Genomic DNA, 54,727 nt, shown 5'->3' with positions numbered 1-54,727 from the left:
CGTGCTGGCCGGCGACCGCTACGTGGCCGGGATGGCGATCAACAACATCACCCACCAGGGCACCCAGATGCTGGGGTTCCTGAGCGGCGGGGCGCTGGTGGCGGCGGTGGGGACGCACGAGGCGCTGGCCCTGGACGCGCTGACGTTCGCGGTGTCGGCGATCATCCTGATGGTGGGGCTGAAGCCGCGCCCGGCCCCGCGCCACGGGGAGCAGGAGCCGCTGGCGCTGTGGCGCAACACCCGGGACGGGGCCCGGCTGGTGTTCGGGGACCCGACGCTGCGGTCCCTGGTGCTGTTCGCCTGGCTGTGCGCGTTCTATGTGATCCCCGAAGGGCTGGCGGCCCCGTATGCGGCGACCTATCCGGGCAGCACGGCGGTCACGGTGGGGCTGCTGATGTCGGCCATGCCCACCGGGATGGTCATCGGGATGTTCGTGTTCAGCCGGTTCGTCCGCCCCTCGGATCGGATCCGGGCGATGGGCTGGATGTCGATGCTGGCGTGCGCCCCGCTGATCGGGTCGGGCATGCAGCCCCCGCTGTGGGTGGTGCTGCTGCTGTGGGGGCTGTCGGGGGCGGGCAGCGCCTACCAGCTCGCCGCCAACGCCGCGTTCGTCGCCGCCGTGCCGCCCTCGGGTCGCGGGCAGGCGTTCGGGCTGGCGCAGTCGGGGATCCTGGCGGGCCAGGGCCTGGGGATCTTAATCGCCGGCCTCGCCGCCGAGGCGCTCGGGCCGCAGACCGTGGTGGCGCTGGCCGGGGTGGCGGGGCTGTCGGCGGCGACCCTGCTGACCCTGATGTGGGCGCCGGTGCGCGGCGAGATGATCACCGCCGTGGTCGACGAGACGGCGGAGACCGAACGGGACCGCCGTCCCGAACGCCCGGCCGGCCGCGGCGACAAGGGCACGGCGTCCAAGGCCCTCACCGAGGGCGCCCGCTGCACCGAGAAGCCGCGCCGGCGCCCGGGGCGCCTGAACGACGACGTGGTCGCCGCCTCCGAGGACGACTAGGAGCGTCCCGCCGGGAGGCCGACCGGAGACCGGCCGGAGCAGGCCCGGCTAGGAGCGCCCGGTGCCGGACTTGGTGAACGCCTCCTTGGTCTTGTTCACCATCTCCTGGACCTTGGGGTTGTCCTTGTTCTTGTCGATCAGCTCCTGCGCGAGGGACACGTCGCTGCCGGCCTCGGGGATCAGCAGCCAGCCCAGCACGTACAGGATCACGCCGGAGCCTCCGAAGAGGGTGAACACCCCCAGCAGCAGCCGGATGACGGTGGGGTCCACGCCGGCGTACTCGCCGACGCCCGAGCACACGCCGGCGATGAGCCGGCCCTGCGTGGATCGGCGCAGCTTACGGGAGGTCGAGGTCGTGGACTGCGGCTTGTTCAGGTCGTGTTCCATGTCTCGATCGTGCCCCGTCCGGGCCGCCTCGCACATCAGGGACCGTCCCCGATCCGTCCCTGATATCCGCCCCCAGGTCACCCGGTGTCGGGCGAACGGCGAGGAGTACCCTGGCGGGCACATCCGTCATCCGGGACGAAACGGGGCTTCGCATGGACGTGCTGCGCATCGACGACCAGCTCACCGAGGAAGAGCGGATGATCCGCGACACGGTTCGCGCCGTCGTCGCCGAGAAGGTCCTCCCGCATGTCGGCGAGTGGTTCGAGCAGGGCACGTTCCCGGCCCGCGAACTGGCCCCCGAGCTGGGCAAGCTGGGGCTGCTGGGCATGCATCTGCAGGGGTACGGCTGCGCGGGGATGAGCGCGGTGGCCTACGGGGTGGCGTGCCGGGAGCTGGAGGCGGGCGACTCGGGTCTGCGCAGCTTCGTGTCCGTGCAGGGCTCGTTGGCGATGGCGGCGATCCACAAGTTCGGCTCCGAGGAGCAGAAGCGGCAGTGGCTGCCGCGGATGGCGGCCGGCGAGGCGCTGGGCTGCTTCGGGCTGACCGAGCCGGACCACGGCTCCGACCCCGGCTCCATGCGCACCCACGCCCGCCGCGACGGCTCGGACTGGGTGCTGAACGGGACCAAGATGTGGATCACCAACGGTTCCGTCGCCGACGTCGCGGTGGTGTGGGCGCAGACCGAGGAGGGCATCCGGGGCTTCCTGGTGCCCGCCGGGACGCCCGGGTTCTCCGCCTCCGAGATCCACCGCAAGCTGTCGCTGCGCGCGTCGGTGACCGCCGAGCTGGTGCTGGAGGACGTGCGGCTGCCGGCGGACGCGGTGCTTCCCGGCGTGACCGGGCTGCGGGGTCCGCTGAGCTGTCTGTCGGAGGCGCGGTACGGGATCCTGTGGGGCGCGGTCGGAGCGGGCCGGGCCTGCTATGAGGCGGCCGTGGACTATGCCACGACGCGCGAGCAGTTCGGCCGTCCCATCGGGGCGTTCCAGCTCACCCAGGAGAAGCTGGCGTGGATGGAGGTGGCGCTGGGGCAGGCCGGGCTGACCGCCCTGCACATCGGCCGGCTCAAGGACGCCGGGAAGGTCACCCCGCAGCAGATCTCCTTCGGCAAGCTGGCGAACGTGCGGGCGGCGCTGGACGTGGCGCGGCAGGCCCGCACCGTGCTGGGCGCCAACGGGATCACGCTGGAGTACCCGGTGATCCGGCACATGAACAACCTGGAGTCGGTGCTGACCTACGAGGGCACTCAGGAGATCCACACCCTGGTGCTGGGTCAGGCGATCACCGGGATCTCCGCCTACCGGGGCTGACGGGCGGAAGACGCCGTCCGTGCCGTCGGGGCGCCCGGCGCGCCCCGACGGACGCGCTCTCGTCGACGCGACGCCCGCCCGCATCGGCGGGGCGCCCGGCGCACATCTCCTCGTCCCGCCCATCACGCCCATCCCGGCGGACGACCCGCCCGGCCGCTCCCGGGAGGACCGGGGGCGGCGGGGCGCCGGTCAGCGGGGCCTGCGGTCGGCGCGGTCGAAGCGTTCCCGGCGGACCACGGCCTTCTGTCCCTTGAGGGTGGTGCGCCGCAGCGCGTCGATGACCCTGGCCGCCGTCGCCTCCGGCACCTCCACCAGGGAGAACCGGTCGGCGATCTCGATCGCACCGATGTCGCGGCCGTGCAGCCCGGCCTCGCCGGCGATGGCGCCGACCAGGTCCTGGGGGCGGATGCCGTGGCGCCGGCCCAGTCCCACGAACAGCCGGGTCACACCGGCGTCCGGGCCGCCGCGCCGCGCGATGCGGCGGCCGGGGCGGTCCTCGCGCGGCCGGCGCGGAACGACCTCGGGGATCTCCTCCTCGTCCGCGGCGACGCCGTCGGCCTCCTGGGCGAGCTTGACGGCGGCCAGCGCGACCTCCATCACGTCGAACTCCTCGGCCAGCGACTCCACCACCGCCCGGTAGGGGTCCAGGTCGTCGTTCAGCAGGCTCTCGCGCAGCGCGGCGCGGAGCAGCTCCAGCCGGCGGGCGCGCAGGTCGGCGACGGTGGGGATCTTCTCCACGGTGATCCTCAGGCCGGTGGCGCGCTCGATCGTCCTGAGCATCCGGTGCTCGCGGGGCTCGGCGAGGGTGAGCGCCACGCCCTGCCGCCCGGCGCGGCCGACCCGGCCGATGCGGTGCACGAACGAGTCGGGGTCGGACGGCACGTGGTAGTTGATCACGTGGGTGAGGTGTTCGACGTCGATGCCGCGGGCGGCCACGTCGGTGGCGATCAGCAGTTGGGCGGTGCCGGCGCGCAGCCGGCCCATCACCCGGTCCCGCTGGTCCTGGGTCATCCCGCCGTGCAGCGCCTCGGCCCGGTGGCCGCGGCCGTTGAGCATCTCGGTCAGCTCGTCGACCTGCTCGCGGGTGCGGCAGAACACGATCGCGGCGGCGGGGGCCTCCACGTCCAGCAGCCGGCCGAGGGCGGCGGGCTTGTGGGCGCGGTCGACCACATAGGCGCGCTGGCGGACCAGCGGGGGCTCGCCGGCCTCGCGTTCGGGCCGCTCGATCTCGATGCGGACCGGATGCCGCAGATGCCGCCCGGCGATCTGCTCGATGCGCGGCGGGACGGTCGCCGAGAACAGCACGGTCTGCCGCTCCGCGGGGGTCTCGGCCAAGATCGCCTCGATGTCCTCGGCGAAGCCCATGTCGAGCATCTCGTCGGCCTCGTCGAGCACGACGGTGCGCAGCTCCTCCAGCCGCAGCGCGTCCCGGCCGATCAGGTCCAGGGCCCGGCCGGGGGTGGCGACCACCACGTCGACGCCCCGCCTGAGCGCCGCGAGCTGACGGCCGATCGGGGCGCCCCCGTACACCGGCAGCACCCGGGCGCCCATCCGGCGGCCGTAGCGGTGGAACGCCTCCGAGACCTGGATCGCCAGCTCGCGGGTCGGGACGAGCACCAGCGCGCGCGGTCGGGCGCCCTCCTCGCCGGCCCTCTCCAGCCGCTCGAGGACGGGCAGGGCGAACGCGGCGGTCTTGCCGGTGCCGGTGGCGGCCTGGCCGAGCAGGTCACGGCCGTCCAGCAGGTGCGGGATGGCCTCGCGTTGGATGGGGGTCGGCTCCTCGTACCCCAGTCCGGACAGCGCGGCGAGCAGTTCGGGCCGCAGCTGGAGGTCGGCGAAGCCGGCGGCCTCGCGGGGGGCGGTGATCGTCATGGTCGGCTCCTCGGTCCTGCCCGTCTTTCGTACCGTGCCCGTCGCGAACGGCACGAGGCAGGCCCGGCGATGCGGGGCCTGCCTCGTGGCGCAGCGGGCTGCGCGGCCGCTCAGAGGGCGCGGACCTGGTCGGCCTGCAGCCCCTTGGGGCCCTGGACGGCGGTGTACTCCACGCGCTGATCCTCGCTGAGGGTGCGGAAGCCGCTCATCTCGATCGCCGAGTGGTGGACGAAGATGTCGGCGGTGCCGTCGTCAGGGGCGATGAACCCGAAGCCCTTGTCGGGGTTGAACCACTTCACGGTTCCCTGAGCCATGGTGTCTCCTTTGAAGGTCCTCTCCGCGGGTGCGGGAGGGTCGTCGTTGGGCCCGCGCCGGATCGCACGGTCCCGGCCTACGGCCGCCACCCTTCAAAGGAGTCGGTCCCTCGAACGATGAAGCGCCCGCTGTCAAACCCTGCGGCGCTTTCCACGTTCGCAAACTTCGACTGCAACCACACCGTACAGCGTGCGGGGCGCCGGAAAAATTCCCGGCGCTTTCGACCAGTCTACGCGCCCGGCCGACCGGCCGGGCCGCGCCGCCCGCCGCATCGCCTCTCTCCGGGCCCCTCCCCTCGGCCCCCCGACCGGCCTCCGACCGGCTCCGTCCGCCGCTCCTCGGACCGCCCGTCGCGCCGTCCCCGGCGGCCCCTCGCGGCCTCTCGCGGCCCTGTGGCGCGGCGTCCCGCGCAGGTCGGCGGGTCTCGTCCGACATCTTGTCCACAGACTATTGGCAGATCGCCAATAACTCTTTAGGCTGCCCCAAGAGCGCCAGAAGGTGACGTACGCAACACCTTCCCGGCTTGTCCCATGCCTCGACCACCGCTCCGGGGCCGCCCGGAGTCGCCACGCCCTCGCGGCGTCTAGGAGGTGAGCGCACTGGCCGCCACACAGGTGCCGATGCGGATCCACGGACTGCTCAGCGAGGTCGGCGAGCTGTTCGTGGTGGCGTTGGAAGGTCTCCGGCGGACCTGGGACGTCCGCAGCTGGTTCTGGGAGTTCGTCGATCAGGCCTGGTTCCTGGCCCGGGTCACCAGCATCCCGGTGATCCTGGTGGCGCTGCCGCTGGGAGCCACCGTGGCGCTGCAGGTCGGCCAGGTCGCCGCCCAGCTCGGCGCGCAGTCGGCCACCGGCGGCGCGGTGATCGTCGGACTGGTCCGCGAGGTCGCCCCGATCGCCGCCGCGCTGATCATCGCCGGGGCCGGCGGCTCGGCGATGGCCGCGGACATGGGCACCCGGCGGATCCGCGACGAGCTGGCGGCCATGGAGGTCATGGCGGTCAACCCCATCCACCGGCTGGTCACCCCCCGGCTGTGGGCCTCCAGCCTGGTCTCCACCCTCCTGGTGTCGCTGGTGGTGCTGTCGGGCGCGACCGGCGGGTTCGTGTTCAACGTGCTGCTGCAGGGGGTCACCCCGGGCGCCTACTTCGACGGCGCGGTCTCCCTGCTGCAGACCTCCGACCTGGTGGTCACCCTGCTCAAGGCCTGGCTGTTCGGCATGATCGCCGGGATCGTCGCCTGCCACATGGGCATGAACTGCGCCTCCACCCCGGTCGGGGTGGGCCGCGCGGTCAACCGATCCATCGTGGTCGCGTTCATGCTGGTGTTCGCCCTCAACTACGTGATCTCAACGGTCTACTTCGTCGCGTTCCCGCCCAAGATCGGATGAACGGCCTGTTGTCCGTCGGCCGCGCGGGAGCGCGCGGCGGCGTCCGAGTCACGGCCGACGCGGTGCGCCGCGTCGGCGACCTGGCCGACTGGCCGCTGTTCATCGGCCGGGTGATGCTGGGGATCGTCCGGGACCTGATCTGGCGCCGCAAGTACGGCACGGTGGTCGCCCGCCAGGTCAGCGACGTGGTGGTCGGCGCCGGGGCCACCGTGGTCGGCGGCGGCATGATCTTCGTGATCTTCACGATGGCGTTCTTCGTCGGCACCGAGGTCGGCCTCCAGGGCTACACCGGGCTGCGGGCCATCGGCGCCGAGTCGTTCATGGGGCTGGTCGGCTCGTTCGCCAACGTCCGGGAGATCACCCCGGTGATCGCGGCGGTGGCGCTGGCGGCGCAGTGCGGGTCGGCGTTCACCGCCGAGCTCGGCGCGATGCGGATCTCCGAGGAGATCGACGCGCTGGAGGTCATGGGCATCGGGTCGTTCACCTACCTGGTGTGCACCCGGGTGCTGGCGGCGCTGATCGCGCTGGTGCCGCTGTACCTGATCGCGCTGTTCGCCAGCTTCTTCGCCACCCGCCTGATCACCACGCGGTTCTTCGGGCTGGCCCCGGGCGTCTACGACTACTACTTCCAGCTCTACCTGCCGACGATCGACCTGATCTACAGCTGCATCAAGGTGGCGGTGTTCGCCTTCGCGGTGATCGCCATCCACTGCTACTACGGCTACTACGCCACCGGCGGCCCGGCCGGGGTGGGCCGGGCGACCGGGCGGGCCATCCGGCTGTCGATCATCGCGATCGTCACCCTGAACCTGCTGTTGTCGTACGTCTTCTGGGGCAACGGCGAGACGGTGAGGCTGACCGGATGAACGCCGTGGAGCTGCCGCTCGGCCGCCGGCTGGTGATCACCGCGATCACCCTGGCCGTCGCGGCCGCGCTGATCTGGACGCTGATCACCGAGCCCTTCGCCCCGGAGGGGACCCGGCTGACCGCCGAGTTCGGCCGGGCCGGGCAGGGACTGTCCGACAACGCGCCGGTCAAGATCCGCGGCGTGGACGTCGGCCGGGTGACCTCCGTGGAGCTGACCGCCTCCGGCCGGGCCCGGGTCACCATGGCGATCGACCCGGGGGTGCGGGTCCCCGACACCGTCACCGCCGCCGTCGAACCCTCGTCGGTGTTCGGGCCCAAGTACATCAACCTGCTGCCCGGCGCGCACGAGGAGCGGGGGCCGTTCCTGGCCGACGGGGCGCGCATCACCCGCACCGCCGACCCGCGCGACCTGTCGGACCTGCTCGGGGAGGCGCACACGGCGCTGGCGGCGATCGACCCCGACGAGGTCGCCGTCATCGTGAACACCCTCGCCCAGGGCCTCGACGGGCAGGGACGGCGGCTCCGCCAGACCATCGACTTCGGCGGGACGCTGCTGAACGTGGCGCACCGCCGCCGCGAGGAGGCCCGCGCCTTCCTGTCCGACGGGGCCGACCTGCTGACCACGGTGGCCCAAGTCTCCGACGAGATGATCGCCATCGCCGACGACGCCAACACGGTGATCGGCGGCTTCGCGGCGGGCGGCCGGGGCCGGCTGGGCTCCTTCGCCGACCGGCTGGCGGAGGTCTCGGCGCTGGTGGCGCACGGGTTCGACCGGCGCGGCCGGCAGCTCGGCGCCGGCTTCCGCTCCGGGGAACGCGCGGTCGGCATCATCTACCGGCAGCTTCCCGATCTCGGCGACGCCGTCCGCACCGGGAACCAGATCCTGCCGATGTACCAGGAGCTGACCGACTTCCCGGGCGTGGGCGGCAAGAACTACCTGGGCGTGCACGGCTGGCTGCCCAACCACCCGTGCGCGCTGGTCGTCGGACTGTGCGGTCCGGGGGGTGAGCGGCCGTGATCTCCGGACGTCGCGGGCTGCTGCTGAAGCTGGGGCTGTACGTGGCGGTGACCGGCCTGCTCACCGCGTTCATCGGCGCCCAGATCGCCCGGGTGGACCTCTCCGGCGGCTGGAGGCTGAGCGCCTCCTTCGAGGACGCCAGCGGCCTGGCCGAGGGCGACCAGGTCAAGATCGCCGGCGTCCCGGTCGGCCGGGTGGACGAGATCAAGGTGGTCAAGGGCCGGGCCAGGGTGACGATGAGCATCCGCGAGTCGGTGCGGGTCCCCGCCGACACCCAGGCCGCGATCCGCTGGCGCGACGCCGTCGGGCAGCGGGTGGTCTACCTGATCCCCGGCACCAGCCGCACCATGCTGCGCCCGGGCGCCCACATCACCCGCACCAAGTCCGTGGTCGACGGCGGAGAGCTGATCAACCAGCTCGGCCCGCTGACCGAGAGCCTGGACGGGGCCCAGGTCAACGAGCTGCTGGCCTCGCTGGCGCAGGCGATGGACGGCAACGCCGCCGACATCGACCGGCTGATCGGCGACATCGAGACGCTCTCGGCCACCCTCGCCCGGCGCCGCCAGGCGCTCCGGCAGATGATCGCCGACTACGCCACGGTCAGCGAGATCATCGCCCGCCGCGACAAGCAGATCGCCGCCGCGGTGGACGACATGGCGACGCTCAGCCAGGCGTTCGTCGACAACCGCCGGCTGATCGACCGGACGCTGGTCGAGCTGTCGAAGACCGCGCGGACCTCCGAGGCGGTGCTGGCCCGCAACGCCGGGCAACTGGAGGAGATCATCGCCCGGCTGAGCGTGTTCACCTCCGGGGTGCGGCGCAACCACGAGGCCGTGCGCGCGGTGCTGGAGAAGGCCCGGCCCAAGCTGGAGCACATCTTCGCCGCCGTCGACAACGGCGAGTACATGGAGGTCGCCGCCCCCTGCCTGACGCTGGTGGCCCCGCCCTGCCCCTACCCCACCCGGCTGCCCGCCGACCGGGAGGGCACCGGCCGCATCGACACCGTTCCCGAGCTGCAGCGACTGATCGTCGGAGGCGGATGATGGCGCTCAAGTCGTTCCGCGACCGCAACCGGATCACCGTCGGTGTGGTGTCCTCCGGGATCCTGGTCCTGCTGGTGGTGTCGGTGTACCTGATCGGCACCGAGGGGCTGCTGCGCGACCGCTACACCATGTCGGGGGTGTTCGCCGACAGCGGCGGGCTGCGCCCCGGCGACGAGGTGCGGGTCGCCGGCGTCGAGGTCGGCGAGGTCACCGAGGTCAAGCCGGACTGGGCCAACGGCCGGGTGCTGGTCGCCTGGGAGGTCGACTCCGAGGTGAAGCTGGGGACCGCCACCCGCGCCGAGGTGCGGGTCTCCAACGTGCTGGGCGGCCGGCACCTGCGGCTGTCCGGCCCGGTCGCCGCCCCCTACATGGACGACCTGCCCGAGCGACGGCGGCGGATCCCCCTGGAGCGGACGGCGGTGCCCACCACGTTCAACGACGTGCTGAAGAGCTCCACCGAGGCGGTGCGCAGGCTCGACACCCGCTCCATCCAGACCATCGTCGACGAGCTCGGCGGGCTGAGCGAGCGGGACCGGGGCAGGCTCAGCCGGGCGCTGACCGATCTCACCGAGGTGGCCGAGACCGTCGACGAGAGCGACCCGCAGATCCGCACGCTGCTCGACAACGGCGAACGGCTGGTCGCCCTGGCCGACAGCAAGGAGCGGCAGCTGCTCACGCTGATGGACAACGTGCAGGCCATGCTGAAGGAGCTGGAGCTGCGCCGCGACGAGCTGTCGGCGTTCCTGGGCGGCGGCGACGCCACCGTCAAGTCCATGACCCGTCTGATCGACCGGCAGCAGGCCAAGCTCGCGTCGATCGTCAAGGACCTGCAGACCACGCTGGCCGCCCTGCGCCCCGCCAACGACGACCTCAACGCGCTGCTGGCGTGGGCCGGCCCCACGCTCAGCGGCCTGTCCTCGGTCGGCGGCCGGGGCCCCTGGCTGGAGGTGGTGGCGACCGGGCTCGGCCCGCTGTCGCCCGAGGACCTGGCCGCGCTGGCCCGCCTGGCCCGGCGGCAGGGAGCCGCCCGATGAGACGGCTGATCGCATGGGCGACCGGACTGGCGTTGATCGCCGCGACCGGCGGCTGCACGGTGCTCGGCGGCTCGGACACCTACCGGGTGACCGTCTATTTCCCCTCCGCCACCTCGCTGTATGAGCGGTCCCGGGTGAAGGTCATGGGCATCGACGCCGGGGTCGTCACCGACATCACGCCCGAACGCGGCCGGGTCCGGGTCGACCTGGAGGTGGACGAGGAGGTGCCGCTGCCGGCGGACGTCCGCGCCGCGATCGTGTCGGCCAACACGCTCGGCGAACGGTTCGTCCAGCTGCACCCGGCCTGGCGGCGGGGCCTGCCCAAGGCCCCGCCGGGCACCGTCATCCCGATCGAGCGCACCGACCTGCCGGTGGAGGTGGACGAGGCGCTCGACGCGTTCGGCAAGCTCGGCGACTCCCTGGACGCGCAGACCGTCGGCGACGCCCTCCACGGCGGCGCACGCGGGCTGCGCGGCAAGGGCGACGACATCAACCGGGGACTGCAGGCCGCCGCCGCGCTGAGCAACGACCTGGCCGCCCAGGACCGACGGCTGGTCCGGCTCGCCGAGCGGCTCCGGTCGCTGGCCACCAGCCTGAACGAACGCGACAAGCAGCTCACCGGGCTGATCGACTCGTTCTCCGCCACCAGCCGCACCCTGGTCGAGGAGCGGCGGCGGCTCCAGGCGTTCATCGACGACCTGGCGGCGGTGATCCAGCGCAGCGAGGTGCTGATCGTCGCCTACCGGGAGACGCTGCCGAGCACCGTGGCCGACATGTCCAACATCGTCATGACCCTCAAGGCCAACGCCGACTCCCTCAACCAGGCGATCGCCGCGATCGGGCGGTTCGCCGACGTGGCCGTCGAGGCGTGGGACCGCGAGAACCACACCGCCACCGTCCGGGTCATCGTGCACGGCACCATCCGCGCCTGGCTGCAGCCGCTGTTCACCGCGATGGGCTGGGGCACCGTCCCGTGCATCGAGGACGAGCCGGAGCTGGGCCGGTGCACCGAGGGGGGATGATGAGGGCGCGACGCACGATCGCCGCGGGGGCGCTGGCCCTGACGATGACGGCGGGCTGCTCGGTGCAGACGCTCGGCGCGCCGCGCGGCGGCATGGAGCTGACCGCGACGTTCGACGACGTGCAGAGCCTCACCGTGGGGCACAGCGTGCAGATCGCCGACGTCAAGGTCGGCACCGTCACCGACATCGAGCTGTCCGGCTACCGGGCGACCGTCACCATGTCGCTGCGGAAGGGACAGCGGATCCCGGTCGGCACCACCGCGATGATCTCCCGCACCTCGCTGCTGGGCGAGAACTATGTGCGGCTCACCCCGCCGCCCGGCCGCGACCTGGGCACCGGGCCGTTCCTGGCCGACGGGGCGAGGCTGGAGCAGACCTCGGTGCAGCCCGACCTGGAGCAGATCACCGAACGGGTCGGGCCGCTGCTGGCCGCCGTCAGCGGGCGGAACGTGGAGACCATCACCACCGAGGGCGCCACCGCGATCGGCGGCAAGGGCAGGCAGCTCAACACGCTCATCAAGAAGGCCGCCGAGGTCACCGACAGCTACGCCGCCGCCAACGCCGACCTGGCCCGGGCGCTGGACGCCATGGCCCGCCTGGGCGGCACGCTGCGCTCCGGGCACGATGAGCTGGACAAGCTGCCCGGCAACATCCGGCTCGCCACCCGGCGGCTGGCCGCCGACCGCGCCCGGCTCAAGCGGGCGGTGCAGCAGCTGCTGCGGCTGGCCGAGTCGGTGAACGCCAACGTCCAGCTCCGGCACGGCGAGCGGCTGGAGAACCTGCTGCGCCAGGCCGACGAGCTGATCGAGGCGGCCGTCCGAGGCCGGGAGGACCTCAAGGCGATCACCCTGTCGGTGCTCACGATGCTGGAGGGCCCCTCGGTGTCCTACGGGGGACAGGGGCTGATGTTCATCTGGCTGCGCGGCTTCCTGCCCGCCGACGACGTCCCCGCGTCCACGGCGCAGGCCCCCGGCCCGCTGCGCGATCTGCTGGAGCCGCGATCGTGAACCACAACCGCCGCATCGTCGTCAACCTGGTGTTCTTCGCCGTCCTCGGCGTGGTGCTGGCGATCTGGGCGGTGAGCAGCCTGATCGATATCGACGCGCTGCGCCGCCCGACCCCCGTCATCGCCGAGTTCGCCTCCTCCCCCGGCCTGAGGTCCGGACTGGAGGTCACCCATCTGGGCGTCCGCGTCGGCAAGGTCGGCGCCATCGAGCTGAAGCCCGGACGCGCCGAGGTCCGCATCGACCTGGACCGCCACGCCCGGGTGCCGTCCACGGTGGGCGCCCGGGTGATGCGCAAGTCCGCCGTCGGCGAGCCGTACATCGAGCTGACCCCGCCGCCCGCGACCACGTCCGAGCCCCGTCCGCTGCGCGCCGGGGACCACATCCCGCTCGACCGCACCGTCGGCAGCACCGACTACCGGCACCTGTTCCGCTCGCTGAGCGACGTCCTCGACGCCGTCGACCCCGACGACGCCCGCACCCTGGTGCACGAGGCGGCCGCCGCGCTGGAGGGCCGGGACGACTCGCTGCGCGACCTGATCGCCGACACCCACAGGCTCACCGGCACCCTGGCCGCCGAGTCCGCCACCCTGGACGCCCTGTCGGTGCAGCTCACCCGGCTCACCGGGACCCTCGCCGACCACCGGCTGCAGCTCGCCGCCGGGGTGCGCGACCTGGCGACCGTCACCGAGTCGGTCCGCCGGTCCCGGCAGCGACTCGAGGCGGTCCTGGAGGAGGGGCCCGATTTCCTGGAGCAGGTCGACAAGCTCCTGCAGGAGGCCAGGCCGAGCCTGGACTGCCTGCTGACGGCGGTGTCCACGCCCGGCTCACCGATCTTCAGCCCGCAGAACGAGGCGCGCATCGACCATGTGATCGAGATGGTGCCCACCCTGAAGGCGCTGGTCTCCGACATCACCGTCAAGGAGGGCGGCCGCCGCTACGCCCGGATCAAGCCGGTCATCACCGTCCCCGGCTCCGGTTCCCCGCAGGGCGCCGAGTTCGCCGAGCCCCGTCCCAAGCCCGTTCCCCGGCCGTTGAGCGTCTGCCCCGCCACCGAGGGCGCCGACCCCGCCCAGGCCGGCGCGTTCACCGCCGAACCCGACGGCGGCGGCAGGCCGGGGCGGGGGACCACCGTGCTCCGCAAGTCCGCCGACAGCGAGAACGCCTCGCCGGTCTCCGGCGTCCTGCCGCTCCTGCCGCCGCTGCTGGGAGCCCTCATCGTCATCGCCGTCGGCGCCCAGACCCTCCGCACCCTGATCCGTCGCCGCTTCGGCCGTTGAGGAGGCCCCGATGACCCGCACGACCATGACCTGGCTGGGTGACGACACCGCCCCCGGGCCCTCGGCCCCCGCACCGACGGACTCCGAGGACGCCCTGCGGACTCCCGAGGCCGAGAACGCCGCCCGGCGTGAGGACCGCGACGCCGCCGAGGACGCCGCGCGAGCCGAGGAGGGCGCTCCGGATGCGGAGGAGCCCGCGGACGCGGCTCGCGTGGAGGAGGTCGAGGACGAGCGCGCCGCGGAGGGGCCCGAGAAGGAGGGGGCCGAGCGGCGGGCCGGGAAAGCCGCGGCGGAGGGCGATCGCGACGACGCCCCCACCGCGAAGGCCGCGAACGGGAAGCGCGGGGACGGAGCGTCCCGCGAGGGCGCCGGGGGCCGCACCGGCCGCCGGCGGTTCAGGCCCTCCGCGGAAGGGGCGGCCAAGGCGGCGGTGCTGGCGGCGCTGGCGGCCGCGATCGCGGTGGCCGGGCTGCAGTGGCACCGGGCGAACGGGATGGCCGAGGAGGAGGCGGTGCGCACCGCCGTGCGCACCCGGGCCGCCGAGTTCGGGGTGGCGCTGCTGAGCTACGACCACAACGATCTGAAGGCGGCGCGGGAGAGGGTCATGTCCATGGCCTCCGACGACTTCGCCAAGACCTACGACGTGGCGTTCACCGGGGGCCTGGAGGGCGTGATCGGGCGGCTCAAGGCCGACGCCACCGCCACCGTCCGCAACGTGTACGTGAGCGAGGTGAACGACACCGCGGCCAAGGCCATCGTGGTGCTGGACTCCGAGGTCAAGAGCACCGCCGGGACCCGCCGGGTGCTGGGTTCGTACCTGGAGATGAACCTGGTGCGCCAGAACGGGCAGTGGAAGGTCACCGAGGTGTCGTCCATCGGGTCGATCAACGAGAGCATGTCCGGCTCCGACGACCGGAGCCCCTCCCCCACCCCGTCGTCCTCGCCCCGCCGATGACCGGAGTATCGTCGAGACGACGATGAACACCGCTTTCAGCGATGATGCGGCCGGGCGCGGCCCGACGGCGAGGGAGTAGATGGGCAAGGCCACGGTCGGCGGCGCGACGACGCGCCGGGTGCGCAAAGAGCCCGACGAACGGCGTGATCAGATCCTGCGGGTCGCCCAGAGACTGTTCAGCAGGCACCCTTATCAATCGGTGTCCAGCACTCAGATCGCGGACGCGGCGGGCGTCAGCCGCGGCCTACTCAACCACTATTTCGGGACCAAGCGGGAGCTGTATCTGGCGGCGGTGCGGCGGATGCTGGAGATGCCGCCGATGCCGGTGCCGGCCTATGTCGAGGGGGCCGGCGTCCGCAGCCGCGTCACCAAGGCCCTGGACGGCTGGCTGGAGCTGCTGGAGCGCAACCGGGGCACGTGGATCACCGCGCTGGACATGGTGGAGTCCGGCGGCGACCCGGAGCTGAGCCGGATCCTGGACCAGGCCCGGGACCGCGCCGTGGACCGGGTCTGCGAGGTGCTGGGGCTGGCGCCGCTGGCGGCCGAGCACGATGAGGTGCGCGCGGCGCTGCGCGGGTTCTCCGGGATGGCCGTGGCCGTCACCCGGGAGTGGCTGAAGTTCGGGCGGATGACTCGGGCGCAGGTGCATCTGCTGCTGGAGCAGACGGTCCTCCACCTCGCCGAACAGGTCGTGCCCCGTCTGGTGGGCGACGCGGCGGGCGACCCGCCGGGCGCACCGGCGCCCGACGACGGGCTGGAGGCCCCCTCCCCGGCGGTCTGACCGGTGGCCGGGCCCGCGGGCGGTCGCCGTGAGAGCGCCGCCGACGCCGCGGCGCCCTCCCCCGCCCGGGTGCGGGCGAAGGAGGGCGCGCTGCGGCGGGGTGTCAGCCGGTGACCGGAAGGTCCTTGGTCACCGGGGTGGGCGCCGGGGCCATGGCCGCGGGCCTGGTGTGCCCGGGGTGGCCCTTGCCGCCCGCGTGGTGGCCCTGACCGGGCCGGCTGTGGGGCTTCTCGGGGTTGCTCTTGATCCGCTTGGCGGCGCCGCAGGTGGCCGAGGCGATGCCGAGACGCTGCGGCTTGCCGTTGGTCGACGGCAGGTTCAGCTCGATGGCGGTGACGGTCAGGTCGCCCTGCGGGTTGCGCCGCTGGGAGTTGAGCACCACCGAGGCCTCGCCGAGCCCCTGGATCGGCACCCGCAGCGCGCTGTTGGGCTTGGGGTTGGCGGCCAGGCGCTGGCCGTTGAGGTAGGCGTTGGTCAAGGTGGCCTGGCCCTTGCGGCCCTCGCAGGTGGCGCTGACCGTCTCGGCGTGCAGCAGCCGCTGGGCCACGTTCAGGTCGGACACGCTGGCCCGGCCCACGCCGCGCTGCGCCAGGGCGTCCAGCGCGGAGGCGTTCACCAGCGAGTTCGGCGGCAGCTCGGCGACGGACTTGCGCTGCGGCGTCTTGCCCTGGGCCGCCACCAGAGGCGTCGCCGGCAGGGTCACCAGCCCGTCGGCGGTCAGGCCGTAGGCCGAGCTGTTGTCCTTGGCGCCGGCCTTGTCGGCGAACGCGGCGGGCGCACCGGCGATGATCAGGGGGGCCACCAGGGCCCCGGTGACGGCGGCCGTCCGGGCCGTGGATGACAAACGCACGCTTCCTCCTTGACAGATCGACGATCGGGTTCGCGGAAGGGTCTGTCGGCCGGCCGGGACGTTCGGCCGCCCGGCCGGCGTCGGGTCGGTCAGGTCACCAGGACGAGGGTGCCGAGCGGGATCCGGCTGAGCCTGGTCAGCGCCTCGTCCGGCACCCTGATGCAGCCGTGGGTGACGGCCTTGCCGAAGACCGACGCATCGCGCCAGCCGTGGAAGGCGACGGTGCCCGGGCCGCCGCCGAAGGTCTCCAGCGTCTCCGAGTGGGCCCCCACCGGCACGATCAGCGGACTGAACGTGGGCTTGGCCGGCTTGAGCAGGGCGAGCAGGAACGTCCGCCCCTTGGGGGTGGGCGTCTCGGCCGCCCCGACCGCGACCGTCCAGGTCCCCGTCTTGCGGCCGGACTCCCACAGGGTGAGCCGCCGCTGGGCGAGGTCCACCTTGACCAGGTGCGAGGTGCGGGCGACGGTGATCCGCCCGTCGTCTCGGATCCAGCCGGTCACCCCGTTCGGCCTGCTGGGCAGCAGCACCTGCAGCCAGCCGTCCCGGGCGCCCACGACGGGCACCCAGGTGGGGCTGTCGAGCTGCTGTTCCGGCAGTGCGGCCACGGCCGGTCCGCCGGGCCGGGCCGCCACCTCCACGGTGCTCGTGGGGTGCACCACCGTGCCGTCGGTCTCCGCCTGCGGTGCGGGGTCCTGGGGCAGGCCGCGCAGCGTGGTGAACGTCGTCGCCTGCGGCAGCCTGGTCAGGTCCGGCCCGGTGGACCGGCTCTCGGTCGGGCCGTCGCCCCCGCCGCAGCCCGCCATCACCGCCGCGCAGGCCGCGCTCGCCAGAGCGCGACGCCACCGGCGGACACGCCTCATGGCGTGGCATATCCCTGGGGAACGTTCGGTCACGAGAACTCCAAACCGGGACACCCCGGCAGAGGGGGCGGTCACTCGATGCGACTGATGTCGCACGGGCGTCCCAGGTTTATCAGGCGTGACACCTCAATCACGGCAAGCAATCGCACTCGCAATGACAAAATTCCTTTTACTGATCCCGCGATCAGTGCCGTGACCTGGGGCTTGTCCATTCCGCACGGAATGGAGGCAAGACCCGCAACACCCTGTCCGCCGGAAATTCCGACCGGTCGCCGCCGGCCATGGCCCATCGCCGGCGCATGTGCGGAGAAAGAAATCGGCAGGCGGCGGAAAACGCATTCTTCCGGTCGTTCCGCTCCCCGATCGCCGCGCTCGGGTCAGCGGCGCAGACGCCGCAGCGCCTGAGCGCAGACGCCGCAAAACGCCCCCCACAGGACGTTCACCGCGATCACCGGAAAGACGGCGATCGGGGTGGCGAGCGGCCCTTGGAGCTCACCGGTGAGGATGGGCGAGAGGATCCCGCTCGCCACGATGGCGACGACGGCGTAGGCCGCCCCGGCGCAGATCAGGGTCGGGAGGGGTTCGCGGATCCGCCCGAAGGCCCCGATGAGGATCCACAGCAGCGTGATCGCGGCGGTCAGCAGCAGCGGCGTGGCGGGCTTGCCCAGCGCCTCGCTCCATCCGGCGATGGAGAACAGCGGCCTCACCAGCGCGATGGCCGTCAGCAGGCAGGCCATGGGCCAGTCGACCCGCCGCCGCACGGAGAGGAAGGGATCGGTGTTCATGCGGCGAACGTAGGCCGCCGGCCCACCGGGCCGGATCGGCCCGTGGCTGACACCGCCCTACCCTTCCGGTTGCGTCCCGGCCGCCCGGCCGTACTCCCGGGGTTGCGGTCGCCCGTCCCGCCGTCCCCGGCCGGGACGTCAGTGGGCGGGGACGGCCATGTGCATGGTGAAGACCCCGTCGTGCTCCTCGACCGGGGTGCCGAACTCGGCGGAGGCGGCGGCCAGCCGGTCGTAGATCAGGGCCCGTTCGTTCTCCGAGGCGATCCGGGTGCGGCAGTAGTCCAGGGCCAGCGGGACGGCGGTGACCTGGCGGGGGCCGCGCTCGTCCAGCTCGACCAGCCACAGCAGGCCCAGGTCGTTGCGCAGGTCGGCGTCCACGGCGTAGTCGTCGATGAAGTCCCCCAGGTCGTAGAGGATCGGGCCGGACACGCCCTGGAAGACGTGCGCGGAGTGACCGGCGATCATGGTGGCGCCGGCCTCCAGCAGCTCGACGGCGGCGCGCCGGACGTACGGCAGGGGCTCGGCGACCATGTTGGGCCCCCAGTGCGGGGTGACCAGCACGACGTCGGCCCGGGCCCGCAGGGCCGCGATGCGCTCCTTCACCCAGCCGGGCACCCCGGAGGACAGGTCGGCGTACGCCACGCCGGGGCGGTCGGGTCCGGCGGCGAACTCGGCCGGATGGTCGGTCAGCCCGAGCACCCCGACCTTCACGCCGTGGGCCTCCAGGATCGTGCCGGCCCGTGCGCTCGGCTCGTCCGGGCCCGCCCCGACCACCGCGATCCCGGCGTTCTCCAGGTGCTCGAGGGTGTCGAGGAACGCCTCGTGCCCGTAGTCCAGGGCGTGGTTGTTGGCCAGGGTGACGCAGTCGACCCCCAGCAGGGCCAGCAGGTCCGCGGCCTTCGGCGGGGCGCGGAAGTGGAACATCTTGCCCGGCGAGGACCACGGCCGGCCGCGTGCGGAGATGCAGCACTCCAGGTTGAGGACGGCCAGGTCGGCGGCGGCGAACCGGTCCCGCACCGCGGTGGCGAACAGGTCGTGCCAGGAGACCGCGGCCAGGCGCTTCGCCACGTCGCGCCCCAGCATGGTGTCGCCGGCCAGCGCCAGTGTGATGGACATGCGCCTCACCTCGGCTCAACGGATCACAGACCAGGCATTTGGCCTGTTTGCCAGGTTCTACCCGTTTTTGTGCAGGTCAGCGCACCTGAGGCGTTCCGGCGCTGTGGGCCACCGCACGCGCCGCCGCCGCGTAAAGCGGCCGGGGGCGGCAATAAGCCCTCAAGGAGGGGGATCGCCCATGGAGCGGATGAACGCGCTGGATGCGGGCTTTTGGTATGCCGAAAGCGACCGGGCCCCGTTGCACATCGCCTCGATCGCGATCCTGCACGGCCCGCCGCCCGGCCCCGAGGAGACCGCCGAGATCATCACCGCCGCCCTGCCGCGGGTGCCGCGCGCCCGCCAGCGGGTGCGGACCGTCCCCCTGCACCTGGACACCCCGATCTGGGTGGACGATCCCGGTTTCTCGCTCGACCGCCATCTGCGCCGCACCGCCGTGCCCGCCCCGGGCGGCATGCGGGAGCTGCAGAACCTGGTCGGCAGGATCATGAGCCGCCGGCTGGATCCGGACCGGCCGCTGTGGGAGATGTGGGTGGCCGAGGGGCTCGCCGACGACCGGTGGGCGCTGATCATCAAGGTGCACCACTGCATCGTGGACGGCGTCGGCGGCAGCGACCTGCTGACCGCGCTGTTCGACTCCGGCCCCGATCTCTCGCCGGAGCCGGCGCCCCCGCCCGCCGCACCCGGCCCCTCCCGATGGGCGCTGGCCCTGAGCGGGCTGGGCCGGGCCGTGGGCCGCCCGGCGGGTGCGCTGGCCCGGCGGCTGACCCGGCCGCCGCGTGCGGCGCAGCTGCGCAAGGCCCGCGAGTTCGCCGAGGGCCTGCCGCACACCGTCGAGCACATCACCCGGCAGGCCATGCCGTCCCTGCGCGGCCCCGCCGGCCCGGACCGCCGGTGGCTCACCGCGGAGGCGAGCCTGGAGGAGGCCAAGGCGATCCGCCGCGAGCTGGGCGGCACCGTCAACGACGTCATCCTGGCCGCCGTCGCCCACGGCTTCCGGGAGCTCCTCGCGGCGCGCGGCGAGCTGGAGGACCGCACCCGGGTCCGCTGCCTGGTGCCGGTCTCGGTCCGCGCCGACGACGCCCCGCTGGGCAACCGGGTCTCCGCCGTGATCGCGGAGCTCCCCTGCGGGGAGCCCAACCCCCGCCTGCGACTGGCCGACCTGCGCACCCAGATGCACGAGCTCAAGCACACCCACCAGGCCGCCGGGGCCGACGCGCTGGTGCGGCTCGCCGGGACCGCGCCCACCCTGCTGGCCCCGGCCGCCCGGGCGGTGATGGCGGTGGCGCGCAGCGTGTTCCAGACGACGGTCACCAACATCCCCGGGCCGCAGGACCCCCTGTACGTGGCGGGCCGCGAGGTCCTGGCCCTCTACCCCTACGTCCCCGTCGCCGCGGGGGCCGGCATCACGGTGGCGGTCTTCTCCTATGTGGGCCGTCTCTTCTTCGGCGTCACCGGCGACTTCGACACCGTCCCCGACCTGGAGGTGCTGGCCTCCGCCGTCCCCGAGGCGTTCGCCGAGCTGCGCTCGCCCAGCCCGCACGGGGCGCGGTGACCCCGCGGCGGCGCACCGTCGCCCCTCGGTGCGCCGCGCACCGCCGGACGGCGCCGCCCGGCGGACGCCCCGATGCGGCTCCTCAGGGCTCGGGGAAGACCGGCCGCAGCACCGGCGGCGTGCCGCGGCGCCGCCACTCCCGGGGGTAGCCCAGGGAGACCTCGACGAAGGGGACGCCGTCGCGTTCGATCGTCCGGGGGATGTGCAGATGCCCGTAGACGACCGCCTTGGCGTCGTAGCGGACGTGCCAGTCGTCGGTGTGGACGGTGCCGCACCACTGGGCGAACTCCGGGTACCACAGCACCCGGGTGGGCTCGCGGATCAGCGGCCAGTGGTTGACCAGCACGGTCCGGACGCCGGCGGGGCGCTCCTCCAGCCGCCTGCGCGTCTCGGCGAGCCGGGCCTCGCACCAGGCCTCGCGGCTGGGATAGGGGTCGGGGTGCAGGAACCTCTCGTCGGTGCAGACGATCCCGGATCGGTGGGCGATCGCCAGACCCTCTTCCTTGGTGGTCGCCCCGTCGGGCCGGAAGGTGTAGTCGTACAGCAGGAACATCGGGACGATCGTCACCGGCCCGCCCGGGCCCTCCCACACCTCATAAGGGTCCTCGGGGGTGCGGACCCCGAGGCTCCGGCACATGTCGACCAGGTGCCGGTACCGCTCCACCCCCCGCGGCCCGTCCTCCTCGCCGGGCGGCGTCCACAGCTCGTGATTGCCGGGCGCCCAGAACACCTTGGCGAACCTGCCGGCCAGCGTGCGCAGCGCCCACTCGATGTCGGGGAGGCGCTCGCCCACGTCCCCCGCGACGATCAGCCAGTCGCCGGGCGAGCGCGGCTCGATCCGTTCCACCAGAGCCCGGTTCTCCGGATGCCCGACGTGCAGATCGCTGGTCGCCAGCAGCTCGGCCACAAGATCACCCCAACCGGACGCGACGGTGCCCTGCGGCGAGCCTAACCGCCGCGGCGGCCTCAGCCCCCGGCCGGCGGGACGACCTTGACGAAGGTGAGCTCCAGCCCGGCGGTGAGGTCCGGCTCCTCGTCGAGGTCCTCCAGCCGCCGGTCGGCGGAGAAGACGAAGAACCCGTTGGCCGCGAAGGCCCGCTCGGCGCGGTCGGCCCGTTCGACCCAGTCGACGGCCGGGCCGGCCCGGCCGGTGCGCCGGGCTCCGGCCGGCCCGGCGGGGTCGCGCGAGGGGTCGGCGTCGCACCGGGCGACCTCCTCCCGGACGCGCAGCCGGATCAGCTCCCGCAACGTCATGCGCTCGGGGAGGTCGGACAGCCGGAGGGCGCCGGCGGGGCGGCCGGCCGCGGTCTCATCGCGGAGGACGACGTCGGGCATCGGTGTCCTCTCGGTGCTCTGCCGGTGGTCCGGCCCGCCGGTCCCGGGCCGTCACGGCCGGGCCGTCGGCGGCGCCGTCCGGCGCGGGGGCGTCGGTCACGACGGGGGCGGGGCCGCCTTCAGCCGGCGGGCGGTCCGCAGGTGATCTGCGCGCGGATGGACTCGTCGGTGATCTCGGTGTCGGCGGCCAGCAGGAACGCCTTGCCGAGGATCAGCGACAGCCGGTCCTCCTCGAAGGGGAGGTAGACACGGGGGCCGGGGCGGGCGGGGACGATGCACAGGTAGGCGCCGTCGGGCTCCATCACGACATTGGCCGAGCCCAGATGGATCCGGTAGGTGCGCAGGTCGCCGCGGACCACCAGGAAGCGGTCGGTCAGCGCGCAGCGGTCGGCGATCTTGGTGCGCGGCAGGATCCGGGCCAGCGCCTCCCGGCGGGCCTCGGCGGACGGGGTGAGCTCGCCGAAGGCGTGCTCGTGGCGGTAGGCCCGGTAGGGGTCCTCGCGGCGCTGCGCCCAGTCCGGGTCGGCGGCCAGCGAGCTCACCCCGACGAACAGGTCCACATCCCGCATGGCCTCGCTGAACACCACCGGCGGCACCTCGGTCAGGGGGACCTCCCGCCACCCGTCGGCGACGCGGCGGGCGAAGCGGACCCGGTCGGTGGAGGCGATGCCCTCGTCCGCATGCAGATGCCGGAAGGCGACCCGCCACCGTCCGGCCAGGACCCGCTCCGCCTCGTCCTCGCCTCCGCCGTCCCACGGCCCCAGCAGGCCGCTTCGCCAGCCCCGGGCGCGGAACAGCGCGAACATCCGCCGGTAGTGCACCAGATGCGCGGCGAACCGCTCGGAGTGCGTCCCCGCCTCCTCCTCGGCGGGGGTGAGGCGGTAGACCTCCCGGAACGCCTGCGGGAACGGCTGCCGGATCCGCCGTTCGACGATCAGGTCGCGCCACCGCGTGATCTCCTCGGCGTCGGAGCGGATCGGATGCCACAGCCGGACCGCCGCGTCCCGCCCCGGCTCGTCGACGGCGGCGCCGGTGGAGTCCAGCAGGCCCTCGGGGGAGGGCAGCACGGCCCGCCACCGTCCCGGCTCCGCCTCCACCTCCCAGATCAGCCGCCGGACCGTGGTGCCGGCCAGCGGATGGCGGACCAGGTCCTCCCGCCACCGCTCATAAGGCCGGGTCGCCTCGGCGGGGAGGCCGCCCTCCAGGGCCCGCACCAGCGTGCTCAGGTGGGCGCGGACCCGTTTGGCCAGGTTCCGCAGGTCCTTGACGGTCTCGCGGTGCTCCCGCCTCACCTGGGCGGGCGTCGACCGCCTCGGCCTGCCGTCCGGGCCGAGCCAGCCGAGCGTCGCCTTCTCCTCCTCGACCGTGATGACCGCGGTGCACTCGCCCACCGGGGTGCGCAGCACGCCGTCCGGGGGGAAGCCCAGGTCGGGCATCCGCAGCGCCACCTCGACGCGTTCGGCCAGGGCGGCGTCCACGCGTTTGAGCATCCGGTCGAGCTGCTTGGGCACGCCTCTGTGCCGCACCGTCCGCCGCACCGCGCGCAGCGACGCCGCCGTCTCGGGCGTGGGGAAGTCCTCCACCGCCCGGGTGATCTCGAACAGCAGCGCCTGCGAGGGCAGCGTCCGGGCGTCCTCCTTCGGCGCGACCGCCACGTCGTGCAGCAGCCGGTCCACCGCCTCCGGCAGCCACGGCTCGTCCCGCCGCAGCGCCAGCCGCGCCGCCCGCCCCAGCGTCCGGACCTCGTCGGCGGTGAACGCCTTGTCGGCCCGGTAGGGCACCTCGCCCGCCTGGACGGCGGCCGCCCGCGCCCGCGCCTGCCCCAGCGCCCATCGGGCGAACCGTGCATACCCTGCGTCGGCCACCAGCTCCCAGGCCCACGGCGGCGTCGGCATGGCGACGGAACGGAACCGCTGGCGGCCCTCGACCTCGCAGAACGCGACCAGCTCCCGCACCGGCCAGGTCAGCAGCAGCTCCAGCTCGGCGCGCGCGATCTCCCCCTCGACCGCGAACCCCGCCGCGACCTCGGCGTGCAGCATCGGCCCCGCCAGCCGGGCCATCGCCAGCAGCCGATACGTCCCCGCCTCCTCGCCCCGCTCGAGCATGGCCCGGACCAGGGTCGCCGCACGGTCGGTCAGGCCGGGCGGCCACGGTCCGGTGCACCGCAGCAGCGCCCCCAGTCCTGTGTCCAGATCCGCCCGGCCCCGGCGCGGCAGCATGTCCACGAGCGCGTCGAACATCGCCGAGCACGCTCCCGGCGTGAACCGCGGCTCCCGCTCGCTCGCCGCGCGCTCGACGTCGCTGCGCAGGGAGCGGTCCGCCGACGCGTAGGCGACGGGCAGCAGCGCCGCCAGCTCCTCGTCGGTCAACCACGAGGGGTCCCACACGTCGGGGTCCGGGCGGACATCCGGCGCCTCGGCCAGCGCGGCGGCCATCCGCACCGCCCGGGGCGACAGCACGACATCGTCGGAGAGGTACGGCATGGGGCCGATCATCGCCGGCCCCACCGACATTTCCGGCGTCCCGCCGCGCGTCCGGCGGCTAGCGGCCCAGGTAGCCGAACAGGTGACCGGCGACCCGGCGCATCTGGATCTCCTCCGAGCCCTCGGTGATGCGGTACCGGCGGTGGTGCCGGTAGATGTGCTCGAACGGCTTGTGCCGGGTGTAGCCGAGGCCGCCGTGGACCTGCATGGCCTGGTCGGCGGCCTGGCAGGCGAGCCGGTTGGCCCGGTAGTTGCACATGGAGACCTTGTCGCTGACCTCCATGTGGTGGCGGGCGTCCAGCTCGGCGGCGGTCTTGCGGACCAGGGTGCGCAGCATCTCCGCCTCGGTGTGCAGCTCCACCAGCGGCCACTGGACGGCCTGCCGTTCGGCCAGCGGCCTGCCGAAGACGATGCGCTCGCGGGCGTAGGCGACGCTCTCGTCGATGCAGTACTGCGCGACGCCAACCCCGGAGGCGGCCTGGCGGATGCGGTTCTCGTGGACGAACGCCTGCGCCACCTCCAGGCCCCTGCCCTCTTCCCCGACGATCGCCGACGAGGGCACCCGCACGTCGCGGAGCTCCACCTCGGCGTGGTCGGTGGGCATGTTGAACGTCCACCAGTAGAAGGGGATCTCCACCCCGGGGGCGTCGGTCGGCACCAGGAAGGCGGTGATCCCGCGCGCCTCCCCCGGCCGTCCCGAGGTGCGGGCGAACACCAGGTCGTGGGTGGCGCGGTGCATCCCGGTGTTGAACCGCTTGGTCCCGTTGATGATCCAGTCGCCGCCGTCCCGCACGGCGGTGGTCTCCAGCCAGGTCGCGTCGCTGCCGTGGCCGGGCTCGGTGAGGCCGAACGCCACCGCGCGCTCCCCGGTGATCTGCGGCTCGCAGAACTCCTCTTTCTGCTCGGGGGTCCCGAACGTCCAGATCAGCTGCACGACGGGGAAGTTGCCGACGATGCTCGTCTCATCCTGCAGGTCGTTGTGCAGGCCGAGCCCTTTGCGGGCCAGGTGCTCGCGGATGTAGGCCATGCCGAGGTTGGTGCCGTCGCTCCCGCCGAGCTCCTTGGGCAGGGCGTAGCGGTAGAGCCCGGCGGCGTCGGCGCGGCGGCGGACCTCGGCGAGCAGCTCCTCCCACTCGGGGCGGGGCAGCCCGCCGTTCTCGAAGTCGGTGCGGGCCCACTCGCGCCGGTGGTCGAAGAACCGGATGTTGTCGTCGGCGGCTTCCAGCGGCTTGATCTGCTCCTCGATGAAGGCGTCGATGTCGGCCAGCAGACGGGCGATCTCGGGTGGGGCGGTGTGATCCACGGGCTGCTCCTCACGACGCAAGCGAACGCTTACCCGCAGCCTAACCCGGCCCGTCCCCGTCAGTCCTCGGCGATCACGATGACCCGGTCGTCGGGCGAGAGGGTCAGCGGAGCGGCCTTGTCGGGGTTGAGGACGATGCCGTAGGTGGGCGGCTCGTGGAAGGCGTTCCACAGCCGGTAGCCGATGGCGGTCTGACCGCGCCGCCGGGCCGCCTCGATCACCGTGGCGAAGTTCGCCTCCACCCCCGGCGCGAGATAGTCCTCGGCGGGCTTGAGGTAGATCTCCGAGCCGGCCGGGTCCAGCAGGTCGAAGAACACCTCGTGCAGGTGCCGGTTCTCGCTGAGCTGGGTGAGCATCAGACTGATCAGCTTGTCGCTGACCACGAAGTCGTCGGCCTTGGTGACCTGGGCGACCTCCCGGTCGGCGTCGTCGTTGATCTCGCTGACGATGGAGTAGGGGTCGCCCAGCCCCTCTTCCATGTCGCGCAGGTGCAGCAAGGTGACCAGGGTGCGGGCGTCGGCCAGGCGCGGGTCGAACGCCTCGTCCGAGAGCACCACCACGTGCTGGTAGGAGCCGACGTCGAGGGAGTCCAGGAAGGCCCGGGAGGTGTCGTCGCCGTGGACGAAGCCGATGCGCAGGTTGCGCAGGCCGGTGAGCTGCGGGCGGGGGTCGGCGCACAGCCCGGCGACGGTCAGCTCCGAGCCGGCCTCCACGAACTCGTCCAGCAGCCTGATGATCTTGGGGGCCCGGTGGTTCCAGCCCAGCATCAGCGTCCGGCTGGGCGCGGAGGGGTGAGGACGGGCGGTCCCGATCGCCTCCTCCACCACCGGCGGCCGGTCGGCGGCCAGTTTGATCAGCAGGTCGTCCTCGGCCAGCACGATCATCTCGTCGCCGGGGGCGATCACGGTGTCCATCGGCGGGTTGAGCATCGACTCGCCCTCGCGCCGCAGCCCCACGGGGATGCCCAGCTCATAGGCCAGCAGCGCCTCGCCGTAGGTGGCGCCCACCAGGCTCGGCTCGGGCCGCATGTAGAACTCATGGCCCTTGAAGTCCAGCAGGTCGGTGCACACCTGGGACAGCCCCGACTGGCGGTGCGACTGCACGATCAACCGGATCGCGATGTCGTCGGCGTCGATCACCTGGGCGGCCGGGCCGCCCGCCAGCCGCGCCGCGGGCAGATTGGCCGAGTCCTGCACGGCGGCCACCACGTGCGGCCGGGGCTCGTCCCAGGACCGGGTGTTGAGCGACAGCAGCACCTTGATCACATAGGTGTCGGGGTCGGGCATCGGCGGGGCCAGCACCACGATCGACCGCGCCGTGGAGGGGCTGACCAGCTCCAGGTCGGCGACCTTGAGCGGGTTGCCGTGCCGGCACACCACGCGGATGCGGCCGGTGTCGCCGACGCGGGCGCGGATGGCGTCCTCCATCTCGACCTTGTCGCAGTCGGCCAGGATCGCCACGGTGGTGCGGCGGCGGCCCTGGTTGGCCTCGGCCAGCTCCGACAGCACCGTGAACACCTGGTCCGACCAGCCCAGGATCACCGTGTGGCCGCTCTCGACGATCCGTGAGCGTCCCTTGCGCAGCTCGGTGAGCTTGGCCTCCAGCCCGGTGGTGAGCACGCCGATGAAGGCGCTGACGATCAGCAGCCCGCCGAAGGTGGCCGCCAGCATCAACCCCAGGTAGGGGGCGCTGCCGGTGTCGTCGCCCATCGTCCCGGGGTCCAGCGTGCGCAGCAGGCTCCGCCACACCACCCCGGGCCAGTGGCCGTTGTCGGCGGCGTCGCCGGGAGCGATCACCACCGCCAGCGTCGCCACCGAGACGATCAGCACCGCGGAGGCCAGCCCCAGCCAGCCGACCAGCGCCGGGGTGCCCTTGGACATGGTGTTGTCGAACCAGTACCGGATCCGGTCCCGCCATTTGATCGACGCCACCCGTACCTCCCCGTTCGGGCGGCACGCTAGCAGCACAAGTCAGGACATCCGGCACATCCCTGAAAGATCACCCGTCAGCGAGCAGCGCGTTCAGATGCTCACGGAGGACCACCGCCTGGTTGTGCTCGGTGTCCTTGGCCGAATACAGCAGGGTGACCGGGCCGCGGCGAGCGGCCTCCAGCAGCGGGCGCAGCACTTCGGGCCGGGCCTGGAGCTCACGGCGATAACGCTCGGCGAACTCGGCGAACCGCTCGGGGCGATGCCCGAACCATATGCGCAGCTCCGCCGAGGGGGCCGCATCGCGCAGCCAGCCGTCGATGCGCAGCTCCTCCTTGCGGACGCCGCGCGGCCACACCCGGTCCACCAGGAACACCGCGCCCTGCTCCGGCGGCGGGTCGTACACCCGGCGAATCTCGATCATCGGACACCTCCGAGAAGACCTCGCCTCCATACCGGGGAGGACGTCGAGTCCTCGGCATACCCGCTCCGCCCCTCCGGGCGGGCGCCCTCCCCCGTTCTCCTCGCACGTCCCCGAACGCGGGCGGCGTCCCGGGCCGGTGCACGGTCACCACAGGCGGACCGCCCGGCCGCCCCCGGCCGCGACGACCAGCCCCCGATAGCAGGGGCTGCTCTCCAGCAGGTCCTCATGGGCGCCGGCGGCGGTGACGCGGCCCTCGTCGAGGACGACGATCCGGTCGGCGTCCCGCACCAGGTCCGGCCGGTGGGTGACGACCACCACCGCCCGCTCGGCGGCGAGGCGGGCGACGGTGCCGGCGTCGAGCCGCGGGGACGGCTCGTCCAGCAGCAGCAGCGCCGGGCGGGCCAGCAGCGCGCGGGCGAGCGCGATGCGCTGCCGCTCGCCGCCCGACAGGGTCGCGCCGCGGTCGGCGACCGGGGTGTCCAGCCCCTGCGGCAGCCGCTCCACCAGCCGGGACAGCCCGACCAGCTCGATCACCCGCTCCAGCTCCGCGTCCCCGGCGCGGGGCACGGCGTAGGCGAGGTTGTCGCGCAGCGTGCCGCGCATGATCGGGCAGTCCTGCTCCACCAGCCCGATCGCCGACCGGTACGCCGAACGCTCCAGCTCCGCCAGGTCGGCGCCCTCGAACAGGATCCGGCCCTGGTCGGGCTCATAGAACCGCTCGATCAGCGCGAAGAGCGTGGACTTGCCCGCGCCGGGCGGGCCGACCAGCGCCACCAGGCCGCGCCGGGGGATCCGCAGCGACACCCCGCGCAGCACCGGCCGGTCCGGCGCGTATCCGAACCACACGTCCTGCAGCTCCAGCAGCGCCGGCTCCCCAGGAGAGCGCACCTGGGGCGGCACCCCGTCGCCGTCCGACTCCCGGGGCCACGCCATCGCCTGGCCGATCCGGCGCAGCGCCCCCGTCCCCTCCTGGATGACGCCGATCGCCTCGACCAGCGCCCCCAGCGGCCCGGTCAGGAACACCAGGCACATCACGAACGCCGCCAGATCCGCCACCGCGATCTCCCCGGTCGCCGCCCGCGCCCCGCCGACCAGCACCACCAGCAGGAACGAGCCGGTGATCGCGGCCTCTCCGGCCGGCCCCACCATGGCGTCGAACCGGGCCGTCCGCACCTCGGCGGCGCGGGCGGCCCGCGCCCGCCGGACGATCCGGGCCTCTTCCCGGGCCTCGGCCCGCGCCGCCCGGACGGTGCGGATCGCGCCGAGCGCGCGTTCCAGGTCGGCGGCCATCTCGCCGGTGGCCTGCCGGGCGTGCAGGGAGGAGGCGCGCATCGCGCGCAGCGCCCCGGCCGGCACCGTCACGGCCGCCGCGATCAGCGCCGCGGCCACCGCGAACAGCACCCGGTCCAGCCAGATCATCAGCGCCGCCGCCCCGACCAGCCCGATCACCCCGGTGATCAGGCCGACGAATCCGGCGGCGACCGTCCGGCGCAGCGCCGCGGCGTCGGCGGTCGCCCGCACGATCAGGTCACCGGCGCGGTGCCGCTCGTACACCGGCATCCGCAGCCGCAGCAGGTGCCCGGTCAGCGCCTCCCGGACGGACAGCACCACGCTCTCCCCGGTGCGCGCCAGCGTGTACCGGCGCAGCCCCTCCAGCAGCGCCTGCGCCACGAACAGCGCGACCAGCACGGCGAGCACGCCCCAGGCGATCCGGCCCGTCTCGGCGTCCTCGATCGCCCGGCGCACCAGCGGCGGCTGCGCCAGGCCGAGCGCGAACGCCGCCAGCGTCACGATCGTCCCGGCCGCCACCGGGCCGCGATGCCGGGCGGCCAGGTCCAGCAGGTCGGCCCGCACCTCGGCGCGCCTCATGCCGTAAAGAAGCGGGCGGCGGGCCGGCGGCGCGCGGGCGGAGTCGCGCGGCGGAGTCCGCCGCGGCCGGTGCGTCCCGACGGATCGCGATGTCTCACGGACCTCCTTTGATCGACCTTTGTGAATACGACCGAAAAATCTGCGCCTGTCGGCTCGCCGGCCTTGCCTGCAGCGATGCGGGTCCGCGGCCGGCATCAGCGAGTCTCTCCGTCGCCACGGGGCTTGTCCAGCACGCTCCAAATCCCTGACGAAGTGACCGGAAAGGATTTTCGAGGAACATCGCGGGCCGGCAACGCCTCGGCAAAGCACACCATTTCTCCAGGTGAACGTCACACAACGGAACAGATGTGTGTCGCCCGGCGCCGCGAGACCCGGCCTCGCCGACGGCGGGCGACCCCGCAGAGCATGACCGTTTTGCCGTCTGCATGTCCGGCCGACCGAAGAGACGTTCTTTTCCGCGACTTGGCGATGAGCACGCTACGCCCGGGTAGATATCGGTCACCGATGCACCGGTCGCCACCGACCTCCGCATATTCGTGCGTGCGGGATGTTCCACGGATTCCGCACGCTCGCGCCCCGAAGGGAGTGCCATGCGGCTGCGCGATTTCCCGTGCCGGGACACCGCCGTCGATCTGGGCAGCCGCACCGCCCGGGTGCACCTCCGGGGGCGAGGGGTGGTGGCCGTCACGCCGACCCTGCTGGCGCTGGACGACGCCACCGGCGAATACCTGGCGGCCGGCGAGGAGGCGCTGGAGCTGCACGCGCGGGCGCCGGTGGGCATCCGGTTCGTCTGGCCGTTCGAGGGCGGGGTGCTCAACGAGGTGGAGACCGCGCGGCGGCTGCTGCGGCATCTGCTGCGCCGCGCCCACCGCCGCCGCTACCTGACCACCCCGCGGATGGCGGTGGCGGTGCCCAGTCAGATCACCGACGTGCAGCAGCACGCCCTGGCCTATGTGGCCTGCGGCGCGGGCGCCCGGTCGCTGACCATGGTGCCGACCCCGCTGGCCGCCGCCCTGGGCGCGGGGATTCGGCTGGACGAGCCGCCCGCGGTGCTGATGGTGGACGTGGGCGCGGTGACGACCGACCTGGCGGTGCTGTCGCTGGGCATGATCGTCGTCGCCCGCACGGTGCGGGTGGGCGGGCAGGACCTGGACCGGGCGATCGCGGACCATGTGCGTCGCGAGCGAGGCGTGCTGATCGGCCTGGACGCCGCCGCCTCCATCAAACGGCGGATCGGGGCCGCCCCCTGGCACGACCATGTGCTGGTGCACGGCCGCGACCTGGACACCGGGGTGCCCAAGCCCGTCGTGCTGACCGCCGCCGAGATCGGCGCGGCCGTCGAACCCCCGCTGCGGACCCTGGTGGAGGAGCTCCGCTCCCTGCTGGAGCACTGCCCGGCCGAGACGGTCGTCGACCTGACCACCGGCGGCATGGTGCTGACCGGCGGCGGCGCGAAGCTCACCGGGCTGCCGGAGCTGCTGTCGAAGCACACCGGCCTGCCCGCCCGGGTGGCCGAGGACCCGGCGTCGGCGGTGGTGCTGGGCTGCGCCGCCTGCCTGTCCGGAGGACTGGCGCTGCAGACCCGCCGGCTCCACCGCGACCGGCGGGACGGGTTCCTGGCCGTCCCGCGCAGCCTGTGAGCGTCCTCGCCGCCCGCATCACCGATCCGACGGCCCGGCCTCCCGCCGCGCGGACGGGGGACGTCCGCCGGGCGCGCGGCTATCCGGCGACGACGTGCTCGGTCAGCGTGGCGCCGCTGTCGGGGTCGAACAGGTAGACGGACTCGGGGGAGAACCACACCTTGAGCGGACGGCCCTCCGCGGCCTTGGACTTGGCGTCGAGCCGCACGGTGAGCTGCGCGCTCTCCGCCGCCATGTCCTGGGTGCCCCGGTCCCGCGACAGCGCCTCCAGATGCTCGGAGCGGACCGCCTCGACGGCGCCCAGGTCGAAGAAGGCGATCTTCTCCGCGCCCAGCGACTCCACGATGTCCACGGTCCCGGTGTAGAAGACCCCCGGCTCCCGGTCGCGCATCAGCTCGGCGTCCTCGAACGCCTCCGGCCGGATCCCGAGGATCACCCGGCGCGGCTCCACGGTGCCGCGCGGCATCTGCGACCCCAGCGGGATCGTCCCCAGCGGCGTCCGCACCCCGTCGACGGTCAGCTCGCCGGGCAGGAAGTTCATCGGCGGCGACCCGATGAACCCGGCCACGAACAGGTTGCGCGGCCGGTCGTACAGCTCCTGCGGCGTGCCGACCTGCTGGATCACCCCGTCCCGCATGATCACGATCCGGTCGCCCAGCGTCATCGCCTCCACCTGGTCGTGGGTGACGTAGACGGTGGTGGTGCCCAGGTCCTTTTGCAGCCGGGAGATGGTGGTGCGCATCTGCACCCGCAGCTTGGCGTCCAGGTTGGACAGCGGCTCGTCCATCAGGAACGCCTTGGGGCTGCGCACGATCGCCCGGCCCATCGCCACCCGCTGCCGCTGCCCGCCGGACAGCTGGGCGGGCTTGCGGTCCAGGTAGGGGGTCAGCCCCAGCAGCCGGGCGGCGTGCTCGACCTTCTCGGCGATCGCCGCCTTGTCCAGGCCGGCCAGCTTGAGCGGGAACCCGATGTTCTGCGCCACGGTCATGTGCGGGTACAGCGCGTACGACTGGAAGATCATCGCGATGTCGCGGTCGCGGGGGGCGCGTTCGTTGACCCGTTCGCCGTCGATCCGCAGCTCGCCCTCGGTGATGTCCTCCAGCCCGGCGATCATGTTGAGCACGGTGGACTTCCCCGAGCCGGAGGGGCCGACCAGGATGATGAACTCCCCGTCGGCGATGTGCAGGCTGAACTCGGCGACGGCCACCGTGTCGCCGTAGCGCTTGGTCACCTTGTCCAGCACGATCTCGGCCACGGGCCCCTCACCCCTTGACGGCTCCGCTGGTCAGCCCGGAGACGATCCGGCGCTGGAAGAACAGCACGAAGATGATGATCGGGATGGTCACGATCACCGCGGCGGCGGCGATCGATCCCGCCGGGTCCTCGAACTGCGTGCTGCCGGTGAAGAACGAGATGGTGGCCGGCGCGGTCCGGGCCCGGTTCGAGGAGGTCAGCGAGATCGCGAACAGGAAGTCGTTCCAGCAGAAGATGAACGTCAAGATCGCGGTGGTCACCATGCCGGGCATCGCCAGCGGCGCGATCACCTGCCAGAACGCCTGGAAGGGGGTGGCCCCGTCCATCTTGGCGGCCTGTTCCAGCTCCCAGGGGATCTCCCGCAGGAACGACGAGAGGGTGAAGATCGTCAGCGGCAGCGCAAAGGTGATGTAGGGGATGATCAGTCCCGGCCAGGTGTCGAACAGCCCCAGCGCCCGCTCGATCTGGAACAGCGGGCTGACCAGCGAGATCTGCGGGAACATCGCCACCAGCAGCGAGACCGCCACCAGCGTGTTCTTGCCGGGGAAGTCCAGCCGGGCGATGGCGTAGGCGGCCATCGTGCCGAACACGATCGCGATCAGCGTGGCGATCAGCCCGATCCCGATGGAGTTGATCAGCCCTCGGGTGAAGTCGGGGTTGTCGAAGATCCCCGCGTAGTTCTCCAGCGTCCATCGGCGCGGGATGAACGACCCGTCGCCGAACGTGCTGGGGTGTTTGAACGACAGCGAGACGATCCACAGCACCGGGATCAGCACGTACAGCGCCACCAGCAGGTCCACCGCCAGCCAGCGGGCCCGGGCGCCGCGGTCGGTCCTCATCGCCGCTCCCCCTGGGTGCCGGGGGCGCTGATGCCGAACGCCCGGATGAACAGGACCGAGATCGCGGCCACGGTCAGGAAGATCAGCACCGACATGGTGGAGCCGATGCCGAGGTTCAGCCCGCCGATCAGGTTGCGGTAGGCGAGCAGCGACACCGAGCCGGTGTCGGCGGCCCCGCCGGTCAGCACGTAGATGTTGTCGAAGATCCGGAACGCGTCCAGCGTGCGGAACAGCAGCGCCACCAGGATCGCCGGGCGCATCAGCGGCAGCGTCACCTGCCAGAACCGCTGCCAGGCCGTCGCCCCGTCCATCGAGGCGGCCTTGAGCAGGTCGTCGGGCACCAGTGCCAGGCCCGCCATCAGCAGCAGCGCCATGAACGGCGTGGTCTTCCACACCTCGGCCAGGATGATGATCGCCACTCCGGGGATCTTCTCGGTGAGCGGGGCCGATCCCGGCGGCAGCGCCCCGGCCAGCCAGCCGGTCCCCGGCGTCCAGGCGTACCGCCAGCCGTAGGCGGCGACCACGGTGACGATGCCGTAGGGGATCAGCACCAGCGTGCGGATCACGCCCCGCCCGATCAGCGTGCGGTACATGGCCAGCGCCAGCAGCATCCCCAGCACCAGCTCGATCGCCACGCTGATCACGGTGATCACGACGGTGACCCAGAAGGCGTTCCACCAGAACGGGTCGGTCAGCACGGCCGCGTAGTTGCTCAGCCCCACCCACGCCCGCTCGTCGGGGAAGCGCAGGTCGTACCGCTGCAGCGACAGCAGCACCGCGTACAGGATCGGCCAGCCGGTGACCAGCAGCATGATCAGCGCCGCCGGCGCGCACAGCCACAGCGCCAGCCTCCGCTGCGCCGTCTTCTCCTCGCTGATCCTGCGTCGGGCGTGCCGTGCGGGCGCCCGGGTGCTCATGGCAGAACCCCCTTGCTGCTCAGCGCGTCACCGATCAGGTCCCGCAGCCGCGCCTCGGTCCGGACGGGGACGATCTCGTCGGGGGGCGAGAGGACGGCGGAGGTGACGGTGGAGACGTTCTGATAGGTGGGGGTCTTGGGGCGCGGCGCGGCGGTCTCCAGGGCGTCCAGGATGGCCTGCCGCATCGGGTAGGCCCGGGCCATCTCCGGCTCGTCGTAGACGGCGCGGATGGTGGGCGGCAGCCCGTCGCGGACGGCGGCGATCTTCTGGCTCTCGGCGTCGCGCAGGCACAGCGCGGCCTCGAACGCCTCCCGCGGATGCCTGCTGTAGGCGCTGACCCCGAAGTTCGCGCCGCCGAGCGGGGCCCGGCCCGGGCCGGTGATCCCGGGGTAGGGCGCCCATTTGAGGACGCGCAGCATGTCGGGCCGGTTGGCGGCCATCGACGCGTACACGAACGGCCAGTTGATCTGGTAGGCGGCGCGTCCGCTCTCCATCGCCAGCCGCACGTCGTCCTCCCGCATGCTCGACAGGGACGGGTCGGCGGCGGGAGAGCGGGCGAAGGCCCGCATGACGCCCAGCGCGGTGAGCGCGGGCGCGCCCAGCTGAACGCGTTCGCCGTCGGGGGTGAGGATGGCGCCGCCCGCCGACTGGATCAGGCTGTTGAACCACACCACCAGGCCCTCGTAGCGGGCCCCGGTGATCCCGCCGCGGTGCGGCTTGCCCTGGGCGGCGAGCCGGGTCGAGGTGCGGATCAGCTCCTCCCAGGTCCGCGGCGGCTCGGGGATCAGGTCGGAGCGGTACCACAGGAGCTGGACGTTGGTGTTGTAGGGCGCGGCGTACAGCCGGCCCTCCCAGACGGCGGTCTCCAGCGGCTTGGCGAGGGTGCCGGCGCGGGCGCGACGCTCATATTCGCCGGTCCAGGGGCGGATCCAGCCGGCCTCGGCCAGCTCGGCGGTCCAGGTGACGTCGAGGCCGAGCACGTCCAGGCCGGGGTCGGCGGCGGCGAGCCGGCGCACGAGCTGCTCGCGCTGGCCGTCGGCGTCGCGCGGGAGGGTGTTGAGGACGATGGTGTAGCGGCCCCGGGCGAGCCGGTTGCAGCGGTCGACGAGGACGCCGATGTTCTCCTGGGGCGCGTTGTAGAGGTTGACGGTGGGCCGGCGCGCGCTCTCGCCCCCGCAGCCGACGATCGTGCCGCCCAGCGCCGCCGCCAGCGCCAGCGCCCCCGCGCGCGTGCGTCCGGAAGTTCCGGAAGGCCTGTGACGTGTCCTCGAGCGAGCCCTCCGCATGCGGGAGCTCATACCCACCCTCGAAATGATCACCCACGGTGATGAGCGCAGCTCAGCGCATATATACCCGCTATTTCCTATTGACTTAGTGGTGAATTTCTGGGATCGTCGAGACCATGCGTCCCGACGTCCTGCAGTGGCGGCGCCGGCATGTCGACCTGCGCCGCCAGGCCAGCGCGCTGTGTCCGGTCCCGTGAGGTGAAAGCGACCCTTCTTTCCGGACCGACACCGCGAGGACGAGGCATGACCGTCAGCACTTCCCTCCCGGCCGTGGCCGAGATCGCCCGGTCGCTCGCCGCCGACCCGGCGCGCTGGATCGACCGGGTCCGGCTCAGCGTCCCCGAACGCTGGTACGAGCGGCTGCACCACGACGCCCGGCACGAGGTCTGGCTGCTCAGCTGGATGCCGGGCCAGTCGACCGGGCTGCACGACCACGGCGGCTCACGCGGCGCGTTCGCCGTCGCGCTCGGCGCGCTGGAGGAGCAGGACCTGCACGGACGCCGAGTGCTCACGGCGGGCGGGCTGCGCGAGTTCGGACCCGACCACATCCACTCGGTCACCAACACCACCGCCGCCCCCGCCGTCAGCGTGCACGTCTACTCCCCGCCGCTGAGCTCGATGAACCGCTACGACCTCACCCCGGACGGCGAGCTGATCCGGCTGGCGACGGAACGGGCGGACCAATGGTGAACGCGCCCCGTTCGATCGACCGGATGCTGGCCGAGGCCCGCCGCCGCCTCGTCCGGCTGACCCCGGGCGAGGCGTACCGGGAGTTCGTCGAGGGCGAAGCGGTGCTGGTGGACATCCGCCCACAGGCGCAGCGGGCCGCCGAGGGCGAGATCCCCGGCTCCCTGATCGTCGAACGGAACGTCCTGGAGTGGCGGTTCGACCCGGCCAGCCCGTCCCGGCTCCCCGAGGCCACCGGCTACGGAGCGCGGGTCATCGTGATCTGCGCGGAGGGCTACACCTCCAGCCTGGCCGCGGCCTCCCTCCAGGACCTGGGCCTGAGCCGCGCCACCGACGTCATCGGCGGCTACCGGGCCTGGCGCGCCGTCGGCCTGCCCACCACCGGCGCGCCCTGGCCCGCCGAGCCCGACCCCACCTGCCTGTGACCGTTCCCGTTGCAAGGAGACCCCCCATGACCCGCTGCCCCACGCCGCTTCCCGGACGTCCGTCGCACGAGGCGAGGAGGCGCCGATGAGCGGCGTCGTCACCGTGGTGGGCAACCCCCGCCCCGCCTCCCGCACCCGCCATGTGGCCGTCGAGGCCGCCCGCACGCTGGCCGAGCGGATCGGCCGGGAGGGCCCCGACCAGGTCATCGACCTGTCCGGACTGGCCGCGCAGCTCTACTCCCCCGAACCCGCCGGCGAGCTGGACGCCGCGTTGAAGACCACCGCCGAGGCCGAGGTGCTGGTGGTGGCGAGCCCCACCTACAAGGGGACCTACACCGGGCTGCTCAAGTCGTTCCTGGACCTGCTGCCCGGCGGCGCGCTGCGCGGAACGGTGGCGCTGCCGATCCTGGTGATGGGCGACCCCAAGCACGCCCTCGCGGTGGAGGTGCATCTGCGGCCCCTGCTGGTGGAGCTGGGGGCCCACGTCCCGACCCCGGGCCTGGCCGTGGTGGAGTCGCAGTTGCCCGCCCTGCGCGAGGTCCTCGACGGCTGGCGGCCCCCGATCCCCCGGCCGGAGGCGTCGCCGTGACCAGGACCCTGACCCATCAGCCGGTCGACGCCCGCCGGTTCCGCCGCACCCTGGCCCTGCACGCCTCGGGGGTCGTGGTGGTCACCGCCCGCAACGCCGAGGGCACCCCGGTCGGCCTCACCGCCACCTCGTTCTCCTCGGTGAGCCTGGACCCGCCGCTGATCTCCTTCTACGTCGCCGCGTCCTCCACCACCTGGCCCGACCTGTCCCAGGCGGAGGTCTTCGCGGTCAACCTGCTGGCCGCCCACCAGCCCGACGTGGCGGCCCGCTTCGCCCAGAAGGGCATCGACCGGTTCGCCGCCCCCACCGCCTGGCGACCCGGACCCCTCGGGGTCCCCCTCCTGGAGGACGTCGTCGCCCATCTGCTGGCCGTCCCCTACACCACCGCCACGATCGGCGACCACCATCTGGTCGTCGGCCTGGTGGTGGGCACCCGGAACGGCCACGGCGGCGCCCCGCTGCTGTACCACCACGGCCGCTTCGGCCGCTTCATCCCGTACCCCTAGACCACCGCGGCGGGGGTGGACGCCGCGGTGCCGAAAAGCTTCGGCCCGGTCCCAGGGTGCGCGGGACCGGGCCGAAGCGCATGCGGGCGCGTCCCCTCCGGCGAACACACCGCGAACGGCCGACGACGTCGTGCCCGCCGGGGCGCCGATGAGACGGTCCGCGGACCTCGGGACGGTGATCGACGGCACGCCCCCGCCCGCCGGAACGTCCGTGGAGCGGACGAGACCACGGCGCCTCCTCCGCCGGACGGACGGTTCACGGGCCGTGCCGGAAGGTGCCGTTGGGACGGCGGGGCGGCGGCCGCCCGTCGGGAAGGGTGCGCAACACGGCCAGGGCGAGCCGCGCGTCCATGCGGATGAGGACGCAGGGACGACCGGCGCGGTCCACATAGGGAGAGACGCCCAGGGGCGCCGCCAGGCCGCGGCGCGCCATCCAGGTGCACAGCAGCCCGCGGACCTCGGTGGCCAGGGCGACCGCCTCGCGCTCCCGGGCGGTCAGGCGGATCGCATGTGGGGTTGCTCCTGCGCGTTCCGGCTCACCCGGTCCTTCGGCCGCCACCGCTCACCACCGGCCCGCTGCGGCCCTGCCCCAGGACGGGCCGGGAGCGGGGACGGCATGACCATACGGGCGCAGCCCCGAGAAGGGGAGGTCGGCGGCGGCGTGTGGACGAGGAGCACGGTCCAGCTCGCACCAGACCGCCTGACCGCCGCCCCGCGCGCGGACCATCCCCCACCGGCTCGCCAGCTCCTCGACCAGCCGCAGCCCTCGTCCGCCCGTGTCGGACAGCCCGCCGACCCGCAGATGAGGGGTGGTGACGCCCCGTCCGTCGTCGGCGAGGGCGATGCGCAACGCGCCGTTCCACGTCCGCGCCAGCTCCAGCCCGAACATCCGCGATCCGCTGTGCCGGACGGCGTTGCCCGCCAGCTCGCTGACCAGCAGCTCGGCGTCCCCCGAGTCGAACTCCGGACAAGCCGCCAACACCTGCCGCACCGTCCGCCGTGCACGGCGCACCTGTTCCTCCGCCGCCGGGAAGGTGGCGCACAGCAGCACCTGCACCGCCCATGACCCGTTCGGGACGGTCCCGATCATGTCCCTCGGCGCCGCCGTGCCGTCACCGGTTGAACGCACAGGCTCGTCCCCGTGACGCCCCCGGTGCTCATCCGGGACATCAGCCATAGCCCCTCCGTCTCTCCTCCAGCGAACATGCACCTTGGCAGCGTGCACTGTGTCACGATGACGCTCGGTATCATGTCGTGACTCACGGCAATGTGCAACAGGTCACGGTGAACTGGTGCATATATGTATCGGCCAAGCCATGCCGAGAAGGGCGGCAATCATGACGAACCAGCTCAGAGGCCAAGGGACCTCTCCCACGGTGCGGCGTCGCAGGCTGGCCGCCGCACTCCGTGAACTGCGCGCACGGTCAGGGCTGTCACGCGAAGCAGTGGCCGACCAGATGGAGTGGTCGGTCTCGAAGGTCTACCGCCTAGAGCACGGCCGAACGTCCGCATCCTGGCGCGACATCCGAGACCTGTGCGATCTGTACGGTGTTCCCAGCCCTGACAGAGACGCCCTGATCCAGCTCGCCCGCGACTCTCGTCAGCGCGGCTGGTGGACCGAGTACCAGGACGTTTTCACCGGCAGCTACGTCGGTCTGGAAAGCGAGGCCGCCAGGATCCGCACCTATGAGGCCGAGCTGATCCCCGGCCTGCTCCAAGAGAAGAGCTATGCCCGTGCCGTCATCCACGCCCTACGGCCGACGGCCACCGCCCAGGAGGTGGAGCGCCGGGTGACGGCACGCCTTGCGCGCCAGGCCATACTCGACCGCGAGCACCCGCCGGAGCTCCTTTGCATCCTGAACGAAGCGGTGCTCCGTCGCTGTGCGGCCTGCGGGCCCGGCATCGCTTCCGCACAGCTCCAGGCCCTGCTCACCGCAAGCGAACGCCCACATGTCACGGTTCGGGTCCTCCCGTTCGATGCGGGATTGCACGCCGCCATGGAGGGCTCCTTCGTGATCATGCAGTTCTCCGAGTCGTCCGACCCCGATGTCGCGTACACCGAAGGGCTGATGGGCGACGTCTACGTGGAGAGTGTCGAAGGGGTCGCCAGATATAGCCTGGCTTGGGATCACATTGCGGATATGGCGCTGCCGCCCGACGAGTCCGCGGACCTGATCCGTTCCGAGCTGAAGGAGCTGAGGCGATGAACAGGCCGGACCCTGCGTACGCGACCTGGCGCAAGAGCACCTACAGCGGTGGAGGCAACAACTGCGTCGAGGTCGCGGACCTCGGCGCCGTGGTGGCCGTCCGCGACAGCAAGAACCCCGACGGCCCCGCGCTCACCCTGCATCGCTCCCAGTGGACGGCGTTCGTCCGCGCCCTCAAAGACTCGCGGTGAAAAGACCGGGCCGAGGGTCGCCCTGCCGGGCCGTGGGGAATCGCCGCCCCGGCCGAGGAGAGACCGGCTTCCCCGGTCCGCCGCACCCGTCCCCGCTCACACGGACTCGCGCGACGGGCGTGGAGGCCGTGACGTCCCCCTCCCCGGCCCGGTCGCGCCGCCGCGGGCGGTCCGGAACGGCGGCGAGCGCCGCCCCGCTCGTCGGGGGCGGCGCTCGGTCATCGGGCCGGGCGGCCCTGAGGAGCCCGCAAGGAGGATCCGCCCGGCCCGCGTCCCATCGTCCGCGGGGCGCCTCGGCGGCCGGTCAGGCGGTGGCCTTCAGGGCCTTGAGCGAGCCCCGGCGGCGGAGCTCGGACAGCACGCCCTCACCGAACCAGTAGGCCTCCTCCAGATGGGGGTAGCCGGACATGATGAACTCGGTGATGCCCAGCTCGGCGTACTCCTCGATGCGGTCGGCGACCTCCGTGTGGCTGCCGACCAGGGCGGTGCCGGCGCCGCCGCGGACCAGGCCCACGCCCGCCCACAGGTTGGGGGAGACCTCGAGGGTGCGCGGGTCGCCGGTGCTGCGGAACTTCTCGTGGAGGGCGCGCATCCGCTTCTGGCCCACCGAGTCGCTGGCGGCCAGGTTCTTCTGGGCCTGGTCGATGACGGCCGGGTCCAACGCCGCCAGCATCCGGTCGGCCTCGCGCCAGGCCTCCTCGGAGGTGTCGCGGCTGAGGGTGTGCAGCCGGATGCCGAAGCGCAGGGTGCGGCCCTGCTCGGCGGCCAGCTTGCGCATCCACTCGATCTTCTCGGCGACCTGGGCGGGCGGCTCGCCCCAGGTGAGGTAGACGTCGACGTGCTTGGCGGCGACCGGCCCGGCGGGCTGGGAGGAGCCGCCGAAGTACAGCTCGGGGACGGGGTCGATGCCGCCCGCGACGGTGGCGCCCTCGACCCGGTAGTACTTGCCGGTGAAGTCGAACGGCTCGCCGCTCCAGGCGCCCTTCACGACGGTGAGGAACTCGTCGGTGCGGGCGTAGCGCTCGGCGTGCGAGAGGTGGTCGCCGAAGCGGGCCTGCTCGACCTTCTCCCCTCCGGTGACGACGTTCAGCAGCAGCCGGCCGCCGGAGATCCGCTGGTAGGTGGCGGCCATCTGGGCGGCTAGGGTGGGCGAGAGCAGTCCGGGCCGGAACGCCACCAAAAAGCGCAGCCGCTTGGTCTCGCGGATCAGCGCGGCGGTGGTCAGCCAGGCGTCCTCGCACCAGGTGCCGGTCGGGGTGAGCACGGCGTCGAAGCCGAGCTGCTCGGCCGACCGGGCGATCTGCGCCAGGTAGTCGATGTCGGGGGCCCGGAACCGGTCGGCGGTGCCCTCCCGGCCGGAGGGGACCGCCAGGCCCCGGGGGATGTTGTGTCCGCCGCCGACCAGGGAGCGCCCGTCCCCGGGGGTCGGCAGGAACCAGTGGAACGTCAGCGTCATGTCGCAGGGCCCCTTCAGGAGTTCGAAACCGTGTCGTTGAAGCGCCGGTCGAAGTAGTCGGCGAAGTCGAACCGGCCCGGGATCAGCCGGATCTCGGCGAACGCGTCGGCCACCCGCTGCTCCTCGGCGATCACCTCGTCGTCGATCCGGATGATCGTGACGAAGCGGCGCTTGTGGGCCTGCTCGGCCACCCCGAGGGGCAGGCCGGTGTCGGCGGCCCACTGCCGGGCCCACTCCTTGTGGTGGGAGTTGGCCCACAGCAGCGCCTTGCGGTAGCGGTCGATCAGGTCGCGCAGGGCCTCGACCTTGGCCCGGTTCTCCAACGCCGACCGGGAGGTGATCTGGAAGCCGTAGCCGTTCACATAGCCGTTGCCGTCGACCAGGATCCGGGCCCCGGCCTGCTGCTCGGCCTGGGCGGTGTAGGGCTCCCAGATGGCCCAGGCGTCGACCCGGCCGCTGGACAGGGCGGCGAGGGCGTCGGCGGGCTGCAGGTACTGGGGTTGGATGTCGCTGTAGTCGATTCCGTGCTTCTTCAGCACGGCCAGCAGGTGATAGTGCGCGGAGCTGCCCTTGGCCACAGCGATCCGCTTGCCGCGCAGCTCCTCGGGCTTGCTGATCGGCGAGTCCTTGGGCACCACGATGGCCTGGCCCTCCAGGCGCGACTCGCTGGCCCCGACGATCACGATCTCGGAGCGGGCGGCGGCGGAGAAGACCGGCGGGGTGTTGCCCACCACGCCGAAGTCCACGGCCCCGGCGTTGACCGCCTCCAGGATCGGCGGCCCGGAGGTGAACAGCGACCAGCTGATCTTGTAGGGGGTGCCGTCGAGCTGCCCGGCCGCCTTCAGCAGCGACTGCACGCTCGACCCCTTCTGGTCGCCGATCCGCAGCGTCACCTGGGAGATGTCGGCCGGGCCGGAGTCCTCGGCCCCGCACGCCGCGCTCGCCATCAACGTCATCGCCGCCAGCAGGGCGGCCGCCAGGCGCCTCATGGGGCCACCCCCAACCGCTCCAGCAGCACCGAGCGCAGCCGGATCAGCTCGGCGTGGTCGCGCTGCCGGGGCCGGTCCAGCTCGACGGCGGTCTGGTGGGCGATCCGTCCGCTCTCCAGCACCAGGACCCGGTCGGCCAGCAGCAGCGCCTCGTCCACGTCGTGGGTGACCAGCAGGACCCCGGGACGGTGCCGTTCCCACAGGTCCAGCACCAGCCGGTGGACGTTGATGCGGGTGAGCGCGTCCAGGGCGCTGAACGGCTCGTCGAGCAGCAGCAGGGACGGCCGACGGACCAGGGCGCGGGCCAGCGAGACCCGCTGGGCCTCTCCGCCGGAGAGGGTGAGCGGCCAGGCGTCGCGGTGCCCCAGCAGCCCGACCTCTTCGAGCGCGGCGGCGGCCGCGGCCTCGGGGTCGGGGACGTCCAGGCCGAGCGTCACGTTCGCGCCGACCCGCTTCCACGGCACCAGCCGGGGCTCTTGGAAGGCGACCGCCACGGTGCCGGGGACCTCCAGCTCGCCGCCGGAGATCGGCTCCAGCCCGGCCAGCGCGCGCAGCAGCGTGGACTTGCCGGAGCCGCTGCGGCCCAGCAGCGCCACGAACTCGCCGGCGCCGATCTCCAGATCCAGGCCGTCCAGCACGGTCCGGTCGCCGAACCGCTTGACCAGTCCGCGCACCCGCGCCGCCGCCGTCAGCTCAGGAAGTTGCGTCGCCATGCCAGCGCCCTCCTCTCCAGCAGCCGGACGATCGCATCGGTGAGCAGGCCCAGCAGCGCGTACGTCACCAGGCCGACCACCACCACGTCGGTGCGCAGGAACTCCCGGGCGTCGTTGATCATGAAGCCGAGCCCGGCGTCGGCGTTGATCTGCTCGGCCACGATGAGCGCCAGCCAGGCGACGCCGAGGCTCTGCCGCAGCCCGACCAGGGTCTGCGGCAGCGCGCCGGGCAGCACGATGTGCCGGATCAGGGCGGGCCGTGACAGCCGCAGCACCTGGCCCAGCTCGGCCAGCTTGGCGTCCACGCCGCGGATCCCGGCGTAGGTGTTGAGATAGAGCGGGAACGCCACACCGAACGCCACCAGGGCGATCTTGGGCGTCTCGCCGATCCCGAACCACAGGATGAACAGCGGGATCAGGCCGAACAGCGGCAACGCCCGCAGCATCTGCATGGGCGGGTCCACCGCGTACTCGCCGAGCCGGCTGAGTCCGGCGACCAGCGCGAAGCCGATCCCGACGAGGGCGCCGAGCGTGAACCCGAATGCGGCCCGGCGCAACGAGACGCCCAACGCCTCGGTCAGCACGCCGTCCCGGAAGAGGTCGTAGGCGGTGGCGGCGATGGTGGAAGGAGCGGCCAGCAGGCGTTCAGGGAGCACTCCGGTGCTCCCGGCGAGCTGCCAGATCAGCAGCAGGGCCAGGGGGCTGGCGACGCGCAGCAGGGCGTCCCGAGGCGGCCGGAGCGCGATCCGACCGCGACGGCCCACCGGGCGCGCCAGTTCGATCGAGGATGCGGACAACAGGTTGGTCCTTCCGTTGAGGCCGTTCGACAGTGACTGCGAGGGCGTCAGCGGGGACACAGCGCGCTGGCCTGCCGTCGCAGATCGACGTGCAGGCGCGCGACCAGACGGCGGGGCTCGGTACTGCGCACTCCGGCAGGATGCCCCACTTTTCCTACCAAATCAATAGTTATTGTGGCCATCTTGCATGTGACGTGTCCCCCAGGCGGGGTGCATCATGGGGCACGCATCACCGATCCCCAGGAGGCGCCATGCCGTCCCGGACCGAGAAGGTCGCCGTCGCCGACGGCTCGTTCGCCATGCCCCTCTGGCTGCCCGCCGACGGTCGCGGGCCGGGGATCGTGCTGATCCACGAGATCTACGGGGTCGGCCCCTACATCACGGCCGTGGCCGAGGACCTGGCCGCACTGGGGTACGTCGTGGGGGCGCCGGATCTGTTCTGGCGACTCCACCCGGGATGGGTCGGCGAGCACACCGAGCAGGGCACCCGGGAGTCGATCGAGCTCGCCTCACGCTTCGACGGGCACGCCGGGCTGGCCGACCTCCAGGCGGCGCTGGAGCATCTCGCCGGGCTGCCGGAGGTCGTCGGGGGCGTCGGGGCGGTGGGCTTCTGCTTCGGCGGCTCGATGGCCTACCTGCTGGCGGCCGAGCGGGACGACCTGGCCGCCTGCGTGTCGTTCTACGGCTCCCAGGTGCCGGACGCGCTGGAGCTGGCGCCGCGGATCACGTGCCCGATCCAGTTCCACTTCGGCGGCCGCGACCCCTACATCCCGCGCGAGCGGGTCGCCGCGGTGGAGCGGGCGGTCGCCGACATGCCGAACGCGCAGATCCACGTGCAGGAAGAGGCCGGGCACGCCTTCCACAACCGGAAGTCCGCGATGTTCCACCAGCCCGAACCCGCGGCCCGGGCGTGGCGCCTGACCGAGGAATTCCTGGCCCGGCACCTGCCTGCCTGACCTGTTCGACGTCCTTCGATGTCCGCGTGAGGGATTTTCGGGCGGCCGCGAGCGCACGACGGCGGGCGGCCGCGGCGAAACAAGGCTCCTGTGGACCCGTTTCCGGGCCCGGGGCCCTTCCCCGGGCCGTCGGGTCAGCTCAGGTCGTACTTGGCCAGCAAGGCCTGCAGCTCCGGCATGGAGATCAGCCCGTCCCGGTCACTGTCGGCGATCTCGAACCGGTCCTGAGTCTCATGCCGCGACCACGACAGCCCCATCTCCTCCAGGATCACCGTGAACCCGACCAGGTCCAGCTTTCCGTCGCCGTCCACGTCGATTCGCCGGAACGCGGTGTGCAGGCCGTCATCGATCGATTCAGCGGTCATACCACTCCTTATCACGGTCGATGAATTCTTCACGGCATCGCCATGGAATCTTCTCCGGCGCCGGTGACGGTGGGCCGGAACGCCTCACCTGGCCTCCGACACATCCGCCGGAAGATTCAGATGCCCGGCATCATGACATATGTACGACGTATCTCCATGGCGAAACGTTCCTACGGGCGAGATAAATCCCGGTAAGCGGCAATCGTCGCCATGTGATCCGGAGGGCCGGACACGACCGAAACACGACGGGGCGACGAAGCTCCGGCGGCGCGCGGCCCGCACGCCCGGTCGCCGCTCGAACCCCGCCGCATCGCCCCGGCGGAGCGCCCGGGCGACGGCCGATGCGGACGACGGCCGTCGGCGGACGCGCTCGGCGTCGCACGGCCGCAGGCGTCGCGGCCGCACCGACGACGGAGCGGCGGGGCGAAAAAATCCCATACCGCAGGATACCGAGCGACCGTCGACCCCGACGATCGGAACGCCGCCCGCCACCGGCGCCCGGCCCGGAAGCGGCGCGCATCGAGGGCCCCGCCGGCCACCCCCCGCCCGCTCGCCGCGCACAGCGTCCCCCAACCCGGACATGACCTGGCATGACGGACATGAGGGCCGAGCCAGGTCGTTTTTTGCCATCGCATTGATTTCCGGTGCGTTCCAGCCGGTCACAGCCCCGGTAGGGGTGAATTCCGGGCCACCGGCTGGAGGTGGGGCTTGTTCAAGAGGAAGGCGTGGCCGCTGCGCGCCAGGATGACGCTGCTGACCTGCAGCGCCATGGGGATCACCTGCCTGGTCGCCGGCATCCTGGTGCTCGTGGGCACCCGCGACGAGGCGATCTCCTACAAACGCCACCACGCCGAGGAAGCCGCCCACAGCGTGCTCCACCGGCTCCAACGCGGCCGCCTTCCGAGCTCGCTGCCGTCCACGGGCGGCGTCCTGATCCAGGTCGTCGACGCCCGCGGCCGGGTCGTCGCCTCCGTCCCGGAGCTGGCCGGCCGACCGCCGATCGCCGCGTTCCGTCCCGCGGAGGACACCTCCATAGAGGCCCGCACCCTGTGCCCGCCGCGCGGGATGGACCGGTGCATGGACGTGCTCGCGCTCCGCGCCTACGGCCAGCCCGGCGGAGAGTGGACGATCTACGCCGCCGACGAGCCCATCCCCTGGTACACCAGCGGAGTCCTCGTCGCGTTCCTCATCGCCGCGACCCTCGCCCTGCTGCTGCTCACCGCCCTCGGCACCATCCGCACCGTCAACCGGACCCTCGCCCCGGTGGAGGCCATCCGCGCCGAACTCGCCGAGATCTCCGCCTCCGACACCGGCCGCCGCGTCCCCGTCCCCAAGACCCGGGACGAGATCAGGCTGCTGGCCGAAACCGTCAACGGCACCCTGGCCCGTCTGGACGCCGCCATGATCCAGATGCGCCGCTTCACCTCCGACGCCTCCCACGACCTGCGCACCCCCATCGCCGCGGCCCGCGCCCTGGTCGAGGAGGCGCTGCTGTATCCGGAGGAGACCGACTGGCCCGTGACGGCCATCGAGATCCTGCACAGCCTCGACCGGCTCCAGGCCATCGTCACCGACCTCCTCGAGCTCGCCGCCCTGGACGCCGGCGCCAAGCAGCCCGTCGAGACCGTCGACCTGGCCGCCCTGGTCACCAACGAACTCGATCGCCATCCCCGCCGGATCCCCGTCGCCACCTCCCTGGCCTCCGGCGTCACCGTGCGCGGCGAGCCGCTGCGGCTCTCCCGCCTGCTGGGTAACCTCCTCGACAACGCCGAACGCCACGCCGCCTCGGAGATCCACGTCACGGTCCGCGCCGAGGACGGCACCGCCGTCATGGAGGTCCTCGACGACGGCAGCGGCATCCCTCCCGAGCACCGCGAACTGGTCTTCCAGCGCTTCACCCGCCTGGACACCGCCCGCAACCGCGACGCCGGCGGCACCGGGCTGGGCCTCCCCATCGCCCGTCAGACCGCGGAGGCCCACGGCGGCTCCCTCGTCGTGGAGGACAGCCCCAAGGGCGCCCGCCTGGTCCTCCGCCTCCCCCTCCACACGCCGTCCGACGAGCAGGACTCCTAGGCCCGCGACACCCCCGCAGATCCCACGGATATCAAGTTGGCGCATGTACCGGGCATCGCGTATGCTCTCCAGCGTTGCCGATACGGCCCCGGTCAAAGCGGTGACAGCCAAGGTCCTGTGGAGCAGTTAGGAGTGCTCGCCACCCTGTCAAGGTGGAGGTCGCGGGTTCAAATCCCGTCAGGACCGCAAAGGCGTCTTGCGCCTAGGGCAGGTAGCTCAGTTGGTACGAGCGTCCGCCTGAAAAGCGGAAGGTCGGCGGTTCGACCCCGCCCCTGCCCACCTTCACTCCTTGGTTTCATCCAACGCCCGATCCGCACGAAAGCGGTCGGGCGTTCGTCGTCATCGCGCCGTCGTGCCGACCGGCCCCACCCGGCCCCGCTCGGGCCGCCTCCGGGCATGCGGTCGGCGCGCTCTGTTGAAAACGCACGGCCTCGGCGCCGCGACCGATCCGTTCGGCGACATCACGGCCGATGCGCCCGACCGGACGGCACGGCCGCCCTGCGGCCCCGCTCCCCTGACGCCGCTTCGACGGCACCGAACCCCATGACATCGGCCCCCGTGAAAAGGGGCGTCTTCGCCGTACGCTTGGACTCCCCGCCGGCGAGACCGCCTCGGAGGATGGGGGGTCATCGGGAAGACCGACGGTGAGCTGCTCCAGGAGAGCATCGATCCTCTCCTGGAGAGGGCGTGCCCGCAGCGGGAGGCCCGGTCCCCGACGACGCCGACGAGAGCTCCGGCGCCACACGCTCCTTGAGACCAGCCGGTTGCGGTCGGGGCGGGCCTTGAGCGAGCGGCCCGCGCCGGCGGCCGAGTGCGCGGAGGAGATCTGCACCGCGCTCCTGCTCGAGCGGCATGCGACGGATCGGTTGATCAATCCGCTGATCCGCGTCCTCGGCCGGCGGCCGGTGCCGGAGCGGCCGATCACCGCGGCGGGGGCCGCCGAGCCGCCCTGCCGGCGACGCGCCGACGCCGCCTCGACGGCCCACTGGGTGCGCCAGCCGGTTCCCGCCGCAAGAACGCGCCCTGAGACGCGCCGCCCATGACGCGGGCGCGCGTTCTCCGGAAGAGTTCCGGGAACACCGCGGTTTTGGCCACGCGACCTGACGGCGGCGGACCTCCATCCAGAGCCACCGGGCAGAGGCCGGCGTCCGGTCCTCGACGAGAGAATCCCGACGAACGTCGCTCGGAGCCTCCATGATCCTGGAACGCGCCCGGAAGCGCCCCGGCCCATCCGGAGATCCGCCTCCACCGGTCAGGCACCGGAGGAGACGTCGACGATCATGTTCTCCGCTGCCGTGGCCCTCGCACGCTCCTCGGACGAGGGCCCGACGCGATGCCCGCCGGCGCCTACGAGCGCTCCGAACCTCGGGAGCCCTCCAGGAACTCCTCGAGCAGGTCGAGCAGGTCGTCGACCAGGCTGATCTGCAGATCGAGGGGCACCTCGTTGATCGACAAATTCTCCTCGGAAATGCGCGGATGTTTCGCTGAGGCGAGGATGTACGACCAGTGCAACGGCGAGTGGCCACCGTGAATGCGCTCAGAAACCCATTCCTGAAACCCCTTCAGAGTCACACCGTCGCGAGCAGTGTCGAAACCTTCAATGAAGGCGACCGCCGTGAAATACCTGTCATCGGGAAGAAACATCCTCCGATGATGTCTCAGATGAAAGCACAGTTCCCTCAGATCCACCGTTTCACCTCAAATCCGGACAAGATAGGGTCGACCGCTTCAAGCTCTGATCAAGAGCGGTCCGGAAGGCGATTCACGCCCCGGAGTCCGGGGCGGGGTTCTCGCGCAGGTGTTCGTCGATCCAGGCGTCGAGCCGCTCCTCGGTGATGCCGTGCCGGTAGGCCACGAGCGATCGCGGGGCGCCGTCCTGGAGGACCTCGCGCACCGCCTGCGGCTTCTGCCTGTCGATCCAGTCGCGGAGGATCCGCTCCACGCGTTCCCGGAACCGCGGGAAACGCTCGGCGGCCGCGCGCAGCTCACTCTCCCGCTCCTCCAGCGTCCGGAAGTGGATCCCGCCGTTGACGGCGAGGGCGGCCGACACCTCCTCGGCCGTCCCCTGCCGCAGCCACTTCTCGCAGACGTCGAGCAGCTCCGACCCGTTGTCCGGGGTCCTCCAGATGAGCAGGTCGCACACCTCGGCGAGGTCCTCTTCGTCCAGGCGCTCGCGCAGGCCCCGCAGGATCGTCTCGAACGGCACCTGGTAGGTCATGACGGGCTCGCCTTCCGATGAGGACGGGTCCTGCGGCCCTCCGCGCCGGACGCAACCGATCAACCGGTGCGTCTCCGCTCGCCGAGGGCGCGCTCCGGTCATGCGGGCATCGTAGGCCCCTCTCGTTTCTCCGCCGAAGGGATTTTCCCGGCGGGCGAGGCGTGCGTCCCGGCCGGCACGGTGCCCTGCGAGGCCGCCCGCGGCGCCGTCCCCGTCGCCCGGGGGACGAAAGGCGTGTACCCTGCGGCCGTTCGGTCGCCGAGCCCGTCGGCGTCCCCCGCCCGTGCAGGCCGGTCGCGCGCCGGATGCGCGCCGGCGGCGGGGAGCCGTCGAGGGCCGTCGCGGGTCGGGCGGGCTTCCTAGACTGGAAGGAGTCGGTTCAGGATCCCCCCGTCCGCGCATGAACGTCTGAGATGACGAGATGAAGATCCAGCTCCACAACCCCAAGCGTGAAGTCGAGATCGCCGGTCCGCTGCGGGCGAACGATCTGTGCAAGCAGTTGGGGCTCAACCGTGAGTCCGTCCTCCTCATCCGTGGCGACGAGCTGGTCACGGGCGACGCCCTTCTGGAGGAGGGCGACACCGTGGAGGTCAGGCCGGTGATCTCGGGAGGCTAAGGCTTACGTGAAGTGCCATCGTTGCGAGGAACAGGCCGCCGTCGAGGTGCGGCACGTCAACGCCGCGTACTGTCCCACCTGCTTCGTGCAGCGCTGCCGGGAGCAGGTGAGCCACGCGATCAGCAAGCACCGGATGATCCGCTCGGGTGAGCGGGTGCTCGTCGCGGTCTCCGGGGGCAAGGACTCCCTGGCCGTGTGGGATCTGCTTCTGGACCTGGGATACCAGGCGGACGGCGTGTACCTGGGCCTGGGCATCGGTGGCTACAGCGACCGCTCCGGCGCGTGCGCGCGGGCGTTCGCCGAACGGCGGGGGGCCCGGCTGATCGAGGTCGACCTGGCCGAGGAGGCCGGCTTCACGATCCCCCAGGCCGCCTCGACCCGCCGCACCCCGTGCTCGGCCTGCGGTCTGTCCAAACGGCACCTGCTCAACAAGGTCACGCTCGACCACGGCTACGACGTGCTCGTCACCGGGCACAACCTCGACGACGAGGCCGCCGTGCTGTTCGGGAACACGATGCAGTGGAACCTGCCGTATCTGGCCCGGCAGCGTCCGGCCCTGCCCGAGTCCCAGGGGTTCGCCCGCCGGGTCAAGCCGCTGATCAGGCTGACCGAGCGCGAGACGGCGGCCTACTGCGTCATCCGGCGCATCGACTACATCGTCGAGGAGTGCCCGATGGCCACCGGCAACCGCCACCTGATGTACAAGGAGCTGCTCAACTCGCTGGAGGAGCGGGCGCCCGGGTCGAAGGCGGCCTTCCTCAACGGTTTCTCCGACCGGCTCATGCCGCTGCTGGACGACCTGGCCGAGCGGGAACGCGACGCGGTCGGCACCTGTGCGCGGTGCGGCTCGCCGACGACCGCGGAGGTGTGCGCGTTCTGCCGGCTGCGCGACCAGGCCACGCGGCCGCCGCGGCGGCGCCGCAAGATCCGGCGCGGCAACCGGCCGGCGCGCCGGGACGAGGAGAAGCCGCAGAAGGCGCAGACGGAGAAGACCGGCGCCCCCGAGCCGAGCGTCGGCTCCTGAAGGCGCCGGTCACGAACGCGAGCGGCGGGGGACACCGACGATCGGTGTCCCCCGCCGCTCGGCATTGGGACGGGTCTCACACGCCGACGGCGTGGTTGATGAGCTCGTAGTTGCGCGGGCAGGCCAGCCTGCTGTTGGTCCCGTGGAAGCGCCGGGTGACCTCAATCTCGACCCTCCTGTCACGGTCCCGGCACCGGATCCAGTGCTGGTAGGTGCGGGAGTCGTGGCAGCGGGCGATCGACACGTCGTAGGAGGACCGGTAGAGGCTGCAGCGGACCCCTCCGTCTCGGGCGGGAACAGGGGCGGTGGTGGCCTCGGCCGCGGGGACCATGACGAGTCCGGCCAGCAGCGCCGGAGCGGCCAGCAGTGGGGCGATGCGGTGTCGCATGACAACTCCAATCACTGAACGTGAATCGTTCAACACGATGAGTTACCACACGAGGGGCGGACCGACACCTCGGATCGGGTTCGAATTGGTTAAACCCGCCAGCAAAGTCGGCCAGCCGGCCGCGAACTCGGCCGAGCGGCCTGAGTCACCGCACCGCCGCGCCGCAGAACCGGACGCCGGCTCGGACGCAGGGCCAGCGGCGCCACGGCCGCGGAGGAAATTTCAGCGGACGCTCCACCATATAAGTTGAGAAACCATCGAATACGGTGGATAGAAGCAAAGAAGAGCGCAGCAGTCCATCTGCGCACACGTTCTGAATGTTCCACCTCCGCGGGGAGGCTCTTCGCGGCTACGCCAGAGACCCGCGCCCCCAACAGCCCGATAGCAGCCGGCCCTCTCAACAGGCGACGGGATTTTGCACTGTTATGCTCTTTTCGGCGTGACTTCGTCCGCGAAAGGGGCATTCGTGGCGGGTCTTCCCGTGAACGAGCTGGAACGGATGCTGAGCGACGCGCACAAGACCTTGGAGTCGATGCGGCAGGGCAAGAAGACGTCTGCCGACCGGGAGACCGCCGAACAGATCGAAGGCATCGGTGAAGCCGCCGATGGGCGCATCACGGTGACGGCGATCACCGGTGGTCGCATCACCGGCGTCCACATCGACCCTCGAGCGATGCGGATGGGGTCCGAGGCCCTCGGAGAAGAACTCGCGATCGCGGTCAACGCGGCTCTCGACGACCTCCGCGCCAAGGCCGCCGGCGCCGCAGCCGACCAGGTCGTCGACGTCACCGCGCTGAGCAAGCAGGTCGAACATCGACCGCATAACACTGAGCACCGACGAGTCGCCATGCAACCTGCCGATGGTCGAGGACCACCCGTTCACCGGATCGTCCGCGCAGAACGACCAGATCATGGAGAAGATCAACACCTATCTGGCGTTCCTGCAGACCGGGCAGATGACCCAGCAGTTCCCGGAAATGGCGGGAAAGCGCGTGACAGTCCGCCTGGTGTGCCACGAGGAGCCGAGCGGAGAGGCTCTGCTCGGACTTCTCAAGGAGGCCAGAAAACTGTTCGCCAAACATGGCGCCATTTTCTCTGTCGAGGTGATTCCGCGGGAGATGGTGCAGGGAGGCCGACCGTAACCGGAGGCGATGGCACCCCCCGGCGCGACTTCTTCACCGTTCTCACCCCAGGTCATAGACCCAGGGGATCACATCTCGTCGAGCCGCTTGCACAGTTCCCGGTAGAACCTTTGTTGCCGTTCGTCGATGATCTGTACTCCAGAGGGCATGTGCTCTTCACGGAGCACATTCAACGCCGCACGGGCCTCCTCCTTCTCACCGCGCAGATAACTCACCATCGCCAGCTTCTCCAGTCGTCCGCTCTCCTGTCCGGCCGACGCACACGGAATGCGAAGGGTCGCCGCGAGGGCGTCCATGTTCGCCTGGCTCCGCATCCAGGGGAGCCCTTCCTCCTCCACCATCCGCACGAACGCCGCCACCGCCTCATCGACCTCACGCAGATTCGACGGCCGCATCGACCTCAATACACGGTTCGTCTCGTCGGACGGTATGCCGTGCAGTCCGCCCCCCAGAACGACGATGTCGGGGTCCTTCGGACCGTATCCGAACAGCTCGCGCGCCAACCGCTGCGTCGGAAGATGGTTGAGGACCACGGACACCGAATCCGTGAACACCGTGAGCGCCCCGGCGGGCGCCGCACGCTTGTGCATGCCCACCCTTCCGACCCAATCCTCACCCAACCGGATCTCATAGAGATCACGCCGGGCGTGCTTGAATCCCAGCGGCTTCAATGCCGCCTTCTCCCGCCGCAGCCACTCCTTCCTGAGCAGGGCGCTGCTGGTCGGCTCGTCCTGACTGCTCAACGTGCGCACTCCTCAGACCGTTCGCACCGCTTCGATCGGCAGCGTCCCGAACGGAGCACGGCTCCCTCGGTTCCCCTCAGACGGTGCTCAAGGCGATCAGACGACATCGGCAGAGCAGCACCGGCGAACGATGCGCCGTGCCGCCGCCCGTCCTCATGCTCCGCACCCGGTGAGGAGCACGACGAACCGCCACCGTGCACTCGAGCGGACTCCGCCGGAGAGATCCATGCGAGCGAGGAGTCACATTCCGTCGAGCCGCTTGCGCAACGCCCGGAAGAACCCCTGCCGTCGCTCGTCGACGCTCGGGATCCGTAGGGCATGTGCTCCTCACGAAGCGCGTTCAACGCCGCGAGGGCGTCCATGTTCGCCTGACTCCGCCCCCAGGACAGCCCTTCCTCCTCCACCGTCCGCACGAACGCCGCCACCGCCTCATCGACCTCACGCAGATTCGACGGCCGCATCGACGTCAACGCCCGGCGGGTCTCCTCGGAGGGCCCCGTGTCGCCCGGCCCCCCCAGAACGACGATGTCGGGATCCCTCGGGCCGTGTCCGAACGGCTCGCGCGCTGACCGCTGCGTCGGAAGGTGGTCGAGGTGGCGGCGAGCCCGCCGGGATCACGACGGCGGCAGCGGCTGGGTGCGGCCGACCAGCCAGTTCCGCCGTTTGATCTCCTCCCGGAACCACTGGGTGACCTCCTCCTGGTAGCGCATGTAGGAGGAGTGGACGTGGCGGAACCCCGGATACGGCTCCCTGGTGGGGTCCAGCGGCGCCGGCGGGCGGTAGCGGGCGAAGAGGGACTTGTGCAGCCTCTTCTCCAGCCTTCCCGCGACCATCTGGGCGATGAGCAGGGCCCTGAGCCACTGCGGGGCCCGCGGGTCGATCTGCATCGTCGAGAACTCGCGTTCCCCGCTCCAGGCCCATACGG

The 54,727-nt window shown here is 72.2% G+C and carries 57 protein-coding genes, 2 tRNA genes and 1 pseudogene (1 of these 60 cut by a window edge); 29 read left to right on the top strand and 31 right to left on the bottom strand.

What is annotated here, in order from left to right:
- Positions 1–1,003 carry the 3' portion of an MFS transporter gene (locus EIO00_RS12400; RefSeq protein WP_140178325.1) on the top strand. 425 nt of this gene lie to the left of the window's left edge, so 1,003 of the gene's 1,428 nt are visible here — the last part of the coding sequence; its start codon lies beyond the left edge, outside the window; it ends in the stop codon at positions 1,001–1,003.
- Between the two features lie 48 nt (positions 1,004–1,051).
- On the opposite strand, the gene EIO00_RS12395 is transcribed toward EIO00_RS12400, so the two are convergent.
- The gene (locus tag EIO00_RS12395; RefSeq protein ID WP_140178322.1) at positions 1,052–1,390 is read right to left on the bottom strand and encodes a PspC domain-containing protein; all 339 of its coding nucleotides are present in this window, start codon (positions 1,388–1,390) and stop codon (positions 1,052–1,054) included.
- 152 nt (positions 1,391–1,542) lie between these two features.
- Between EIO00_RS12395 and EIO00_RS12390 the strand changes: the two genes are divergently transcribed.
- On the top strand, positions 1,543–2,697 hold the full coding sequence (locus tag EIO00_RS12390; RefSeq protein ID WP_140178319.1) for an acyl-CoA dehydrogenase family protein: 1,155 nt from the start codon (positions 1,543–1,545) through the stop codon (positions 2,695–2,697).
- 189 nt (positions 2,698–2,886) lie between these two features.
- Here the strand turns inward: EIO00_RS12390 and EIO00_RS12385 are convergent, their stop codons facing one another.
- A complete protein-coding gene (locus tag EIO00_RS12385) occupies positions 2,887–4,569 on the bottom strand; it encodes a DEAD/DEAH box helicase (protein WP_140178316.1) in 1,683 nt (560 codons plus the stop codon).
- A 110-nt stretch (positions 4,570–4,679) separates the two neighbouring features.
- A complete protein-coding gene (locus EIO00_RS12380) occupies positions 4,680–4,883 on the bottom strand; it encodes a cold-shock protein (protein ID WP_140178314.1) in 204 nt (67 codons plus the stop codon).
- 600 nt (positions 4,884–5,483) lie between these two features.
- Here EIO00_RS12380 and EIO00_RS12375 point away from each other — a divergent pair.
- The 10 genes from EIO00_RS12375 (at position 5,484) to EIO00_RS12330 (ending at position 15,276) form a co-directional block, all read left to right on the top strand.
- A complete protein-coding gene (locus EIO00_RS12375; protein ID WP_140178539.1) occupies positions 5,484–6,272 on the top strand; it encodes an MlaE family ABC transporter permease in 789 nt (262 codons plus the stop codon).
- Positions 6,269–7,138, top strand: a complete 870-nt coding sequence (locus tag EIO00_RS12370; protein ID WP_140178311.1) for an ABC transporter permease — start codon at positions 6,269–6,271, stop codon at positions 7,136–7,138. The genes EIO00_RS12375 and EIO00_RS12370 overlap by 4 nt, the downstream gene beginning before the upstream one ends.
- Positions 7,135–8,157 (top strand): MlaD family protein, encoded by a 1,023-nt coding sequence (locus EIO00_RS12365; RefSeq protein ID WP_140178308.1) that lies wholly within the window; start codon positions 7,135–7,137, stop codon positions 8,155–8,157. The genes EIO00_RS12370 and EIO00_RS12365 overlap by 4 nt, the downstream gene beginning before the upstream one ends.
- Positions 8,154–9,200, top strand: a complete 1,047-nt coding sequence (locus EIO00_RS12360) for an MCE family protein (RefSeq protein WP_140178305.1) — start codon at positions 8,154–8,156, stop codon at positions 9,198–9,200. Before EIO00_RS12365 ends, EIO00_RS12360 begins: the two co-directional genes overlap by 4 nt.
- Positions 9,197–10,234, top strand: a complete 1,038-nt coding sequence (locus EIO00_RS12355; RefSeq protein WP_241661302.1) for an MCE family protein — start codon at positions 9,197–9,199, stop codon at positions 10,232–10,234. Before EIO00_RS12360 ends, EIO00_RS12355 begins: the two co-directional genes overlap by 4 nt.
- Positions 10,231–11,256, top strand: coding sequence for an MCE family protein (locus EIO00_RS12350; RefSeq protein ID WP_140178302.1), 1,026 nt, complete (start codon positions 10,231–10,233; stop codon positions 11,254–11,256). The genes EIO00_RS12355 and EIO00_RS12350 overlap by 4 nt, the downstream gene beginning before the upstream one ends.
- Positions 11,253–12,263, top strand: coding sequence for an MCE family protein (locus tag EIO00_RS12345; RefSeq protein ID WP_241661301.1), 1,011 nt, complete (start codon positions 11,253–11,255; stop codon positions 12,261–12,263). The genes EIO00_RS12350 and EIO00_RS12345 overlap by 4 nt, the downstream gene beginning before the upstream one ends.
- Complete coding sequence (locus EIO00_RS12340) at positions 12,260–13,540, top strand: MCE family protein (RefSeq protein ID WP_161602712.1); 1,281 nt, start codon at positions 12,260–12,262, stop codon at positions 13,538–13,540. Before EIO00_RS12345 ends, EIO00_RS12340 begins: the two co-directional genes overlap by 4 nt.
- A 10-nt stretch (positions 13,541–13,550) precedes the next feature.
- On the top strand, positions 13,551–14,495 hold the full coding sequence (locus EIO00_RS12335) for a hypothetical protein (protein WP_140178296.1): 945 nt from the start codon (positions 13,551–13,553) through the stop codon (positions 14,493–14,495).
- 79 nt (positions 14,496–14,574) lie between these two features.
- On the top strand, positions 14,575–15,276 hold the full coding sequence (locus tag EIO00_RS12330; protein ID WP_140178293.1) for a TetR/AcrR family transcriptional regulator: 702 nt from the start codon (positions 14,575–14,577) through the stop codon (positions 15,274–15,276).
- Positions 15,277–15,379: 103 nt separating this feature from the next.
- Here EIO00_RS12330 and EIO00_RS12325 read toward each other — a convergent pair whose 3' ends face one another.
- The 4 genes from EIO00_RS12325 to EIO00_RS12310 form a co-directional block, all read right to left on the bottom strand.
- Positions 15,380–16,126, bottom strand: a complete 747-nt coding sequence (locus EIO00_RS12325; RefSeq protein ID WP_140178291.1) for a choice-of-anchor P family protein — start codon at positions 16,124–16,126, stop codon at positions 15,380–15,382.
- 89 nt (positions 16,127–16,215) lie between these two features.
- Positions 16,216–16,986: a L,D-transpeptidase gene (locus tag EIO00_RS12320; protein WP_140178288.1), complete on the bottom strand. Its 771-nt coding sequence runs from the start codon at positions 16,984–16,986 to the stop codon at positions 16,216–16,218.
- A 377-nt stretch (positions 16,987–17,363) separates the two neighbouring features.
- Complete coding sequence (locus tag EIO00_RS12315; protein ID WP_140178286.1) at positions 17,364–17,771, bottom strand: hypothetical protein; 408 nt, start codon at positions 17,769–17,771, stop codon at positions 17,364–17,366.
- Positions 17,772–17,909: 138 nt separating this feature from the next.
- Positions 17,910–18,887 carry a CapA family protein gene (locus tag EIO00_RS12310; RefSeq protein WP_140178284.1) on the bottom strand — a complete coding sequence of 326 codons (978 nt, stop codon included), beginning with the start codon at positions 18,885–18,887 and terminating at the stop codon, positions 17,910–17,912.
- A gap of 178 nt (positions 18,888–19,065) precedes the next feature.
- On the opposite strand from EIO00_RS12310, the gene EIO00_RS12305 reads away from it, so the two are divergent.
- Entirely contained in the window at positions 19,066–20,439 is a 1,374-nt protein-coding gene (locus EIO00_RS12305; RefSeq protein ID WP_161602711.1) for a WS/DGAT/MGAT family O-acyltransferase, read from the top strand.
- 82 nt (positions 20,440–20,521) lie between these two features.
- On the opposite strand, the gene EIO00_RS12300 is transcribed toward EIO00_RS12305, so the two are convergent.
- From EIO00_RS12300 to EIO00_RS12270, 7 genes are all read right to left on the bottom strand, one after another.
- Positions 20,522–21,346: a metallophosphoesterase family protein gene (locus EIO00_RS12300; RefSeq protein WP_140178281.1), complete on the bottom strand. Its 825-nt coding sequence runs from the start codon at positions 21,344–21,346 to the stop codon at positions 20,522–20,524.
- Positions 21,347–21,405: 59 nt separating this feature from the next.
- The gene (locus EIO00_RS12295; protein WP_140178279.1) at positions 21,406–21,774 is read right to left on the bottom strand and encodes a hypothetical protein; all 369 of its coding nucleotides are present in this window, start codon (positions 21,772–21,774) and stop codon (positions 21,406–21,408) included.
- A gap of 119 nt (positions 21,775–21,893) precedes the next feature.
- Positions 21,894–24,257 (bottom strand): DUF4132 domain-containing protein, encoded by a 2,364-nt coding sequence (locus EIO00_RS12290; protein ID WP_140178277.1) that lies wholly within the window; start codon positions 24,255–24,257, stop codon positions 21,894–21,896.
- Positions 24,258–24,315: 58 nt separating this feature from the next.
- Positions 24,316–25,560 carry an acyl-CoA dehydrogenase family protein gene (locus EIO00_RS12285; RefSeq protein WP_140178275.1) on the bottom strand — a complete coding sequence of 415 codons (1,245 nt, stop codon included), beginning with the start codon at positions 25,558–25,560 and terminating at the stop codon, positions 24,316–24,318.
- 59 nt (positions 25,561–25,619) lie between these two features.
- On the bottom strand, positions 25,620–27,491 hold the full coding sequence (locus tag EIO00_RS12280; RefSeq protein WP_140178273.1) for a CASTOR/POLLUX-related putative ion channel: 1,872 nt from the start codon (positions 27,489–27,491) through the stop codon (positions 25,620–25,622).
- 67 nt (positions 27,492–27,558) lie between these two features.
- A complete protein-coding gene (locus EIO00_RS12275) occupies positions 27,559–27,912 on the bottom strand; it encodes a DUF488 domain-containing protein (protein WP_241661300.1) in 354 nt (117 codons plus the stop codon).
- A 144-nt stretch (positions 27,913–28,056) separates the two neighbouring features.
- Complete coding sequence (locus EIO00_RS12270) at positions 28,057–29,781, bottom strand: ABC transporter ATP-binding protein (RefSeq protein ID WP_161602710.1); 1,725 nt, start codon at positions 29,779–29,781, stop codon at positions 28,057–28,059.
- Positions 29,782–30,371: 590 nt separating this feature from the next.
- On the opposite strand from EIO00_RS12270, the gene EIO00_RS12265 reads away from it, so the two are divergent.
- On the top strand, positions 30,372–31,421 hold the full coding sequence (locus EIO00_RS12265) for a rod shape-determining protein (RefSeq protein WP_140178267.1): 1,050 nt from the start codon (positions 30,372–30,374) through the stop codon (positions 31,419–31,421).
- A 79-nt stretch (positions 31,422–31,500) separates the two neighbouring features.
- Here EIO00_RS12265 and EIO00_RS12260 read toward each other — a convergent pair whose 3' ends face one another.
- Genes EIO00_RS12260 through EIO00_RS12245 form a run of 4 tightly spaced genes read right to left on the bottom strand, consistent with a single transcriptional unit; the run spans position 31,501 to position 35,717 of the window.
- Entirely contained in the window at positions 31,501–32,676 is a 1,176-nt protein-coding gene (locus EIO00_RS12260) for an ABC transporter ATP-binding protein (protein ID WP_140178266.1), read from the bottom strand.
- 7 nt (positions 32,677–32,683) lie between these two features.
- On the bottom strand, positions 32,684–33,514 hold the full coding sequence (locus tag EIO00_RS12255) for a carbohydrate ABC transporter permease (protein WP_140178264.1): 831 nt from the start codon (positions 33,512–33,514) through the stop codon (positions 32,684–32,686).
- Positions 33,511–34,431 (bottom strand): carbohydrate ABC transporter permease, encoded by a 921-nt coding sequence (locus tag EIO00_RS12250; protein WP_140178262.1) that lies wholly within the window; start codon positions 34,429–34,431, stop codon positions 33,511–33,513. Before EIO00_RS12250 ends, EIO00_RS12255 begins: the two co-directional genes overlap by 4 nt.
- Positions 34,428–35,717 (bottom strand): ABC transporter substrate-binding protein, encoded by a 1,290-nt coding sequence (locus EIO00_RS12245; protein WP_206664120.1) that lies wholly within the window; start codon positions 35,715–35,717, stop codon positions 34,428–34,430. The genes EIO00_RS12250 and EIO00_RS12245 overlap by 4 nt, the downstream gene beginning before the upstream one ends.
- 116 nt (positions 35,718–35,833) lie before the next feature.
- Between EIO00_RS12245 and EIO00_RS25930 the strand changes: the two genes are divergently transcribed.
- The 5 genes from EIO00_RS25930 (at position 35,834) to EIO00_RS12225 (ending at position 37,924) form a co-directional block, all read left to right on the top strand.
- Positions 35,834–35,914: a putative leader peptide gene (locus EIO00_RS25930; protein WP_422100044.1), complete on the top strand. Its 81-nt coding sequence runs from the start codon at positions 35,834–35,836 to the stop codon at positions 35,912–35,914.
- 46 nt (positions 35,915–35,960) lie between these two features.
- Positions 35,961–36,407, top strand: a complete 447-nt coding sequence (locus EIO00_RS12240) for a cysteine dioxygenase (protein WP_140178259.1) — start codon at positions 35,961–35,963, stop codon at positions 36,405–36,407.
- Complete coding sequence (locus tag EIO00_RS12235; protein ID WP_140178257.1) at positions 36,401–36,829, top strand: rhodanese-like domain-containing protein; 429 nt, start codon at positions 36,401–36,403, stop codon at positions 36,827–36,829. Before EIO00_RS12240 ends, EIO00_RS12235 begins: the two co-directional genes overlap by 7 nt.
- 85 nt (positions 36,830–36,914) lie before the next feature.
- Positions 36,915–37,418 (top strand): NADPH-dependent FMN reductase, encoded by a 504-nt coding sequence (locus EIO00_RS12230; protein ID WP_140178256.1) that lies wholly within the window; start codon positions 36,915–36,917, stop codon positions 37,416–37,418.
- Entirely contained in the window at positions 37,415–37,924 is a 510-nt protein-coding gene (locus EIO00_RS12225; protein WP_140178254.1) for a flavin reductase family protein, read from the top strand. The genes EIO00_RS12230 and EIO00_RS12225 overlap by 4 nt, the downstream gene beginning before the upstream one ends.
- A 256-nt stretch (positions 37,925–38,180) precedes the next feature.
- Here the strand turns inward: EIO00_RS12225 and EIO00_RS12220 are convergent, their stop codons facing one another.
- Positions 38,181–38,483 carry a hypothetical protein gene (locus tag EIO00_RS12220; RefSeq protein WP_140178252.1) on the bottom strand — a complete coding sequence of 101 codons (303 nt, stop codon included), beginning with the start codon at positions 38,481–38,483 and terminating at the stop codon, positions 38,181–38,183.
- A gap of 3 nt (positions 38,484–38,486) precedes the next feature.
- Complete coding sequence (locus EIO00_RS12215; RefSeq protein ID WP_161602709.1) at positions 38,487–39,014, bottom strand: ATP-binding protein; 528 nt, start codon at positions 39,012–39,014, stop codon at positions 38,487–38,489.
- Positions 39,015–39,261: 247 nt separating this feature from the next.
- Between EIO00_RS12215 and EIO00_RS12210 the strand changes: the two genes are divergently transcribed.
- Both EIO00_RS12210 and EIO00_RS12205 read left to right on the top strand, forming a co-directional pair.
- A complete protein-coding gene (locus EIO00_RS12210; protein ID WP_140178249.1) occupies positions 39,262–40,131 on the top strand; it encodes a helix-turn-helix domain-containing protein in 870 nt (289 codons plus the stop codon).
- Entirely contained in the window at positions 40,128–40,322 is a 195-nt protein-coding gene (locus tag EIO00_RS12205) for a DUF397 domain-containing protein (protein WP_140178247.1), read from the top strand. Before EIO00_RS12210 ends, EIO00_RS12205 begins: the two co-directional genes overlap by 4 nt.
- A 304-nt stretch (positions 40,323–40,626) precedes the next feature.
- Here the strand turns inward: EIO00_RS12205 and EIO00_RS12200 are convergent, their stop codons facing one another.
- The 5 genes from EIO00_RS12200 to EIO00_RS25925 are packed head-to-tail and all read right to left on the bottom strand — an operon-like array spanning position 40,627 to position 44,459.
- A complete protein-coding gene (locus EIO00_RS12200) occupies positions 40,627–41,778 on the bottom strand; it encodes an LLM class flavin-dependent oxidoreductase (RefSeq protein ID WP_140178245.1) in 1,152 nt (383 codons plus the stop codon).
- Between the two features lie 14 nt (positions 41,779–41,792).
- The gene (locus EIO00_RS12195) at positions 41,793–42,767 is read right to left on the bottom strand and encodes an ABC transporter substrate-binding protein (protein WP_140178244.1); all 975 of its coding nucleotides are present in this window, start codon (positions 42,765–42,767) and stop codon (positions 41,793–41,795) included.
- Entirely contained in the window at positions 42,764–43,480 is a 717-nt protein-coding gene (locus EIO00_RS12190) for an ABC transporter ATP-binding protein (protein WP_140178242.1), read from the bottom strand. The genes EIO00_RS12195 and EIO00_RS12190 overlap by 4 nt, the downstream gene beginning before the upstream one ends.
- The gene (locus EIO00_RS12185) at positions 43,456–44,277 is read right to left on the bottom strand and encodes an ABC transporter permease (protein ID WP_140178240.1); all 822 of its coding nucleotides are present in this window, start codon (positions 44,275–44,277) and stop codon (positions 43,456–43,458) included. Before EIO00_RS12185 ends, EIO00_RS12190 begins: the two co-directional genes overlap by 25 nt.
- A gap of 47 nt (positions 44,278–44,324) precedes the next feature.
- A complete protein-coding gene (locus EIO00_RS25925) occupies positions 44,325–44,459 on the bottom strand; it encodes a putative leader peptide (RefSeq protein WP_422100042.1) in 135 nt (44 codons plus the stop codon).
- A gap of 69 nt (positions 44,460–44,528) precedes the next feature.
- Between EIO00_RS25925 and EIO00_RS12180 the strand changes: the two genes are divergently transcribed.
- Positions 44,529–45,233, top strand: a complete 705-nt coding sequence (locus EIO00_RS12180; protein WP_140178238.1) for a dienelactone hydrolase family protein — start codon at positions 44,529–44,531, stop codon at positions 45,231–45,233.
- A gap of 134 nt (positions 45,234–45,367) precedes the next feature.
- On the opposite strand, the gene EIO00_RS12175 is transcribed toward EIO00_RS12180, so the two are convergent.
- Positions 45,368–45,598 carry an EF-hand domain-containing protein gene (locus tag EIO00_RS12175; protein ID WP_140178236.1) on the bottom strand — a complete coding sequence of 77 codons (231 nt, stop codon included), beginning with the start codon at positions 45,596–45,598 and terminating at the stop codon, positions 45,368–45,370.
- Between the two features lie 708 nt (positions 45,599–46,306).
- Here EIO00_RS12175 and EIO00_RS12170 point away from each other — a divergent pair.
- From EIO00_RS12170 to EIO00_RS12160, 3 genes are all read left to right on the top strand, one after another.
- Positions 46,307–47,671: a sensor histidine kinase gene (locus tag EIO00_RS12170; RefSeq protein WP_241661299.1), complete on the top strand. Its 1,365-nt coding sequence runs from the start codon at positions 46,307–46,309 to the stop codon at positions 47,669–47,671.
- Positions 47,672–47,782: 111 nt separating this feature from the next.
- Positions 47,783–47,857: transfer RNA gene (locus EIO00_RS12165), tRNA-Asp, on the top strand.
- A 19-nt stretch (positions 47,858–47,876) separates the two neighbouring features.
- Positions 47,877–47,950, top strand: a tRNA-Phe gene (locus EIO00_RS12160).
- Positions 47,951–49,018: 1,068 nt separating this feature from the next.
- Here the strand turns inward: EIO00_RS12160 and EIO00_RS12155 are convergent.
- Positions 49,019–49,315: a hypothetical protein gene (locus EIO00_RS12155; protein WP_140178234.1), complete on the bottom strand. Its 297-nt coding sequence runs from the start codon at positions 49,313–49,315 to the stop codon at positions 49,019–49,021.
- Positions 49,316–49,433: 118 nt separating this feature from the next.
- Positions 49,434–49,889, bottom strand: a complete 456-nt coding sequence (locus EIO00_RS12150) for a transposase (RefSeq protein ID WP_140178232.1) — start codon at positions 49,887–49,889, stop codon at positions 49,434–49,436.
- 421 nt (positions 49,890–50,310) lie between these two features.
- Here EIO00_RS12150 and EIO00_RS12145 point away from each other — a divergent pair, with 421 nt between their 5' ends.
- Positions 50,311–50,505, top strand: coding sequence for a MoaD/ThiS family protein (locus EIO00_RS12145; RefSeq protein WP_140178230.1), 195 nt, complete (start codon positions 50,311–50,313; stop codon positions 50,503–50,505).
- Between the two features lie 7 nt (positions 50,506–50,512).
- Positions 50,513–51,529: a TIGR00269 family protein gene (locus EIO00_RS12140; protein ID WP_140178228.1), complete on the top strand. Its 1,017-nt coding sequence runs from the start codon at positions 50,513–50,515 to the stop codon at positions 51,527–51,529.
- A 76-nt stretch (positions 51,530–51,605) separates the two neighbouring features.
- Here the strand turns inward: EIO00_RS12140 and EIO00_RS12135 are convergent, their stop codons facing one another.
- Complete coding sequence (locus tag EIO00_RS12135) at positions 51,606–51,917, bottom strand: hypothetical protein (RefSeq protein ID WP_140178226.1); 312 nt, start codon at positions 51,915–51,917, stop codon at positions 51,606–51,608.
- A 499-nt stretch (positions 51,918–52,416) separates the two neighbouring features.
- Here EIO00_RS12135 and EIO00_RS25210 point away from each other — a divergent pair.
- Both EIO00_RS25210 and EIO00_RS12125 read left to right on the top strand, forming a co-directional pair.
- A pseudogene (locus EIO00_RS25210) lies at positions 52,417–52,617 on the top strand (YbaB/EbfC family nucleoid-associated protein); the annotation flags it as partial.
- Between the two features lie 160 nt (positions 52,618–52,777).
- Entirely contained in the window at positions 52,778–53,059 is a 282-nt protein-coding gene (locus EIO00_RS12125) for a DUF6572 domain-containing protein (protein WP_241661298.1), read from the top strand.
- A 68-nt stretch (positions 53,060–53,127) separates the two neighbouring features.
- Here EIO00_RS12125 and EIO00_RS24525 read toward each other — a convergent pair whose 3' ends face one another.
- Both EIO00_RS24525 and EIO00_RS24195 read right to left on the bottom strand, forming a co-directional pair.
- Positions 53,128–53,802, bottom strand: coding sequence for a hypothetical protein (locus tag EIO00_RS24525; protein ID WP_175596201.1), 675 nt, complete (start codon positions 53,800–53,802; stop codon positions 53,128–53,130).
- A gap of 614 nt (positions 53,803–54,416) precedes the next feature.
- Positions 54,417–54,727, bottom strand: a 311-nt coding sequence (locus EIO00_RS24195) for a hypothetical protein (RefSeq protein WP_161602708.1), incomplete at its 5' end; no start/stop codon positions are given.

The organism is Thermomonospora catenispora (assembly GCF_006363815.1).
Lineage (GTDB): Bacteria > Actinomycetota > Actinomycetes > Streptosporangiales > Streptosporangiaceae > Thermomonospora > Thermomonospora catenispora.
The sequence above is the reverse complement of the archived record's forward strand: the minus strand, read 5'-3'. Positions and strand labels throughout refer to the sequence as shown.

Bases quoted from the DNA above. Each gene is read 5' to 3' on its own strand.
- EIO00_RS12275 (WP_241661300.1), bottom strand. From the start codon at position 27,912: ATGATCGAGATTCGCCGGGTGTACGACCCGCCGCCGGAGCAGGGCGCG.
- EIO00_RS12335 (WP_140178296.1), top strand. From the start codon at position 13,551: ATGACCCGCACGACCATGACCTGGCTGGGTGACGACACCGCCCCCGGG.
- EIO00_RS12190 (WP_140178242.1), bottom strand. From the start codon at position 43,480: ATGGCGACGCAACTTCCTGAGCTGACGGCGGCGGCGCGGGTGCGCGGA.
- EIO00_RS12305 (WP_161602711.1), top strand. From the start codon at position 19,066: ATGGAGCGGATGAACGCGCTGGATGCGGGCTTTTGGTATGCCGAAAGC.
- EIO00_RS12215 (WP_161602709.1), bottom strand. From the start codon at position 39,014: ATGATCGGGACCGTCCCGAACGGGTCATGGGCGGTGCAGGTGCTGCTG.
- EIO00_RS12390 (WP_140178319.1), top strand. From the start codon at position 1,543: ATGGACGTGCTGCGCATCGACGACCAGCTCACCGAGGAAGAGCGGATG.
- EIO00_RS12200 (WP_140178245.1), bottom strand. From the start codon at position 41,778: ATGACGCTGACGTTCCACTGGTTCCTGCCGACCCCCGGGGACGGGCGC.
- EIO00_RS12175 (WP_140178236.1), bottom strand. From the start codon at position 45,598: ATGACCGCTGAATCGATCGATGACGGCCTGCACACCGCGTTCCGGCGA.
- EIO00_RS12370 (WP_140178311.1), top strand. From the start codon at position 6,269: ATGAACGGCCTGTTGTCCGTCGGCCGCGCGGGAGCGCGCGGCGGCGTC.
- EIO00_RS12250 (WP_140178262.1), bottom strand. From the start codon at position 34,431: ATGAGCACCCGGGCGCCCGCACGGCACGCCCGACGCAGGATCAGCGAG.
- EIO00_RS12330 (WP_140178293.1), top strand. From the start codon at position 14,575: ATGGGCAAGGCCACGGTCGGCGGCGCGACGACGCGCCGGGTGCGCAAA.
- EIO00_RS12240 (WP_140178259.1), top strand. From the start codon at position 35,961: ATGACCGTCAGCACTTCCCTCCCGGCCGTGGCCGAGATCGCCCGGTCG.
- EIO00_RS12310 (WP_140178284.1), bottom strand. From the start codon at position 18,887: ATGTCCATCACACTGGCGCTGGCCGGCGACACCATGCTGGGGCGCGAC.
- EIO00_RS12385 (WP_140178316.1), bottom strand. From the start codon at position 4,569: ATGACGATCACCGCCCCCCGCGAGGCCGCCGGCTTCGCCGACCTCCAG.
- EIO00_RS12255 (WP_140178264.1), bottom strand. From the start codon at position 33,514: ATGAGGACCGACCGCGGCGCCCGGGCCCGCTGGCTGGCGGTGGACCTG.
- EIO00_RS12350 (WP_140178302.1), top strand. From the start codon at position 10,231: ATGAGACGGCTGATCGCATGGGCGACCGGACTGGCGTTGATCGCCGCG.
- EIO00_RS25930 (WP_422100044.1), top strand. From the start codon at position 35,834: ATGCGTCCCGACGTCCTGCAGTGGCGGCGCCGGCATGTCGACCTGCGC.
- EIO00_RS12320 (WP_140178288.1), bottom strand. From the start codon at position 16,986: ATGAGGCGTGTCCGCCGGTGGCGTCGCGCTCTGGCGAGCGCGGCCTGC.
- EIO00_RS12210 (WP_140178249.1), top strand. From the start codon at position 39,262: ATGACGAACCAGCTCAGAGGCCAAGGGACCTCTCCCACGGTGCGGCGT.
- EIO00_RS12205 (WP_140178247.1), top strand. From the start codon at position 40,128: ATGAACAGGCCGGACCCTGCGTACGCGACCTGGCGCAAGAGCACCTAC.
- EIO00_RS12195 (WP_140178244.1), bottom strand. From the start codon at position 42,767: ATGAGGCGCCTGGCGGCCGCCCTGCTGGCGGCGATGACGTTGATGGCG.
- EIO00_RS12235 (WP_140178257.1), top strand. From the start codon at position 36,401: ATGGTGAACGCGCCCCGTTCGATCGACCGGATGCTGGCCGAGGCCCGC.
- EIO00_RS12150 (WP_140178232.1), bottom strand. From the start codon at position 49,889: ATGACCTACCAGGTGCCGTTCGAGACGATCCTGCGGGGCCTGCGCGAG.
- EIO00_RS12395 (WP_140178322.1), bottom strand. From the start codon at position 1,390: ATGGAACACGACCTGAACAAGCCGCAGTCCACGACCTCGACCTCCCGT.
- EIO00_RS12380 (WP_140178314.1), bottom strand. From the start codon at position 4,883: ATGGCTCAGGGAACCGTGAAGTGGTTCAACCCCGACAAGGGCTTCGGG.
- EIO00_RS12180 (WP_140178238.1), top strand. From the start codon at position 44,529: ATGCCGTCCCGGACCGAGAAGGTCGCCGTCGCCGACGGCTCGTTCGCC.
- EIO00_RS12125 (WP_241661298.1), top strand. From the start codon at position 52,778: ATGGTCGAGGACCACCCGTTCACCGGATCGTCCGCGCAGAACGACCAG.
- EIO00_RS12290 (WP_140178277.1), bottom strand. From the start codon at position 24,257: ATGCCGTACCTCTCCGACGATGTCGTGCTGTCGCCCCGGGCGGTGCGG.
- EIO00_RS12145 (WP_140178230.1), top strand. From the start codon at position 50,311: ATGAAGATCCAGCTCCACAACCCCAAGCGTGAAGTCGAGATCGCCGGT.
- EIO00_RS12135 (WP_140178226.1), bottom strand. From the start codon at position 51,917: ATGCGACACCGCATCGCCCCACTGCTGGCCGCTCCGGCGCTGCTGGCC.
- EIO00_RS12270 (WP_161602710.1), bottom strand. From the start codon at position 29,781: ATGAGGCGCGCCGAGGTGCGGGCCGACCTGCTGGACCTGGCCGCCCGG.
- EIO00_RS12155 (WP_140178234.1), bottom strand. From the start codon at position 49,315: ATGTTTCTTCCCGATGACAGGTATTTCACGGCGGTCGCCTTCATTGAA.
- EIO00_RS12245 (WP_206664120.1), bottom strand. From the start codon at position 35,717: ATGCGGAGGGCTCGCTCGAGGACACGTCACAGGCCTTCCGGAACTTCC.
- EIO00_RS12315 (WP_140178286.1), bottom strand. From the start codon at position 17,771: ATGAACACCGATCCCTTCCTCTCCGTGCGGCGGCGGGTCGACTGGCCC.
- EIO00_RS12230 (WP_140178256.1), top strand. From the start codon at position 36,915: ATGAGCGGCGTCGTCACCGTGGTGGGCAACCCCCGCCCCGCCTCCCGC.
- EIO00_RS12265 (WP_140178267.1), top strand. From the start codon at position 30,372: ATGCGGCTGCGCGATTTCCCGTGCCGGGACACCGCCGTCGATCTGGGC.
- EIO00_RS12365 (WP_140178308.1), top strand. From the start codon at position 7,135: ATGAACGCCGTGGAGCTGCCGCTCGGCCGCCGGCTGGTGATCACCGCG.
- EIO00_RS12355 (WP_241661302.1), top strand. From the start codon at position 9,197: ATGATGGCGCTCAAGTCGTTCCGCGACCGCAACCGGATCACCGTCGGT.
- EIO00_RS12295 (WP_140178279.1), bottom strand. From the start codon at position 21,774: ATGCCCGACGTCGTCCTCCGCGATGAGACCGCGGCCGGCCGCCCCGCC.
- EIO00_RS25925 (WP_422100042.1), bottom strand. From the start codon at position 44,459: ATGGCCACAATAACTATTGATTTGGTAGGAAAAGTGGGGCATCCTGCC.
- EIO00_RS12345 (WP_241661301.1), top strand. From the start codon at position 11,253: ATGATGAGGGCGCGACGCACGATCGCCGCGGGGGCGCTGGCCCTGACG.